45 protein-coding genes and 1 pseudogene (2 of these 46 cut by a window edge) are annotated in these 57,671 nt (G+C 50.0%); 27 read left to right on the forward strand and 19 right to left on the reverse strand.

Going from position 1 to position 57,671, the window contains the following annotated elements:
• The 7 genes in view from SK35_RS05700 to SK35_RS05730 are tightly spaced (at most 31 nt apart) and all read left to right on the forward strand, a layout consistent with a single transcriptional unit that may run on beyond the window.
• A protein-coding gene (locus SK35_RS05700) for a lipopolysaccharide biosynthesis protein (protein ID WP_048215714.1) crosses the window boundary here: on the forward strand, positions 1-350 show its 3' end. It extends 862 nt beyond the left edge of the window; the window shows 350 of its 1,212 coding nt (coding positions 863-1,212); its start codon lies off the left edge, out of view; it ends in the stop codon at positions 348-350.
• A complete protein-coding gene (locus tag SK35_RS05705) occupies positions 347-1,717 on the forward strand; it encodes a hypothetical protein (protein ID WP_048215715.1) in 1,371 nt (456 codons plus the stop codon). Before SK35_RS05700 ends, SK35_RS05705 begins: the two co-directional genes overlap by 4 nt.
• Before the next feature lie 4 nt (positions 1,718-1,721).
• Complete coding sequence (locus SK35_RS05710; RefSeq protein ID WP_048215716.1) at positions 1,722-2,711, forward strand: glycosyltransferase; 990 nt, start codon at positions 1,722-1,724, stop codon at positions 2,709-2,711.
• 14 nt (positions 2,712-2,725) lie between these two features.
• Positions 2,726-3,937: a glycosyltransferase family 4 protein gene (locus tag SK35_RS05715; RefSeq protein ID WP_048215717.1), complete on the forward strand. Its 1,212-nt coding sequence runs from the start codon at positions 2,726-2,728 to the stop codon at positions 3,935-3,937.
• A 1-nt stretch (position 3,938) separates the two neighbouring features.
• On the forward strand, positions 3,939-5,051 hold the full coding sequence (locus SK35_RS05720; protein WP_048215718.1) for a glycosyltransferase family 4 protein: 1,113 nt from the start codon (positions 3,939-3,941) through the stop codon (positions 5,049-5,051).
• 2 nt (positions 5,052-5,053) lie between these two features.
• Complete coding sequence (locus SK35_RS05725; protein ID WP_048215719.1) at positions 5,054-5,461, forward strand: hypothetical protein; 408 nt, start codon at positions 5,054-5,056, stop codon at positions 5,459-5,461.
• Positions 5,462-5,492: 31 nt separating this feature from the next.
• Positions 5,493-6,884 (forward strand): DUF4832 domain-containing protein, encoded by a 1,392-nt coding sequence (locus SK35_RS05730; protein ID WP_048215720.1) that lies wholly within the window; start codon positions 5,493-5,495, stop codon positions 6,882-6,884.
• A gap of 46 nt (positions 6,885-6,930) precedes the next feature.
• Here the strand turns inward: SK35_RS05730 and galE are convergent, their stop codons facing one another.
• From galE to melR, 6 genes are all read right to left on the reverse strand, one after another.
• Positions 6,931-7,947 carry a UDP-glucose 4-epimerase GalE gene (gene galE / locus SK35_RS05735; protein WP_048215721.1) on the reverse strand — a complete coding sequence of 339 codons (1,017 nt, stop codon included), beginning with the start codon at positions 7,945-7,947 and terminating at the stop codon, positions 6,931-6,933.
• Positions 7,948-8,014: 67 nt separating this feature from the next.
• The gene (locus SK35_RS05740; protein ID WP_048215722.1) at positions 8,015-8,953 is read right to left on the reverse strand and encodes a glucosamine inositolphosphorylceramide transferase family protein; all 939 of its coding nucleotides are present in this window, start codon (positions 8,951-8,953) and stop codon (positions 8,015-8,017) included.
• Positions 8,954-9,160: 207 nt separating this feature from the next.
• Positions 9,161-9,796 (reverse strand): carbonic anhydrase, encoded by a 636-nt coding sequence (locus SK35_RS05745; RefSeq protein ID WP_003826059.1) that lies wholly within the window; start codon positions 9,794-9,796, stop codon positions 9,161-9,163.
• Between the two features lie 154 nt (positions 9,797-9,950).
• Positions 9,951-11,123, reverse strand: a complete 1,173-nt coding sequence (locus tag SK35_RS05750) for a MalY/PatB family protein (protein ID WP_048215723.1) — start codon at positions 11,121-11,123, stop codon at positions 9,951-9,953.
• 123 nt (positions 11,124-11,246) lie between these two features.
• Positions 11,247-12,707 (reverse strand): Na+/H+ antiporter NhaC, encoded by a 1,461-nt coding sequence (gene nhaC, locus SK35_RS05755; protein WP_048215724.1) that lies wholly within the window; start codon positions 12,705-12,707, stop codon positions 11,247-11,249.
• 192 nt (positions 12,708-12,899) lie between these two features.
• Complete coding sequence (melR, locus tag SK35_RS05760; protein ID WP_003826064.1) at positions 12,900-13,838, reverse strand: transcriptional regulator MelR; 939 nt, start codon at positions 13,836-13,838, stop codon at positions 12,900-12,902.
• Between the two features lie 309 nt (positions 13,839-14,147).
• Between melR and SK35_RS05765 the strand changes: the two genes are divergently transcribed.
• Entirely contained in the window at positions 14,148-14,648 is a 501-nt protein-coding gene (locus SK35_RS05765) for an anti-virulence regulator CigR family protein (protein WP_048215725.1), read from the forward strand.
• A 220-nt stretch (positions 14,649-14,868) separates the two neighbouring features.
• Positions 14,869-16,281 (forward strand): tetratricopeptide repeat protein, encoded by a 1,413-nt coding sequence (locus tag SK35_RS05770; RefSeq protein ID WP_053071035.1) that lies wholly within the window; start codon positions 14,869-14,871, stop codon positions 16,279-16,281.
• A gap of 55 nt (positions 16,282-16,336) precedes the next feature.
• On the opposite strand, the gene SK35_RS05775 is transcribed toward SK35_RS05770, so the two are convergent.
• Positions 16,337-18,085, reverse strand: a complete 1,749-nt coding sequence (locus SK35_RS05775) for a sigma-54 interaction domain-containing protein (RefSeq protein ID WP_048215726.1) — start codon at positions 18,083-18,085, stop codon at positions 16,337-16,339.
• Between the two features lie 381 nt (positions 18,086-18,466).
• Here SK35_RS05775 and dpaL point away from each other — a divergent pair, with 381 nt between their 5' ends.
• The 4 genes from dpaL to SK35_RS05795 all read left to right on the forward strand — a co-directional run bounded on the left by dpaL (position 18,467) and on the right by SK35_RS05795 (position 23,923).
• Positions 18,467-19,681 (forward strand): diaminopropionate ammonia-lyase, encoded by a 1,215-nt coding sequence (gene dpaL / locus SK35_RS05780; protein WP_020996285.1) that lies wholly within the window; start codon positions 18,467-18,469, stop codon positions 19,679-19,681.
• Between the two features lie 32 nt (positions 19,682-19,713).
• Positions 19,714-20,898 carry a YgeY family selenium metabolism-linked hydrolase gene (locus tag SK35_RS05785; protein WP_048215727.1) on the forward strand — a complete coding sequence of 395 codons (1,185 nt, stop codon included), beginning with the start codon at positions 19,714-19,716 and terminating at the stop codon, positions 20,896-20,898.
• A 67-nt stretch (positions 20,899-20,965) separates the two neighbouring features.
• On the forward strand, positions 20,966-22,558 hold the full coding sequence (locus tag SK35_RS05790; RefSeq protein WP_048215728.1) for an N-acyl-D-amino-acid deacylase family protein: 1,593 nt from the start codon (positions 20,966-20,968) through the stop codon (positions 22,556-22,558).
• 78 nt (positions 22,559-22,636) lie between these two features.
• Positions 22,637-23,923, forward strand: a complete 1,287-nt coding sequence (locus SK35_RS05795; protein ID WP_032944659.1) for an MFS transporter — start codon at positions 22,637-22,639, stop codon at positions 23,921-23,923.
• A gap of 88 nt (positions 23,924-24,011) precedes the next feature.
• Here SK35_RS05795 and SK35_RS05800 read toward each other — a convergent pair whose 3' ends face one another.
• Positions 24,012-25,184 (reverse strand): hypothetical protein, encoded by a 1,173-nt coding sequence (locus tag SK35_RS05800; RefSeq protein ID WP_156174789.1) that lies wholly within the window; start codon positions 25,182-25,184, stop codon positions 24,012-24,014.
• 840 nt (positions 25,185-26,024) lie between these two features.
• Between SK35_RS05800 and evgA the strand changes: the two are divergent.
• Both evgA and SK35_RS05810 read left to right on the forward strand, forming a co-directional pair.
• Positions 26,025-26,646 (forward strand): annotated as a pseudogene (gene evgA, locus SK35_RS05805) (acid-sensing system DNA-binding response regulator EvgA).
• Positions 26,647-26,650: 4 nt separating this feature from the next.
• Positions 26,651-29,893, forward strand: coding sequence for an ATP-binding protein (locus SK35_RS05810; protein WP_048215730.1), 3,243 nt, complete (start codon positions 26,651-26,653; stop codon positions 29,891-29,893).
• A gap of 74 nt (positions 29,894-29,967) precedes the next feature.
• On the opposite strand, the gene SK35_RS05815 is transcribed toward SK35_RS05810, so the two are convergent.
• A complete protein-coding gene (locus SK35_RS05815) occupies positions 29,968-30,600 on the reverse strand; it encodes a YfdX family protein (protein WP_003826081.1) in 633 nt (210 codons plus the stop codon).
• Positions 30,601-30,881: 281 nt separating this feature from the next.
• On the opposite strand from SK35_RS05815, the gene SK35_RS05820 reads away from it, so the two are divergent.
• Both SK35_RS05820 and SK35_RS05825 read left to right on the forward strand, forming a co-directional pair.
• On the forward strand, positions 30,882-31,478 hold the full coding sequence (locus tag SK35_RS05820) for a DUF308 domain-containing protein (RefSeq protein WP_003826082.1): 597 nt from the start codon (positions 30,882-30,884) through the stop codon (positions 31,476-31,478).
• Positions 31,478-31,825 (forward strand): HdeA/HdeB family chaperone, encoded by a 348-nt coding sequence (locus SK35_RS05825; RefSeq protein WP_020996283.1) that lies wholly within the window; start codon positions 31,478-31,480, stop codon positions 31,823-31,825. Before SK35_RS05820 ends, SK35_RS05825 begins: the two co-directional genes overlap by 1 nt.
• A 208-nt stretch (positions 31,826-32,033) precedes the next feature.
• Here the strand turns inward: SK35_RS05825 and SK35_RS05830 are convergent, their stop codons facing one another.
• The 4 genes from SK35_RS05830 to SK35_RS05845 form a co-directional block, all read right to left on the reverse strand.
• Positions 32,034-35,150, reverse strand: coding sequence for an efflux RND transporter permease subunit (locus SK35_RS05830; protein WP_048215731.1), 3,117 nt, complete (start codon positions 35,148-35,150; stop codon positions 32,034-32,036).
• A gap of 28 nt (positions 35,151-35,178) precedes the next feature.
• Positions 35,179-36,333 (reverse strand): efflux RND transporter periplasmic adaptor subunit, encoded by a 1,155-nt coding sequence (locus SK35_RS05835; protein ID WP_048215732.1) that lies wholly within the window; start codon positions 36,331-36,333, stop codon positions 35,179-35,181.
• Between the two features lie 280 nt (positions 36,334-36,613).
• Complete coding sequence (locus tag SK35_RS05840; RefSeq protein WP_048215733.1) at positions 36,614-37,180, reverse strand: Slp family lipoprotein; 567 nt, start codon at positions 37,178-37,180, stop codon at positions 36,614-36,616.
• Between the two features lie 244 nt (positions 37,181-37,424).
• Positions 37,425-38,279, reverse strand: coding sequence for a MurR/RpiR family transcriptional regulator (locus tag SK35_RS05845; RefSeq protein ID WP_048215734.1), 855 nt, complete (start codon positions 38,277-38,279; stop codon positions 37,425-37,427).
• Positions 38,280-38,572: 293 nt separating this feature from the next.
• On the opposite strand from SK35_RS05845, the gene SK35_RS05850 reads away from it, so the two are divergent.
• From SK35_RS05850 to iolB, 10 genes are all read left to right on the forward strand, one after another.
• Positions 38,573-40,078 (forward strand): CoA-acylating methylmalonate-semialdehyde dehydrogenase, encoded by a 1,506-nt coding sequence (locus tag SK35_RS05850; protein ID WP_048215735.1) that lies wholly within the window; start codon positions 38,573-38,575, stop codon positions 40,076-40,078.
• Between the two features lie 11 nt (positions 40,079-40,089).
• Positions 40,090-42,015, forward strand: coding sequence for a 3D-(3,5/4)-trihydroxycyclohexane-1,2-dione acylhydrolase (decyclizing) (gene iolD, locus SK35_RS05855; protein WP_048215736.1), 1,926 nt, complete (start codon positions 40,090-40,092; stop codon positions 42,013-42,015).
• Between the two features lie 344 nt (positions 42,016-42,359).
• A complete protein-coding gene (iolG, locus tag SK35_RS05860; RefSeq protein ID WP_048215737.1) occupies positions 42,360-43,346 on the forward strand; it encodes an inositol 2-dehydrogenase in 987 nt (328 codons plus the stop codon).
• Positions 43,347-43,384: 38 nt separating this feature from the next.
• Positions 43,385-44,314, forward strand: a complete 930-nt coding sequence (locus SK35_RS05865) for a sugar ABC transporter substrate-binding protein (RefSeq protein WP_003839787.1) — start codon at positions 43,385-43,387, stop codon at positions 44,312-44,314.
• A gap of 53 nt (positions 44,315-44,367) precedes the next feature.
• Positions 44,368-45,915, forward strand: coding sequence for a sugar ABC transporter ATP-binding protein (locus tag SK35_RS05870; RefSeq protein ID WP_048215738.1), 1,548 nt, complete (start codon positions 44,368-44,370; stop codon positions 45,913-45,915).
• Positions 45,916-45,926: 11 nt separating this feature from the next.
• Entirely contained in the window at positions 45,927-46,955 is a 1,029-nt protein-coding gene (locus SK35_RS05875; protein WP_003826102.1) for an ABC transporter permease, read from the forward strand.
• A gap of 8 nt (positions 46,956-46,963) precedes the next feature.
• On the forward strand, positions 46,964-48,097 hold the full coding sequence (locus SK35_RS05880; protein ID WP_048215739.1) for a Gfo/Idh/MocA family protein: 1,134 nt from the start codon (positions 46,964-46,966) through the stop codon (positions 48,095-48,097).
• Positions 48,098-48,109: 12 nt separating this feature from the next.
• Positions 48,110-50,014: a bifunctional 5-dehydro-2-deoxygluconokinase/5-dehydro-2-deoxyphosphogluconate aldolase gene (locus tag SK35_RS05885; protein WP_048215740.1), complete on the forward strand. Its 1,905-nt coding sequence runs from the start codon at positions 48,110-48,112 to the stop codon at positions 50,012-50,014.
• 14 nt (positions 50,015-50,028) lie between these two features.
• A complete protein-coding gene (iolE, locus tag SK35_RS05890) occupies positions 50,029-50,919 on the forward strand; it encodes a myo-inosose-2 dehydratase (protein ID WP_020996280.1) in 891 nt (296 codons plus the stop codon).
• A gap of 9 nt (positions 50,920-50,928) precedes the next feature.
• Complete coding sequence (iolB, locus tag SK35_RS05895) at positions 50,929-51,747, forward strand: 5-deoxy-glucuronate isomerase (RefSeq protein ID WP_048215741.1); 819 nt, start codon at positions 50,929-50,931, stop codon at positions 51,745-51,747.
• A 217-nt stretch (positions 51,748-51,964) separates the two neighbouring features.
• Here the strand turns inward: iolB and SK35_RS05900 are convergent, their stop codons facing one another.
• From SK35_RS05900 to SK35_RS05925, 6 genes are all read right to left on the reverse strand, one after another.
• Positions 51,965-55,507 (reverse strand): inverse autotransporter beta domain-containing protein, encoded by a 3,543-nt coding sequence (locus tag SK35_RS05900; RefSeq protein ID WP_048215742.1) that lies wholly within the window; start codon positions 55,505-55,507, stop codon positions 51,965-51,967.
• 714 nt (positions 55,508-56,221) lie between these two features.
• Complete coding sequence (locus SK35_RS05905; RefSeq protein ID WP_032949840.1) at positions 56,222-56,545, reverse strand: TA system toxin CbtA family protein; 324 nt, start codon at positions 56,543-56,545, stop codon at positions 56,222-56,224.
• 31 nt (positions 56,546-56,576) lie between these two features.
• Positions 56,577-56,900, reverse strand: a complete 324-nt coding sequence (locus tag SK35_RS05910) for a type IV toxin-antitoxin system YeeU family antitoxin (protein ID WP_032642918.1) — start codon at positions 56,898-56,900, stop codon at positions 56,577-56,579.
• A gap of 21 nt (positions 56,901-56,921) precedes the next feature.
• Complete coding sequence (locus SK35_RS05915) at positions 56,922-57,143, reverse strand: DUF987 domain-containing protein (protein ID WP_032642916.1); 222 nt, start codon at positions 57,141-57,143, stop codon at positions 56,922-56,924.
• Between the two features lie 8 nt (positions 57,144-57,151).
• Positions 57,152-57,622: a RadC family protein gene (radC, locus tag SK35_RS05920; protein WP_032642914.1), complete on the reverse strand. Its 471-nt coding sequence runs from the start codon at positions 57,620-57,622 to the stop codon at positions 57,152-57,154.
• 32 nt (positions 57,623-57,654) lie between these two features.
• A protein-coding gene (locus SK35_RS05925) for a DUF932 domain-containing protein (RefSeq protein ID WP_032642912.1) crosses the window boundary here: on the reverse strand, positions 57,655-57,671 show its 3' portion. Its footprint extends 805 nt past the window's final position; only the last 17 of its 822 coding nucleotides appear in the window; the start codon falls outside the window, past its right edge — the gene reads right to left on this strand; it ends in the stop codon at positions 57,655-57,657.

Consider the following 57,671-nt stretch of genomic DNA (forward strand, 5'->3'; position numbering starts at 1 on the left):
TTGGCGTGTTTATTTTCTACCCGATTGTGATGCGCCTTGGTTTTAGCGAAGACTGGATAAACTCCATTGAGACATCACGCTACATGTTGCCCTATTTATTCCCGGCGCTGGCGATAAGCCCTCTGACGGTGATAGAACTTATTTTTGGTTCCCATCGCTATTTTCTGCGCATCCAACTGGAACAGCTGGCGATTGTACTCTTCGCTTTTGTTGTGACGCCCTATTTTTATAAAGATTATGCAACGTCGGTCATCTTGTTTTCTTCACTGACATTTATTCGCTACGCCTTCATTTATCTAAAAATGAATAAGCGAGCCAATCTCCTGAAAGATAAGCCGGTGATACTATGACGCTGAATACCGGATACTATTTACAGGTTTATACCTTTGTCACGCTGATCCTGTGTGGCCTGGTGCAATACTTTACCGGCATGCAGTCAGTGCTGTGGATACCTTTTTTCCTCACCTTATTGATGGTGGGATTATTGGTGATGCAGACGCGTGATGGCTCCTTACATCTGGATGCCCAGGAGACGATTGTCCTGGCGTTGTACTTTTCGTTTCTGGTGCTGGCTGGAGCATCGACGCTGATTCAGGGCGGGATCACCGTAGCGATTGTGGCATTCAAAAACGAAATTGCGCTGTCGCTGGTGATGATCTGTTTGCTGCTGGGCTTTTGCCGGGAATCACAGATTTACCGCGCAACGCGCTATCTGTATTGGGTGTTTTACGCGCAGATTCCGGTAATGATTTATCAGGTTTTACTGGTCGTTCCCCAGCGCGTCGCGGTGCGCGGCGAAGATGAGAAATGGGACTCCGTGGTTGGCACGTTTGGCGGTGACCCAATGGGAGGCGGGAATACTGCCGCAATGGGCTTGTTTTGCCTGTTAATTATGTTGTTAAAAGTCTCAGAATATAAGCATGGACTCACCACGTTCAAATCCATGGCGCTGCATATTGTTCTCGGTATCGGGTTATGCATCATTGGTGAAGTGAAGTTTGTCATCCTGCTATCGCCTATATTCCTGGCGTGGGTGTGGCTTTCACCGAGCTACGTCAAAGACGTTAGTAAGGTCAATCTGAAGACGTTGTTGGTTATTGTGGCGGGAATGCTGTTGCTTATTAGCCTGTCGATTGTGATCCTCGCATACTATTATTCTACGGCGTTCGGCGGCGATCCGTCGAAAAGCTCGTTAAGTATTTTTATCGACTCCTTAAGCTATATCTTTGATCCGAACTACATTATGTCTACCGGTGAGTTGGGGCGCTTTACGACGTTCCTGTTCTGGTTGAAAAATAACGATCTGTGGGGGCTTTCAGGAACGTTATTTGGCTACGGACTCAATGCAACTAACAGTGGTAGTACGGTGTCGCCGGGCTTTTTGAATATTATCTACAACTTAATTCTCGACTCGACTTCCCTGAGTATGCTGCTGTGGGAAGTGGGGGTGATCGGCACGTTGCTCTTTATTAGCTTATTCATTTATATCCTGAAGGTTTGTCAGCCAAAGCCATTACTGATGCTTGAGCAACTGGACCAGCAGGATCTTCAGTTGTTGAGCTTTGCACCGGCGTTTAACGCTTTTGCGATTGGTTGCTTAATTAGCTTACCTTATAGCCAGATACTGATGATTACACCGATGTTACAATTCCTGTTCTATTTATCACTAGGATCAAGTTTAGTGATTCGTCGAACCGTCCTTCGCTGCGTAGGGTAATGGTATGGACCAAAAACCGTTTATTTCAGTGAGTATTAAAACACTCAATGAATCTAAATGTATTGAGAAGACGATTGACAGTATCCGTAATCAGCTTATTGATTATCCACACAAAATTATTGTGGCAGATAGTCTATCAACGGATAACACCCAACAGCTTGCGATCGATAAAGGCGTGACCGTAGTGTCCTTAACTGACCCAGACGATCGCTGCTGCGGCGTCGGGCATCAGTTAGGTTATCTGTATAGTGAAGGGGAATATCTGCTACTGATGGATGGTGACATGGAGCTGGAAGAGGGCTTTGTGGATCAAGCTGTCGCATTTTTGCAGGCTGAGCCGGAATATGCAGGCGTCGCGGGAACCGTTGAAATGGACGATGCTGTTAACTATGAATTTAAATCGCGTAAGCAGCGTATTAATAAAATTTATCCGCTCGGGGATAGTGACCATTTAGGCGGTGGCGGGTTATATCGCCGATCTGCAATTGAAAAAATTGGTTATCTTACCAACCGTAATTTGCATGCTTATGAAGAAGCCGAACTGGGCCTGCGTTTGCGCGATGCGGGTTATAAACTGCGTCGTCTGAATATTCCGTATTTTATTCATACTTCCCATACTATGCCGACCTTTCAGATGCTGAAACACCGCTGGAAAAGCGGATACTATCAGGCCCCAGGCGAGCTTTTACGTTGTGCCTGGGGAAAACCTTATTTTGGCAAAGCGTTAAAAATGGTCAGGAACGAAGCGATTTTTTCTGTTTACCTGATTGCTTTGTTCATTGCGGCGGTGACCTTCAATCTCGAACTTTTCGACATTGCATTTCTGCCTTTACTTGCATTTATTGCCCTGAAAACCGTACAGAATCGATCGTTATTAAACGGCCTGCAAAGCGTAATGAACCTGGCCGTGCTTTCAGCCGGGCTGGTTAAAGGGGTGACTAAACCAGTACGCGATCCGTTGACTCCGCCTGACAGCAAAATCATTCATGAATAACTAAGGCTGGCGTAATGAAAGTTTTACTCGTGAATAAGTTTTTTTTCATCAAAGGCGGCGCGGAAACGGTTTATTTTCAAGAACGCGATATGCTGAAACAGGCCGGAGTGCAGGTTATTGATTTCTCTATGCTTCATGAGAATAATTTCCCCTCGGACTATACGGATTATTTCGTAAGTAATGTGGACTACCACAAAGCGAGCAATCTGCTGGGTGGTATCAAAACGGCGGTTAACTTTATTCATAATTCGCAGGCCTGCAAAAAAATGCTGGCGTTATTAGAAAAAGAGCGCCCGGATATTGTCCACTTTCACAACATCTACCATCAGTTAACACCGGCGTTGATTAAAGTTGCGCGCAATTTTGGCTGCAAAACGGTGCTGACTGCGCATGACTATAAGATTGTGTGCCCCGCGTATTCCATGCTGCGCGACGGCAAGGTGTGTGATTCCTGTATTACCGGAACGGTTTTCAATGCCTTCAGGTATCGTTGCCAGGAAGGTTCAGCCTCAAAAAGTTTACTGCTCTCCCTGGAGGCAACCTGGCAGTACATTGCACAAAATTATCAGGCACTGGATGTGATTGTTTCACCAAGCGTTTTTTTACGCGGTGTTTTGCTGCGCACGCTGCCAAATTCGCGCATTGATGTCATCGTCAATGGCGTTGATGACAGCCGTCCCCTGGCCGAAGTAAGCGATGAAGGCTATATGCTGTACTTTGGCCGTCTGAGCCGTGAAAAGGGCGTGGCAACGTTGTTGGCAGCGCATAAAAAAATGCAGAACAGCGCGCCGCTGAAAGTTGTGGGGCACGGTCCGTTGCATGATGAATTAGCCGCCAAATATCCGGACGTTGAGTTTTTAGGTTATGTGCAACAAGGGGAAGCCCTCGACAACCTTATTAAGCATGCGCGAGCGGTGATCCTGCCTTCAGAATGCTATGAAAACTGTTCAATGGCGATATTAGAGGCGATGTCCTTAGGCAAGCCGGTTATCGGGTCGCGCATTGGCGGCATCCCCGAACAAATTCGTGACGGTATCGAAGGGATTTTATTCGAACCGGGTAATGTGCAGGAGTTAGCCAATGCGATGGACGCTCTGGCCGACTCGCCTGAGAAGGCGAGGAATATGGGCTTACATGGTCGTGCGCGATTGAGTGAAAAATATGCGCTGAGTAAACATATGGATACCCTACAGGCGCTGTATAAAGAACTGCTGAGCAGGCCATAGTATGAGTAAAAAAATAACGGTTTTTGGAACGCGTGGTATTCCCGATGTATTGGGCGGTGTGGAGACACACTGTCAGAATCTTTATCCTGCCATTAAACAGCAGTTCGACGTGGATATTTGCGTAATCGCTCGCTCGCCATATGTAAATTACAAACGATCGGTATATAAAAAAGTCGAAACCTACGCGCTGTGGGCACCCAAAAAGCGCTCGCTGGAAGCTATTGTCCATTCCGTTATAGCGGCGTTCAGGACACGTATCGACCATTCAGATATTGTGCATGTCCATGCTATCGGCCCTGGCCTTGTGATCCCACTCTTACGCGTGATGGGTAAGAAGGTGGTTTTTACCCACCACGGGCCCGATTACGATCGCCAGAAATGGGGATTTGTAGCCAAAAAAATATTGTTGCTTGGTGAGCGTTGGGCGGTGAGATATGCCAACGAGGTGATTGTGATTTCTGACGTTATTAATCAACTGATCCAGAAAAAACACGGTCGCTATGATGCGCATTTAATTCACAATGGCGTGAACGAGCCGAGGTTATTATCACAGCTCACCATCGACAATACGCTCTCCCGCTTTGGGCTGCAGCCGAAAAACTACCTCGTGGTGGTTGGGCGGTTTGTGGAAGAAAAAGGGATGCATGATGCCATCGCCGCTTATCAACACAGTGGTTTGACCATACCGTTAGTGTTAATTGGCGATGCGGATCATCCGACCGAATACAGCGTGCGCCTCAAAAAGCTTGCCGCCGACACGCCAGGTGTTGTGATGACTGGTTTTTTACGTGGTGACGAACTTCAGGCGGTGTTTTCGCAGGCTAAATTGTTTGTGATGCCCTCATACCATGAAGGATTGCCCATTGCGCTGCTGGAGGCAATGTCATTTTCTCTTCCGGCCGTCGTCAGTGATATTCCGGCTAACCTTGAAGTTCAACTGCCCGCCGAGGCCTATTTTAAGGTGGGAGATGTAACCGGTCTGGCTGAAAAATTAGGCCAAGGGGCAACAGCAAATAGCGTGGACTATGGTGTATATTTGCAAAACTACAATTGGCATGAAATCGCCAAAAAGACGGTTAACGTCTACCATTCCATTGATAAAGATATAGGTTAATTTTGACCAGTCCTCAAAATCGTCCTCCTGCCATCGAACGGTTTTACGCTCACCTTGATGAGCGGATAGCGCAGGAATTGACCCCTGAACAAAAAGAAGGGTTGGAAAAAGCGCTCCTTGCTACAACCCTGACTTCGCGGCATCAGATCGATATTCGCAGAAGCTTTCCTTTTTTCAGTAAGCGTTATTATCTGGTTTTTTTGTTTGGCAGAGATTTACGCCGCCAGCATCGCCAGGAATCAACCCTGTCGAGAATGTTGCTCACTTTTTTGCTGCTGATTGCCGTGCTATTCGTCACCTGCTGCATATTGCTGACGCTGTATATGATCAAATCTGCGTTAGGTATTGATGTGTTCCAAAATTTTCACGTAGGTATCTGGGACTGGTGGTTAAGCCTGAAAGACCGCTAGCGTTAACAAATTGGTGGAGGACGTCATTGCGATGAAGCGTAAATGGGTTTGTGCGTTGTTGTGCATGTTTTTCCCGCTGACGGTTATGGCCGCATTGACGACCGTTACCCCCAAAGCATTGACGGGCCCGTTAACCAATCCGGGGATTGGCGTGGCAAGTTTTCATCAGGGATACGGTGAAACGCTGGGGCTGGCGGACTATCCCAATACCGGATTTGAATACGAGCGTTTTTACTGGCGGGACCTGGAGCCAGTCGAAGGCCAGTACAATTTTGCATTGGTGGATGATGCCTTCAAATACGCGGCGGCACATCGTCCTGCGATGAATGTCGGGTTACGATTTATGGCGCTTGCCGACCCGGCGGATGGCACTAAAATTCCCGACTGGCTGATTAAAAAAGGCGTAAAAGGAACCTGGACGTCTGATAATAAGACGTTTATACCGGATTTAGACGATCCTCTGTTTATTCAATACAGCCAGCGTCTGTTGAACGCATTTGGTAAGCGCTACGATGGTAATGAGAATCTCGCGTTTGTTGATATTGGCATGGTGGGGTCGTGGGGAGAATGGCATAACAGCAACTTCCCGAACCTGAAGCCATTACTGGAGCGATACACCACGGCGCAACTGGATCGCTACGTCGCGATGCACTTTTCTGCTTTCCCTGTGACACCAAAAATAATGTTGATAAGCGGCGGTCAAAGTCTGGCGAATGCGGTGGCGCGTGGGGCTGGGTGGCGTGCGGACTGTTGGGGGGACCTGCGCGTATTTTCGGACACCTGGAACCATATGGCTGATGATTACCCGCAGCGATTGCTGGCTGCGCAGCAGAGTTATTCAGGGTTCAACGACGTCTGGAAACGTGCGCCGGTGAGTCTGGAGATCTGCTCGTATATGCAGGACTGGAAGAACACCTTTCACTATACACGTGCTGAAGTGCAGGGGATTTTTGACTGGGCGGTCAAGCAGCACGCCAGTACCATTAACCTGAAATCGAGAACGATACCCAGCGACTATCGACCGATTGTCGACGATGCGCTGACCAAATTGGGCTATCGATTTCGCCTTGCGTCCCTGAGCCATGAGTCCGTGTGGGACAGCGGACAAACGCTGACATTAAACAGTACCTGGTACAATGAGGGTGTCGCACCGATTTATCTGCCTTACATGCTGGCATTCCGGGTCGTAGACAGCGCCAATAAGGTGGTGGCACAGGGGAATTCCGCGGAGGATATTCGCCGCTGGCTCCCCGGTAAGTATCAGGTCAGTTATGCGTTATCTATGCCAGGCCGACTGGCGAAAGGGCAATACGCGATTGAGGTTGCGATGCTGGATAAATCCGGTGTCGCGAGAATCAACTTTGCCAATGAAGGGAAACAGAGCAACGGCTGGTACCAGGTATCAACAATAACGGTACGCTAGTCAGACACAGCAGCGAGCCTAACGGTCAGGCTCGCTGCTGAGAACATTAAATTTGATACCCATTCGGGTTATTTTTTTGCCAGTTCCAGGTGTCACGCATCATTTCATCAAGGTTATAGATGGCCTTCCAACCTAGCTCTTTGTATGCCAGCGATGGGTCAGACCAACATTCGGCAATATCTCCGGGTCTTCTGGCGACAAACTGATAATTAATTTTTGTCTGCGCTGCTTTTTCAAATGCCTCAATGAGGTCAAGTACGGAATACCCGACTCCAGTACCGAGATTAATCACTTTGTAAGCCGCGCCTTTGTTCTGGCAATCCAGTGCGGCTAAATGACCGGTCGCCAGATCCATGACGTGAATATAATCACGCACACCGGTACCATCAGGGGTTGGATAATCATTACCGTACACCGACACGGTTTCCAGCTTACCAATCGCGACCTGAGAGATATACGGAACCAGGTTATTAGGGATACCGTTAGGATCTTCACCAATCCGACCTGATGGATGGGCGCCAACCGGGTTGAAATAGCGCAGGCAGGTAATGCGAAAATCGGGTTGTGCACGTGAGAAATCGGCCAGAATTTGTTCGACCATCAACTTAGACGTACCGTACGGATTGGTGGTGCCGCCCGTAGGTGATTGCTCGCTCAGCGGTACGCTTTCTGGATTACCATATACCGTCGCAGATGAGCTAAAAATGAAACGATTAACGCCAGCGGCCAGCATCTCATCCAGTAAAACCAGCGTACCGGTGACGTTGTTTTCATAGTAGGCGAGGGGCTCTTTTATCGACTCTGAAACCGATTTGAGTCCCGCAAAATGAATGACATCGGTGATGTTATGGTCGGCGAAAATGTTTTTTAATGCCTGCCTGTCGAGAACATCGGCGATATAGACAATGGGCTCTCTTCCGGTGAGTTCCGCGACCCTGTCCAGCGAAATTCTGCTGGCGTTCGCCAGATTATCGATGACTACGACATCATCGCCTCTTTCCAGTAGCGTTAACACAGTATGTGAACCAATATAACCTGCACCACCAGTGACAAGAATTGCCATACAGACTCCAGAAAAATGCTATAAACCCGAGCGATTTTCTACCAATGCCACCCGAGAATCCAGTGAATCAGTTATTTTGCCGGGTAAGGTAAGTGTTTCTGTATTTTATCATACATTTATATGCTATTTTTTTAAAGATTGCCAACAGACTGAACTTATTAACTTTTGTATCATAAACAATATAATTATTTGAGAAGTTCAGCGTGTGGACGCCGTCACTGTGGTTGATCGACGAATTGATTTGTTCGATCAGGCTCTCAGCAAAACTAGCGTCGTTCAGTGTCACTAATTCTTTGATATAGATTGATTTTCCATAAGTTTCCGGCGTGCACTCCTGAGTAAGGAAGTACATTTTATTTTCGACCTGATAGGAGGCTCCTGCGCCTCGATGATGAGGATTGCTCACCTTCAACGCCGGATTAATTCGCTGCCACTGTCCGTAAAGATGATCTGCCGAATGAATAATTATTTCATTATCCATCGTGGTGGACAACAGATAACAGGTTTCATTAACTGAGATAAATATGTTGTCAGTTAATTCGGTATCAGAGATTAAAACTTTAACTTGCTTCCAGCGTGCAGGGAACTCAATTGACTGAAACAGTATTACCTCTTTTCTTTCTGAAGACTCGGGAATCATGAAGAGTTGATCGTTGATATGTATCAGATAAGGGAATGACAAATGACACTTTAAGTCGTCAAAGCCTTCAAGGCTAATATCTTCAAGTTCAACCAGATCACGGTCAAGAACGCGACATCGTAGCGTGCCTTTTGAGTTACGGAAGCTAAAAGCTTCATAGAAAACATACAGTTTATCGTCTTTTTCAATCAGAAAAGGATCGGCCTGAAATGTATATTTCTTTTTTAACTGCTGCGCAGTGGATTTGCTTAATATCTCCAGAGTGTTGTCAGGGAATAAGTGTGTACCATTATCCTTAATAAGCATGATATCCCACGACTCATGATAAAATATCATATTTATTATTTTTTTTATTTTTGCTTGCATTCGTACCGGCTCCTTTTTATCGCCTGCACCATGTATGAACGGCTGTCTGTACTCTGTGCATGAGACCTGTCGCAATATTTTATAAATGTGCGAAATCCGATGTAGGAACACCAGTAGCTATTTTAAAGCTAGTCGCAAGTCTGTGCTTTGTCTATAGCACAAAAGTAGGTAAAAGCTATCCAGAGCATCCTTGCTCCAGTGGGGGAATTACTCGAAATGCACCTGCGGGTTATCTGCAAGGGAAACGTAGGTTTTGCTGTTTTTATCCAAGGTACGGATTTCACCGCTTTCGATGTCATACACCCAACCGTGCAGACGAAGCGCATTATTGCGCAGCCCAACCGCGACACAAGGATGCGTTTTAATGTTGTTAAGCTGTGCGATAACGTTCTCTTCCACCATGGCGTTAACTTTATCGATTGGGTTATCCCAGGTTTTTTTATCGACCACGGCTTTCGCGGCATCGGCATAGTGCAGCCAGTGAGCGACAGCGGGCATCGGATCCAGGGGCTGGCTATCGGCAATGGCTTTCATCGCGCCACAATTAGAGTGACCGCAGATGACGATATCCGTTACGCCAAGTGCGACAACCGCGTATTCGATGGTTGCGGATACACCACCCGGTTCCGGACCAAATGACGGTACGATATTACCGGCGTTGCGGATAACGAAAAGCTGTCCTGGATCTTGCTGAGTAACGAGTTCTGGTACCAGGCGGCTATCGGAACAGGAGATGAAAAGTGCCTTAGGATTCTGGCTGGATGCCAGGCTGCGGAAGAGTTCCTTGCGTTGAGGGAAAATCTCTTTTTGGAAGTTGAGGAAGCCCTCGATGATATGTTGCATAGCAGTGTCTCTTGTCTCTGTTTAAGCAGGTTATGATGAAGATCACACTTTCCAGTTTAACACCAGCCGACAGAAGGGAAAGACTTTATAGCAGTTCAGCAACATCTTTGGATAATTTTGCCCCACCGTGGCAGGGCAAATCGTGTGATGTACGCTATGCGTTCTGCCATTTCTGGTATGCCGCTTTTAGCCTGTTCATCGCGTCTACCAGTACCGGGCGCGGGCAGCCAACGTTGAGTCTCATATGCCCCTCTCCACCGGGACCGTATTGCGCCCCAGGTGACAGGCCAAGCCTGGCGTCATGCACAAAAAAAGCGCTTAGCTGCTCATCGCTGAGATCCATTTTTTCCGCATTCAGAAACAGAAGATACGACGCGCCGCCATACACTATTGAGATCAAAGGACAGTGCTTTTCAATTTCACTTTTCACAAACGCTACATTGTCGGCCAGATAGGCCAATAATTTCTGGTGCCAGTCGGCGCAATGGGTAAAAGCGCTATAAATGGCCGCCTGCTGCAATGAATGCGTCTCGGCAAGGTAGCAGTTATCCAGAAAGTGGTAGAACTGATGGCGTAATTCATCATTCTTAATAATGGCGATTCCGCCCTGGATCGCCGCCGTATTGAAGGTCTTGCTGATGGAAGTAAGCACGATTGACCGACTATCTGGCGCTTCATCAACAGTAAAAAACGGCAAATGGCGCTTTCCTGGCAGGGTTAAATCACTATGCACTTCATCAGACAGAATGATGACGCCAGCCTGCTGGCAATAGTGGCTTATTTTTTCCAACGTTTCCCGCGACCACACCATTCCACCTGGATTATGCGGTGAAGGGAACAAAAACATTTTGCACTGCTTGAGTTTCTCGCTGAAATCATACCAGTCAAATTCATAGTGCCCGTTTTTCTCAATGAGGCGCGTCTGAATCAAATTCCTACCGCTGGTGTTTACCAGATTAGGATAGGGATCATAGATTGGCGTACAGGTTAAAATATTATCGCCTGGACGGGTAAGCGCCATTAAAGAGAGTACGATAGTTTTTATAACACCGGGAATAAAATGTAACCAGTGTGCCTTGATATCGGCATCATACTGTTGTGCATACCAATGAATAACAGATTCTTTCCATTGTGGATAATCCAGGTTATAGCCTTGCACAGGCTGTGACACCACCGAACGCAGCGTGCTCATGATTGGCTCTGGTGTCGCAAAATCCATATCTGCAATCCACAGCGGTAATACATCGGTGGTACCGTACATCTGTTGTAATTGCCCGTATTTGCGACAATTAACATCCCTTGTGACAATATCATCAAACAAAGACATTGTTGACTCCTGGAAAGTCTCTGAAAATAGTGTAAGCAACGCAAAAGCGAAGAATGTTTATGTATATCTAATGGATATATTTAATTTACCCTGGTGATAGCTAATATTTAGCTATTTAGTAGTCTATGATTTTTGCTCAACCATATTCTCAGTGGCTTCATTGGGCTCATATTTAGCAATGCCAATACCGGTTACCGCCCACAGTAGGGCAAAGATGACGCCGCTGTAACAGAGGATTGCCCAGGGCAAGTAATCAAGCGTGGCAACGCCCAGCATAGTGGCGCAATAAACGCCTGAGGCAGACCAGGGGATAATCGGTTCGACAACGGTTCCGGCATCTTCAGTGGTTCGCGAGAGGTTTTTTGCCGCAAGACCTCGTTTTTTGTACTCCTCTTTAAAGGCATCACCGCACAGAAGCAACGGTAAGGTCCCATTTGCCGTGCAGGCACAGATGGTAAATGTCGTCACAATCGTGGTAGCCACCAGGCGGAATGTGGATTTAACGCCTTTTGTCAGCGCGTTTATCACGGTGTGCAGAGAGCCTGTCGCACTCATTGCCCCGGCAAAGCTGAAGGCGCTGAAAACGGTAACGAAGCTGCTAAACATTGAAATAGCGCCGCCTCGCTCCAGTAAGCGGGAAACATCGGAAGACAGTGTCGGCAGATTATCTCCGGTAAGCATTGCGAGCTTAAAGCCACTGACCACGGATTCGCCGACAGAGGATGCCGTGAATTGCTGAAAGACTAACGCCAAAATCATTGAGACTATCGTAGATAAAAAGAGCATCGGAATGGGCGGTCTTTTTGACAGTGAGCCATATAAAACGATGATCGGCGGGAGTAGCAGCAGAATATTAAAGTGATAAATCTGACCAATAGAATTCATTAAGTTGGTGATATTTTCTGGCGCGCTGGACGAGGCATCAATGCCCATGCCCATATAGCTGTAAACGACGCAGCAAATAATAAAACCCGGGCCGGTAGTCCACAGCAGGTGGCCGATATGCGAGTACAGGTTTACCCCGGCAGCCAGTGCAGCCATGTTGGTTGAATCAGAAACCGGTGAGAGCTTATCACCAAACCAGCAGCCTGAAACAATAGCACCAGCGGCAATGGGCAGCGAGACATTCAGACCAATCGCTACGCCAATCATGGCAATACCAACGGTCCCGATAGAACCCCAGGAGGTACCGGTGCATACTGAGATCAGTGCTCCCAGCATAAATGCCGAAATATAGAAATATTGAGGGTTAATCCACTTCAGACCATAATAAATCATCATTGGAATAGTACCTGACACCATCCATGCGCCAATTAAGAAACCGATACTGGCGACGATTAATATGACCGGCAGCGCTTCAGATATTTTATTGCAAATAGATTGTAGAATGTCATCCCACGTGTAGCCGTGAGCGATGGCGATAAACGAGGCGGCTGCCGTTCCCATCAGGATCATGGGTTCAGCACGAATATTGAAGATAAAATATCCGATGCTAATCCCGCCCAGCATGACTACCATGGGTAAAACTGACCAAAAGAAAGACAATGGCTTTCTGTTGTTGGCGGTGCAGTTATTTAATTCCATAATTCCATCCCAATCATTAATGGTTGAACACGTCAAATAAATACCTGCTACAGGTCACTCATGTCTGAGTAACATAGTTGCCAGAGTTCATGGCTGAACCCTATTTATTAACTGTTGCAGATTATCTTTTTTGACCTGCTATTTTGATACTTATATTTTAGTAGTAAGGTAAGAGAAAGTTTGGTGAATAAATTACCCCTCGGCATAAGGTGAATGATGTCGGCGTTGTTGACTCAATTTTCGATACTGCTGTGGCGGCATGCCGACGTATTTATGGAACGAGCTGTAGAATCGACTGCTGGAGCGAAATCCTGCAATTGTAGCGATATCCAGAATTGTTTTATCCGTATCGCTGAGTAAAGCCCGCACATGGTTAATGCGCATCGCGGTAATATACTGTTTCATCGTCAGTTGCATCACCCGGTGAAAAATACCCATCGCATAATTGGGATTGAGTTTTACGTGTTCGGCAATAGCATCGACAGTAAGCTGTTTGTCGCAGTTGGCGGCAATAAACTCCAGCATCTGGCTGACGTAAAACTGTGAATGCCGTGAAATACTGTTTTTCTGGGTGCGCGACGTTTTGTTACCCAGTACCGGCCGCCAGCCAGCGAGGCTAAAGCGCTTGAGCATCAGCGCGATTTCATCAATGGCTAACTGGCGAATTTGTTCGTTATCGCTATTGAGTTCATTCTGCCAACGCTGTACTTCAAACGCGCTCAGCTGCTGTGAAGCCAACGAAGTAATCACCATCCCGTGGGTCACGTGATTAATCAGCTCCCTGTCCAGCGGCCAGGACAAAAACAGATGCATCGGTAAGTTGAAGATGGCCATCTGTTTACAGTGCCCGGCATCCGTGAGTTGATGGGGAGTACAGGCCCAGAACAAGGTGATAAAACCCTGTTTGCTCTTCACCACTTCGTCATTAAAGAGATACTCCACATCACCATCAAATGGCACGTTCACCTCAACCTGGCCATGCCAGTGGCTGTAGGTCATAGCCAGCGGCGCCCGCAGTTCGACATCCATACGCTGATACTCGGAATAGAGCGCCAGCGGACTTCGCGACTTTTTCTCATAGCTGCGACACATATGGGGGTCGAGCGGCAGCTGCGGGGTACTTTTTGCCATTATGGTTGGGTTCCTGGATAGTGATTCCGGCCATGGGGTAACGCCAAAGCATGAACATAGCTTAACCGAAAAAAAACGTCGTTTTCTCTCCATTTTCGCGAAGTTATTCCCAAAAACTCAGATCCTGTGCCTGTCGCTTGCCGATCTGAGATAGCGGGAATGGCGAGCTGTAATCTCAAAAACGCTCAATCTGGGGAGCCCATGGCAAAGCAACATCGTTTATTTGCCCATAAATCGGAGTTGAAGCGATAGCCAGTATTCAGCGAATACCGTACATTTTTATTTGTATCCACAGCTTAAGGAATCATCATGTCCAGGCTTCGAACTTTGGCCGCGGCGGTAGTTGCCGTTGCTGCGATGACGATGTGTGCCACTCCTGTGTTGGCTAACCCCGGTAATGGCAACGGAAATGGTAACAGTGGCAATCATGGTAATAGCGGGAACAAGGGGAATAGTGGTCATAGCCAGAAAGGACACGCTGACCAAAAAAATAACGCACAATCAGAACAGCGTAAAAATTATGGTAAGCCGGACCATGTTGATAGTGACATCAGCTATAACGTGGCCAGGCAGTATGCCGTCAGATACGGTCTAACGGGCTATAAGTCACTGCCTCCAGGTATTGCCAAAAATCTGGCGCGAGGAAAACCGCTTCCTCCGGGGATCGCCAGGAAGAGCGTTCCGCCATCAATGTTGAATCAACTTCCGTATTACCCGGGCTATGAATGGCAGGTTATTGGCGATAATCTGGTGCTGATTGCACTGAGCACGGCGATTGTCACCGCTGTTATTAATGGTGTGTTTGATTAAGTTTCAACGCCATGTCCAGACGAAAGGCCATGTTATTAACATGGCCTTTTTGTTGTGCATTATTCACTAAGGATCACCTGCATAGTCAAAGAATTATATTTTGCAAATTTCCCAGTTAATATCTGATAGTTCCGACACGGATCACAATCGCAGTTAAATAAGTTGGCTTGCCGTTGGAGCATCTCCATTATGTGCCTTTTCTTAACAAGGATTACGTTTTATGAACATTCGGCCTCTCCTCGCCTTCACTTTCATCGGAATATTGTGGGGTGCGGGATCTTCACAGGGACAAGCAAAAGAGTGGAATAAAGAACCTGTGGCTGTTTTACAGCAGGGTGCTGAGGCGGGAGATGAGCAGGCGCAGTTTGTGCTTGCAACCGTGTACTTAAAAGGTAAAGAGGTAGAGCAGAATTTCAGTAAAGGCAGCGAGTGGCTGACCAAATCGGCTGAGCAGGGTAATGCGAGTGCTCAGCATCTGCTTGCACTGATGTACTATGAGGGCAAAGGCGGCCTGAAAGATGACAAGAAAGCGGCCGAATGGTTTAGCAAAGCGGCGGCTCAGGGGAATGTCGATGCCCAATACTATCTCGGTGTGCTGTATTTCGAAGGTAAGGGCGTGCAGCAGAATGACAAGAACGCTGTTGAATGGCTGACCCGTGCGGCTGAGCAGGGCAATCTCGATGCGCGTTATCTGCTCGCCTTAGTCTACTTTGATGGTGAGGGCGCGCGCTGGTATGACGGTAAGGTCATTGAGTGGTTTGACAACGAAGTCGGAAAAGGCAATAAGCAGGCCGTAGAGTGGTTAAGCATTGCTGCCGAGCGCGGAAACTATCATGCCATTGAGTGGCTCCATCGTGCGGTTGAGAAGGGCAATCCTGACGCAAAGCATTTCCTTGAAAGTAAGGCGTCGCTATTAGAGGGCTACAACACCGTTAAGTCATTGAGTAAAGCGGCTGAACGAGGGGATGCCAAAGCGCAGGGATTACTGGGCAGAAAGTACTTTGAAGGTGATGGTGTAGGTCTGGATACCGACAAAGCTTTCGCGCTGTTTAAACAGTCCGCCGGCAAAGGGGACGTGCTGGGCCAGAGCATGCTCGGCGCGATGTATTACCTTGGCGAGGGGGTTGGTGTGGCTCAGGACCACAAAAAAGCGTTTGAGCTGTTTAATCAGGCTGCTCTTCAAGGGGATATGCTGGCCGAGGGCATGCTTGGCATGATGTACGCAAAAGGAGAGGGAACGGCCCAGGACAGTAAAAAAGCGGTGGAGTGGCTGGAGAAAGCCGCGGCCCAGGGAGATGCAGGCTCGCAGAAAGATCTTGGCTTGATGTATTTAGAAGGTAATGGCGTCGCTCAGGATGATAAAAAAGCCGCTGAGTGGTTTGAACAGGCCGCAAGAAAGGGAAATGCGGAAGCTCAGGGGATGCTGGGAACCATGTACCTTGAAGGCAAAGGGGTAACTCAGGATTATGCTCAGGCGTATATCTGGAGTGCGGTGGCCTTCGCTAATGGGAATTCTGATGCGCAAAATGGACTGGATATCGCGCAGAAGAACCTGAATCCGACAGACCTGAAAGAAGCTGACGACAAGGCCAGACGCTATTTCGAGCAGCATCGAAATCAATCGGCCCTGTAACGCATTCGGTTGCACAGTATGGTTTTACGTGAGCCTCTTCGCTAAGAGGGGGGGCTCACAAACCGTACAGTTTTATTTTTCTATAGAGCGTGGCAATGCTGATCCCCAGTTCTGTCGCGGCTTGTTTTTTCCCCTCAACGCTTGAGCCGAACCGCTGGATGACGTTTTCGATAGCTTCTCTTTCCGCCTGTTTTCCTTTGCTGGCAAGCTGACAGGGTTGCGCGGTCATCGTCGTTTTCCTACCGTCAGCGGCGGTGAGCAGGTAAGGGGGAAGATGGCTGGCGTTGATCCCGGCGGCTTCTCCGCGCATCACAAAAATGTATTCGATCACGTTGCGTAATTCACGAATGTTGCCCGGCCAGTGCCAGGCATAAAGGCGGTTAATAACGTCATCAGGAAGTTTTTGCGGTGGTCGCTGGTAACTGACCGAGAACTCATCGGCAAAATACTGTGCGAGGACCGCAATATCAGCCCGGCGTTCACGCAGGGAAGGAAGTACCAGAGGGACCACGTTCAGGCGATAGAAAAGATCTTCGCGAAACTGATTATTCTCCACCATCGCATTAATGTTTTTGTTGGTCGCGGCAATAATGCGCACATCAATATTGATGGTGTTATTAGAGCCAACGCGGGTGATCGCCTTTTCCTGTAATACCCTGAGCAGCTTGGCCTGCAGGTGCAACGGCATATCGCCAATTTCATCCAGAAACAGGCTGCCGCCGTTGGCCAGTTCAAATTTTCCCATTCGTCCTTTGGGATCGGCCCCGCTGAATGCGCCACGAACATAACCAAACAGTTCGCTTTCCAGCAGTTGTTCGGGGATAGCCGCGCAGTTGATTGTCACGAAATGCGCGGCTTTACGTGGACTGCTTTGGTGAATGGAAAAAGCCACGACCTCTTTCCCCGAGCCGCTTTCCCCGGTGATGAGCACGCTGGCGTAACTGTTGGCGATTTTACCGATGGTGCTTCTGAGTTGCTCCATTGAGGGAGAGTGACCAATCAGTCGCACCTGCATGTCGGACTCATAAGGGGATGGAGTAAGGTTACTCAGGTAGTCGTGTGCATCACGAAAGATAACCATGGTTAAGCGATCGTTATCCTGCGAGGAGAGCGAAATTTGTTTGCACAGTACATGATGTTTCTGACCTTCAAGCGTCAGCCACGCTTCTTCATCGCCGTACAGGCTGTCTCCGGTTGTTTCAATGGTCAGTGGTAATCCCTGAACCTCACGGTTGAGGATGCGATCGGCTGAATGATTGGCATGCCAGATAAGACCCTTGCCATCAATTGCCACCACGCCCCGGTCCATAGCATCGATCAGACGCCGAAATGCGCCAAGCGTTTCCTGCGCGCGTAAACGCTCCAGGCATTCAAAGACCTTACTGGAGATCATTACGGCGATTTGCTCAATAAAGGTGACAAATTTATCAATCTGGCTCAGTAACGTGTCACGCTGTGCCTGGGTTGAGCAAATAATCCCGATCACGCCAATCACGCGATTATTGAGAAAAATGGGTGCGTTCAAATCCAGCATTTCAGAACAGTAGTGGTGTTTTTCACATAACTGACACAGCGGATGCTCGCCGGGATTTTTGATCAGTACCGTTTCTCTCACCTGCAATACGTGACGATAGATGTAGCCATTTTTGGCCACGTTCTCATTGAGCATATGCCGGTATTTCCCGGTACCCGCGATGCGCATTAAAGATTCATCAATGATTTCAACGTCCGTGCCCGTTATGCCAGAAATAGCATCGGCATAATTGCATATATCATCCTGAATATTGCTGAGTACTGAAATCATGGTACTTCTCCGGCAGTGTGTCGCATTTCTCAAGGAAAATGATAAATAGGCGAATCAATGCAAAAATGATTTGCGAAAAATCAATCTATCACGCTGTTTTTGGATGTTTTTCTTATTTTATCTTCAGCGATCACACTATTTATCAATAATGAGAATTTATCAAAATGAGGCGATAAACTGACGCAGTGATATTTTTTGGTGTCAATTTTTATTTCTATTTAATTTATTGAAATTAAAGCCTTTATTAAAATATTCATAAGAATTTACTCGGTTAATAAAAAGCTGGTAAGCATTTTGCTCTATTGCCAATACCGATAACGGAAATATCTCTGTATTGCACCGATTACAGGGAATGAAATACCAGGACAATGAGGTTTTATGATGCAGGAAAACTTATCATTTTTTATTAACCAGACACCGTTTACCGAACATCCGAACGCGCCGTTGGCACCGTTTAGCCGCCAGGAACTGGTAAAAGCGTTGAATTTTCATCGGTCTATTCCGGGTTACGCGCCGACGCCGCTGTATACGCTACCGGCGCTTTCACAAAAACTGGGCGTAAAAAATATCTACCTCAAAGATGAATCTCAGCGTTTTGGCCTGAAAGCCTTTAAAGCACTGGGTGGCTCCTATGCGATGGCGTGCCATATCGCTGAATTAGTTGGTAAGGATATCAGCGAACTGCCGTTTGACGTGATGACCAGCGAAGAGGTACGCCACGATCTGCAAACCGTCACGTTTGCCACCACTACTGATGGCAACCACGGTCGCGGCGTAGCATGGATGGCGCGCCAACTGAAGCAAAACGCCGTGGTGTATATGCCGAAGGGCTCTTCGCAGCAACGTCTGACCTCTATTCGTAACGAAGGCGCTACCGCTGAGATCGTCGATATGAACTATGACGATGCGGTTCGTATGACCGCAGAACAGGCCGAAAAGTATGGCTGGATTGTGGTGCAGGATACCGCGTGGGAAGGATACGAAAAGATCCCGCAGTGGATTATGCAGGGCTACGGCACGCTAATGCTGGAGGCGATAGATCAGCTGCATCAGGTTGCGCCGACGCACATTTTTGTGCAGGCAGGCGTCGGCTCGTTTGCCGGAATGGTTCAGGGAATGGTGACGGCAGCCTGGGGGGAGAATCGCCCGAAAGTGATCGTCGCCGAAGCGTTAATTGCCGATTGCCTCTACCGCTCAGCCCGTTCAAAAGAGGGGGATGCCATTGCAGTGGGCGGTGATTTACAAACCGTGATGGCCGGTCTTGCCTGCGGTGAAGCGAACAGTATCGGCTGGAAACTGCTGCGCGATTATGCCAACGCATTTGCCTCCTGTCCTGATGAAGTTGCAGCGTTGGGCATGCGCATGTTGGGCAACCCGCTGGCAGGCGATCCACAGATTATTTCGGGTGAGTCAGGTGCGGTTACTACCGGTCTGCTGGCGCTGCTGATGACCTCGCCTGAACTGGCGCAAACGCGTGAGCAACTGGGGCTGGATGCGCACTCTCGTGTGTTGTTAGTCAGCACCGAAGGGGATACCGACCCGCAACAATATCTGGATATTGTCTGGGGCGGTCAGTACCCGGGCATCAACAAATAATTCCCTGATTGAGAGATATAACGGAGAAACCCATGTTATCTGCAAACCGCATTGAAGAAGTCATTAAAAACTGTCAGGCGCTGATCCAACAAAAAAGTTATTCCGGTCAGGAAGGGGAAGTGGTTAATGCCATAAAAACAATGATGCAGCATTACCAATTCGATGACATCCACGTTGATAAGTACGGCAACATTGTTGGCGGCATTGTCGGCACCCAGCCGGGGAAAACGCTGGTTCTCGATGGACATATCGATACCGTGCCGGTGAACGAAGAGAAGTGGTCCCGCAATCCATACGGCGGCGATATTGAAGATGGCAAAATTTATGGTCGCGGCACAACAGACATGAAAGGCGCCGTGGCGGCGATGATCTCCGCCGTGGGCTTTTTCGGTCAGGACAATCAGCGAAATTTTGCCGGGAAAATCTACGTTGCGTGCATTGTGCACGAAGAGTGTTTTGAAGGTATTGCTGCCCGCCTGGTCAGCGAGCGCTATAAGCCAGACTACGTAATCATCGGTGAAGCTTCCGAGTTAAACCTGAAAATTGGTCAGCGTGGCCGCGCTGAGATTGTGGTCGAAACCTTTGGTAAGCCCGCGCACTCCGCTAACCCACAGGCGGGGATTAACGCGGTGTACAAAATGGCGCAATTGATCGACAAAATTCGTACGATCACGCCGCCAACGCATCCGGTTCTGGGGCCTGGCATTCTGGAACTGACCGACATTAAATCTTCGCCGTACCCGGGAGCCTCGGTGGTACCGGATTACTGTCGCGCAACCTACGATCGCCGTTTGCTGGTGGGTGAAACCAAAGAAAGCGTGATTGCTCCGCTGGAAAATGCGCTTGCCGAACTTATTGCTCAGGATCCGCAGTTTAAGGCCCGAGTGTCCTACGCGGTGGGTCAGGAGTCTTGCTATACCGGCGCCACGATTGAGGGAGAGCGTTTCTTCCCTGGCTGGGTGTACGACGAGTCAGACGAATTCGTGCAGGCAGCGTTGGCGGGCGTTCGCGAGGCTGGCTTTAATCCAACCATTACGCAGTACTCATTTTGTACCAACGGTAGCCACTATGCGGGCGAAGCGGGAATCAAAACCATCGGCTTCGGTCCTTCACGAGAAAACCTGGCACACACCATTGATGAGTATATCGAGATCGATCAGTTAACCGGCTCGGCCAGCGGCTATTACAGCATCATCCAGACACTCTATCGCCAATAAAAATAAAGATAACCACCTCTTACCTTACAGGCGGTGTCGCTCAGCAGCACCGCCATGGAGAATAACGATGAAAACCATTTTCAAAAACGGAAATGTAATCGATGGGACGGGCAGTGAAGGCAGAATTGCCGATGTGATGGTTGATGAAGGACGTATTGTCGAAATCGGTCAAATTGAGGTTGGCATCAATGAACAGGTAATTGATGCAACAGGAAAAATTATTTGCCCTGGCTTTATTGATACCCATACGCACTCTGACCTGTCGGCCATTATTAACCCCGCGCTGTCGGCAAAAATTCGTCAGGGTATCACCACCGAACTGTTGGGCCAGGATGGCGTCGCCTTAGCACCGCTACCTGAAGAATATATTCCAGCCTGGCGTAAAAATATCGCCGGGCTGGACGGTGACACCGACAAAATTGACTGGAAGTATAAAAATACAGACGGTTATCTCAATCTGCTGGCATCACGTCATCCGGCGACAAACCTCGCGTATTTAGTTCCTCATGGCAACGTGCGCATGGAAGCGATGGGTCTGGATGGGCGTCCTTCGACCCGTGAAGATGTGGCGAAGATGTGTGAAGTCCTTGAGCGAGAGCTAAAGGCTGGGGCATTTGGACTTTCCACAGGACTTATCTATATGCCTTGCGCCTTTGGTGATACTGCCGAAATGATTGAACTGTGTAAGGTCACGGCGAAATATGACGGGATCTTTGTGGTGCATCAGCGCAGTGAAGCTGACGATATTATCAACTCAACCCAGGAACTGATTGATATCGCCAAAGCCACTGGCGTCTGGCTACATATTTCGCATATGAAGGTTTGCGGCAAGAAAAACTGGGGGCTGATCGACCAGATGCTGGGCATGCTGGAACAGGCGCAGGAAGAGGGAATTCGTATCTCTTTCGACCAGTATCCGTATGTGGCGGGCAGTACGATGCTTGGCGTGATCCTGCCGCCCTGGGTTCACTCCGGTGGTACGGACAAATTACTTGAGCGTCTCGCCTCGCCCGAACTGCGCGCCAAAATGATTGATGATATTCAGCAGGGTATTCCTGGCTGGGATAACTTTATCGATTTTGCCGGCTTGGACCAGATTTTTGTCACCAGCGTGAAAACGGAAAAAAATCAGGATGCTGTCGGTTTGAACCTCGTCCAGTTGGGCGAGCTGCGCGGAAAAGATCCGTACAACGCCACCTTCGATCTGCTCTTTGAAGAGGAAAACGCCGTGGGGATGGTCGACTTCTATGGTACCGAAGAGCACGTGATTAAGTTTCTCTGTCGACCTGAGCAAAACGTCTGTACAGACGGCTTAATGGGGGCTGGCAAACCGCACCCGCGCGTGTTTGGCGCATTCCCTCGCGTACTCGGTAAATATGTCCGTGAAGAGGGATGTCTGAGCTGGGAAGCGGCAATCCGCAAGATGACGGGGAAACCTGCTGAAGTATTGGGTTTGCAGGATCGCGGACTGCTGAAGGTGGGTTATGCAGCGGATATTGTGATGTTCGATCCGAACACAATTACGGATAAAGGCACTTTTGTGGAACCCAATCAGTACCCGGAAGGGATTGAAATTGTCATGGTTAATGGGCGCATTGCCTTAATCAATGGCACGGAAAGTTATGCCTGTAGCGGTACGGTTATTAGAAAACAATATTAATAAATAACGCTAAACACGCATGGATCTATCGTGACTACTTATGGTCGCGGTAGATCACTACACCCTAAGGACATCACAATGAACCTACAAACGTCTTTACCTTCAGGTAAACCCAAGACCTGGAAAGCAAGATATACCGTCCTGACCCTGATCTGGCTGGCGTGGCTGCTCTCTTTTCTCGACAGAATGGTGATGAGCGTTTCGCTCCCTTATATTGGCAAAGATTTAAATCTTGATACGACTCAACAAGGTTTAATTATTAGCGCCTTTTTTATTGGTTATGCTGCGTTTCAAATTCCCGGTGGATTACTGGCGGATAAATTTGGCTCGCGCAAAATCATGGCCATTGGTATTGCATGGTGGTCTGTGTTCACCAGCTTAACCGGCGCTGTGCTGACGCTGCCGCTGATGTTAGCAGTACGATTCTTCTTTGGTATCGGTGAGGGATGTTTCCCGTCGGCCTCATGGAAGATGATATCAACCTATTTCCCGTCGAAAGAGCGTGGTCGCGCCACGGCGATTCAGTCAACGGTTAACACCTTAGGCCCAGCGCTGGCGGTAGTCGTGGCAGCAAGCATCATCGGGGCATTTGGCTGGCACATGGTTTTTATCGTGCTGGGTATTCCCGGTCTGTTTATCGCGGCAGGTATCTACTTATTTACGCGTGATAACCCGAAAGATCACCCTGCCATTACGCAGCAAGACCTGGCTGAGCTGGCTGCTGACGATCAGGGGAGCCTGCAAAACACCAGCGCTATCGCGTTTAAAGACGTACTCAAAATGCCGGTGCTCTGGCAAATGGCCAGTATCTGGTTTTTGTTTGATATTACCTTCTGGGGTTTTTCAACCTGGCTACCAAGCTACCTGATTACCGTACGAGAGTTTTCTCTGGCAAAGACCGGTGTCATGGCGGCCATTCCCTTCCTGTTCGGGGCAGGCGGAACATTGTTAGGCGGTTATTGCTCAGACAAATTCAAACCCCAGCGTAAAACGCTGTATGTTGTAACCTCTGTTATTGCCGCGGGATTCCTGTATCTGACTTTCAGCGTGAGCAGTGCAGATATGGCGGTGGTTTATCAGTGTGTCTCAGCCCTGTTCATGTTCTTTGCCATGGCGACGTTCTGGGGCATTCTGATGGATACGATCCCGAGCAACATCATGGGGCGGGCATCCGGTATTGTTAACTTTGGCGGCCAGATGGCGGGGGTTGTATCAGCGCCCATCATCGGCTGGCTTATCCAAAGCAGCGGCGGAAGCTATAACAGCGCCTTTATCTTTATGATTGCTGCACTGTTGTGCTCAGCTGTCGTTACACTGACAGTCAAAAGCTCGCAGGCAGTGGGAGCGTTGCCCAGTAAAGCCTGATTAATGTCTCTCTCTTGTGGCTCTGCTGTTCCAGAGCCACATTAAGGATGACGGAAATAAGTGATTTAGAGCCTATCCCATTAGGCTCTTAGTGGAAACTCAGGAATCGGTTGGAAAGAAATGCAGAGGATCTTTTAATCGTTTTCTCTAAGGAAAACAGTATAGGGTTTTGTAAACTACAAAAATGAGATGTTTTGTTATCTCTTTTATCTATAACAGGAAAGGGGTAAAAAACCTTATTTTTAGGGAAGCATTCTGTATAAATGCTCATATGGTTTAATACTTCGCTGTTCAATGGTTTGGCCTTGTTACATATCTCGTTGGCGAATGCGCTGCATTTGCTGCAATTACAACGACATGCAGAATAGTCAGTCGAGATGAGGGAATCATTATTGCCAATGTTAAATCCTAGCTTTCCTCGCCGGATATAAGCATCCATTATTCCACTGGCTTCATATTTTAGCAGTAATCCCTCCCTTTCACTCCGCGTTAAAGATGGCGATAATATATAACTCAGCAACAAGGTGGTTCTTTCATTTATGGATGGATATAGATTTAAATTGTTGATCTGTTTCGTCTTAATGATGAAATAGGACGCGATGACAAAGCCAAGGCATCGAGCGGTACTCATCTGCAGATCCCAGTTGTCTTTTTGTACGGTATATTCGTAAGTTAAAGGCATGAGTGAATGTTCGTACGCTAGAAAGTCGGCAATAAACTCCATGGTCCTGATATACGGAAGTTGGTTGCCATTCATCTTGATGTATTGATGCTGGCAACACATCAAATGAACCAATTCATGAAAGAAAACAAAGTTCATAAAAGAGCGGGCGGTGTTAAGAGATACCTCTACTGAATGTATGTCAACGCGATTGGCTATAATGCATAGCGCTGTATCGGCTAAGGCTGTGTGTTTAAATATGGAGGCAATATCGAGACTGATGTTTAAGTTGTATGTTCCTGCAACAATAATTACCCATGAATAGAATCTGTGATTAATTGCAATATATGCAATATCTTCGTGGATAACTATCTGGATTAATGGTTCATTTTCGTTCACAAAACCCCATACGGTTTTGTTCACCGGGATGAGTGAGTCTTTACCCAGCCAGGCTTCGATCATCAAATCCAGCTCAGTAAATGAATACCATGTAATATCGGTATCAATATTTTCAGGTGAACACCAGGATTGATAAGGCCATGCGTCAGGCATTGTGTCAGGGAATGCAACATTGTTTAATGATTCTCGTATTTGATTCATTTTGCTATACGCCATCAATCAATTGCTTTGCTTACTACCAGAAGAGAAGCGTAACTTACTGTTCTGGTAACCTATTTTTCTCCTTAGAATGTGAAAGTGATGCTTTTAACGTTGGCCGGTTTTTCTTCCCGCCAGGTTGTGCCAGTGTACGATCCCTCTGGATTTACAGTTTCTCCAAAATTCAGGTTAGTAAAATTGTTATCACCCGAAAGTATGAAAAATTCTCTATCTTATTTTTTAGCAGTGCATCGATGTAACCTGGAAATTTGAAAATGCGCTGTTTCTGCTTTATTTAAGCATAAAGACAAGTGTAGGATAATTTCATATAGAAATAAAATTAACAAAAAACGGTCGTAGGCAACGTATTGAAAAATAATATCTGTTTGTAATATAAAGTTGCTGGCATAGAAATGTGCATGGGAATGTTCAACGTAAGCGGCTATTTGATGGCAGCTTTACACCATGCCACCCTAACGGAATGATCGTCAGATGAGGGGTGTTTTTCGTATTTTTACGGTTCTAATGCTTACTACCCTATTGATATTAATAACTTTGTTAAGAATGAACCCTAATAAATGAAAGACCTGTCCTACATGTGTAGGAATTTTCCTTTACGTTGTGTTAATGATTTGATATTTACAAAGGTTCAAAGTTTAATTTTTGTAAATCAAAATGTTGTTTTTATGATTTATTCATTCGAATTATGAAAAAATAATAAAATATACGCGTGGCTATGCTAGAATTTTCATCTTAAAGTCTTGCGTTTATAAAACATAATATTGAAGACTCACCTGCTCTATAGCCATCGCCTCTCTTTATTTATCGGGATTCTTATACGCAATGAACGCGATAATCGTTGACGATCACCCATTGGCACGCATTGCCATCCGCAACTTACTCGATACTAATGGTATCGCAGTGACCACCGAACTCGATAGCGGGGATCAAGTGGTTCAAACCGTTGAAAAAACTAAGCCCGAGCTGTTGATTATCGATGTAGATATTCCCGGTATAAGTGGCATCGAAGTGCTGGAGCAGCTGAGAAAGCGGCACTATGCTGGTGTAATCATTATCATTTCAGCTAAAAATGAATTTTTTTACGGCAAACGTAGCGCCGAATACGGTGCTAACGGATTTGTGAGCAAAAAAGAAGGTATGAATAATATTCTTGCCGCAATCGAAGCAGCAAAAAATGGCTATAGCTATTTTCCCTTTTCCCTTTTCCCTTGAGCATTTTACTGGTTCATCCGTCAGCGAGCAGGATAAGCTTGATACGTTGTCGAACCAGGAAATGAGAGTATTGCGTTATATCCTTAATGGCATGGATTACAGCACAATTGCCAGCAAAATGAATATCAGTAATAAAACGGTAAGTACCTATAAAAGCCGGTTGATGGAAAAATTAGATTGTTCATCATTAATGGAAATTTATGATTATGCGCAGAGAAATAAAATAGGATAGAGTAATGCTGGAACGCTTTTTTATTTTTTTGATGGTCGTCTTTACCATCGGGTTGTCTACGGGTGTAAGCTCAGCTCGGCAAGTTGAGCTAAAAAGTAACTATAATACCTCAGTGCAAAATATCGGCTTGAACAGGGAAGAAACAAACTGGTTAGCGCATAAAAAAACCTTGGTTGTTGGCACCTGGTTACCGGAAGTCTCCCCCATTGTTTATCAAAATAGCGGTGAATATTATCGGGGCGTCAACGCGGATTACCTTGCGTTAATGCAAAAGAACCTCAATCTAAAAATCATTATAAAGCAGTATGATAATGAGCAAGAGGCGCTGGCCGCGCTCGCCAATAACGATGTTGATACGCTGATAACCCAACTGTCCCGACGCCAGGATGTTGGCGGAAATCTGTTGCGCACTTCGGCATTGCTGACCACGTGGCCGACGCTTGTAACATCGCTAAAAAACACTCTGCTGCCGCTGACCTCGAACCATCAGGTTAGCGTCGCGTGTGTACGGGATTGCCCTTTTCTCGATGTTATCCAGGGGGCTTTTCCTGAGGCTAAAGTCTCATTTTATGACGACGAGTATCAGGCTATGGCGTCGGTAGTGAATGGCGATAACCAATATTATATTGGTAACAATATCACCAGCAGTCATTGTATCTCTCGATACTTCTCACAATCACTGGTTATTACGCACTACTTTGATAAGCAAGAACAATATAATTATTTTGTCGTTAACGAAGATCAGCCTGTATTAAGAAATATTCTTGATGGTTTCATTACGTCAATCAGTAATGAAATTCATATGCAAGTCATGCAGAACTGGCTGAACCGAGGCAACCTTGCCTATCTGAATGCGCCTATTCCTTTCACCGATCAGGAAAAAGCGTGGTTGAAGAAAAAGCATGTTATCCGCATTTTAATCAACCCAGATTACTCGCCCTATACGCTGGTCGATCGCAGTGGTGAGTTACGCGGTATTATTGGTGATTTGCTGAATATTATTCATCTGCAAACGGGGCTCGATTTTGAACCCATTTTAGCTAGCTCTAAAAGTGAGCAGACAAAGCAAATAAGCGGCGAACAGTGGGATATGTATCCCACTATCACGCTAACTCATCAAAACCCGCCCAATTCGGCCTTTAGCGATCCGCTGATGAATGTGGCATTTGTGATGATCACTTCCCGTGAGGAAACCGCTGAATCGCTACTGGAGAAGCCGATACGTATTGCTTTGCCTGCCGGGCATGTGCTGGAAAGCGAGCTGAAGCAACGCTATCCGCAGGCCACCTGGGTGAATGCGGATACTGGCAGTGTTGCGATGGCCATGGTCAAGGAGGGCAGCGTTGATGCGGCAATCGCTACCGAATTGTCGGCAAGATTTATGGTCGATCATTACTACCAGAAAAATATGCACTTTTTTAGGCTTCCAGATATGCCTGGTGCGTCGGTAAGTTTTGCAATCTCTCCCCGCGAGCCGGTGTTGAAGTCTGTTATGGATAAAGCGCTTCAGGCCATACCGCCACGTGAAATTTTGCAGATGACGGAGAGGTGGTCGAAAATTTCCAATACGCAGGTCGATTTCTGGAGTCGATATAGCAAACAGTTCTATCAACTGGGGATATTCGCGCTGCTGCTGATAGCAATTAGCCTGATCTGGGGGATCTCACTCTCCCGTGAGGTAAATAAAAGGAAACAATCGCAGCGGCTACTGGAAGAGCAGCTTCATCTCAAAGAAGCATTATCTCAAGAACTGGAAAACGAAAAGAATAAAGCGATTGAAGCAACCAAGGCCAAAAGTCGCTTTCTGGCGAGTATGAGCCATGAGTTACGTACTCCGGTAAGTTCGATTGTTGGCTTTGTGGAATTACTGTCGAGTTCAGAACTCAGCCCGGCACAGCGAAAAGAGGCGATTGCCCTTACCGGGGCGACGGCCCAGTCATTGCTTGGGCTGATCGGTAAGATTCTGGATGTGGATAAGATTGAGTCTGGTAAATACCAGGTAGTTCCTCAATGGACGGATCTCTCGCAACTCATTGAATTGCAGTGCCACTCTTTCGATGCCTTAGCCAGACAGAAAGGCATTACGCTTGCCTGCGTTAGTCAGTTGCCGGCGAACGAGCGGGTATTTGTCGATCAGCAGGCTTTGCGGCAAATTCTCACCAACCTGGTGGGTAATGCGTTGAAGTTTACCGAGCAGGGCAGCATTCATGTGACGGCCCGCTTGACGCCTGAGGGGGAGAATCACGGTACCCTGACCATCGCCATTAGCGACACCGGTTGCGGTATTAGTGAAGAGGAGCAGGCGGGGCTGTTTCAGCGTTACGCTCAGGGACGCTGCGGGCGTCAACAAACCGGTTCTGGACTGGGGTTATTTATCTGCAAAGAACTGGTGACGTTGATGGGTGGGACGCTGGAGTTGATGAGCGTCCCGTTGCAAGGAACCACGTTTACCATAACGCTGCCGGTTGAAACAGCTCGACAGTCGATTGTATCGGATGGCGATGCGCCCGGTACTCTGTTACCGCTTCCGTGTCTGTCTATTTTGATAGCTGACGATAATCCAACCAATCGCCTGCTGCTCAAGCGACAGTTGAATGCCATTGGCTACAGCGTGGATGAAGCGTGTGATGGGGAGGAAGCAGAAGCCAAACTGGCGAAGAAATCGTACGATCTGCTGATAACCGATGTAAATATGCCGAAAAAAGACGGGTTTGATCTCGCGGCTTCGCTACGTCGTCAGCAGCCGAATTTACAAATATGGGGACTGACGGCCAGCGCACTTCCACAGTCACGCGATCGATGCCTGCAAAATGGTATGAACTTGTGCCTGTTCAAGCCTGTGTCGATTCAGACACTGACCCATGAATTGAGTAAAATCGAAACCGGTTATTCGTCTCCTTGTACAATCCGGCATTTGAAATTCAATGTGTTGACGGAAAATACCGGCGGCGATCGCGCACTGATGAACGAGATTCTCGAGACATTTCGCGAGGCAACGCTGAATGATATACAAGCGGCTGAGAAAGCCGTTCTGCAAGATGAACCTCAGCTGTTTTTGCGAGCTCTTCACCGGTTGCATGGCTCGGCGCAAATTCTGGGTATCACTGCGCTACAGAACCTGTGCGAACCTTTCGAATCCAGACGACATGACGATCTTCCTCTGGCAGTACGCGAGGAGGCATTGCAGAAGATTATTGCTGTTATGCGGGAAATTGAGATTGAGATAGACAGTCTGATTAGCCATTAATCCCCCTGATCGGGTAGCTGTAGCTGCCCGATCAGGAGAGAAAGTCCTGGTTCAACACTCCGTAGTGCTGAGTACTACTGGCCTGCGCCGATCATCTCGCTATCGACCACAATGCCATCTTCAGCGCCTTTTAACACAAGGTTTGCTTCATAGTATTTACCGGAAGTCAGCAGTTTTTGCGCGCTGGCAACGGCTTTACGAGTCTGATTCAGAGGCATCAGGTATTGGGTCTGAAGCACGCTGATACCAGCCAGTTGCAGAGTATCCACTGCACCTTTCCAGTCGCCTTTGGCCATTTTGCCATTCGCTGTTTTGATAGCGGATTCTTTGGCCGGAGTCGCAATATAGTCTTCTGACAGCGCGACCGTAGCGTTAATAACCACGTACTGATCGTCAATCATCTTGGCTTTAGGCGCAGCTTTTACAAATTTCGCCCAATCTTTGCTGTCGCCAGCCAGCAGGGAAGCCGCGTCATCGGTTAATTTTTTAGCGCTGTCAGGCTGTCCATGAAACAGGGCCAGACGAGCAAGCTGAATATCACGCATCGCATTTGCGCCTTGCACTGCGACCTGCATAACATCGGCAGCTTCTTTTTGTACATTTGCGGTAGCAGCTTGCGCCGGAGTGGTTGTGGTAGCAGTAGCAGCCATCACTGGTGCTGAACCCATCATGGTTGCAAGCACACCCGCAAGAATAATCTTTTTCATTACTTTCTCCTGAATAAATTTGGTATATGTCACCAAACGCAATAAGCATATTAAATAATGTTAAAGAGAGGAATCAGAGCCAAGATAGAATAATGACCGTTTAATCCTACAAGTGTCAGATGTCTGACATGTGTAGGAATATACGCATAGCGACATTCTCTTGTTCTTATATACGCTTCCTTAGTGGAAGTCTTATCATTCCACTGTAAGTAACATATGTTGAGTGAGTAATAATTATTGTGTCAACAGGTTACATTGCGTTTATATATAACGGAGGATGTATGTTTGTTTTTAATCAGCGTAGCCTGAGAGCGTTTAATGAAAAAACACTCGTTCATTATAAAAAGCACGCGACGATTATGGCGGTGTTGATGTTGATTTGTGGCATCTGCTGCTTGATTTATCCGATTGCTGCAGGTGTTTATTTAAGCTATGCAACCGGTTTTATGTTCCTGGTATGTGGTTTCTATTCTATTTATAGCCTGTTTAGTTCAGGTAAAAAGCAACTGAAAGCCAAATTTACCTATGCCTTTTTTGCTATCGCGTGGTTACTGCTGGGTTACTGTTTCCTCGTGAATCCTGTGATAGGCATGAATTCACTGGCAATGGTATTTTGCTGCCTGTTTATTCTGGGGGGGATTTTTCGTATCGCCTCTGGGGTCAAACTGTTCCGTAGTCCGGGTTATGGATGGAACATTTTTATTGGTATTTTTGACCTGCTTATTGCCGGCGTATGGCTGAATATGGATCCCGACAGATCGTATGTATTTACCTCAATTTTTATTGGTGTCGAGATGATCTTTAGTTCTTTAGCTTTTATCAGTCTGCGTAGAAATGCGACGCTGGTTAAAACTGATAAGCTCGCCGATAAAAATTAATGCTAACTCTGGAGCGCATAGTGAATATTAAAATGATGGTTTCTGCGGCTATTCTTGTGACCTCTGTTATGGCACCAATGACCCGTGCTTTGGCTACTCAGGCAACGGAAGCTGCGCCACAAGATATGACCTGTAAAGAATTTGTTGATATGAGTCAGCAATACAAGACGGCAATTGCCTTTGTGATTGTTAATAAAAATTCTGACTTTAAAGGCGATGATTATGTACCCCTGCATGAGGTGGAAACGGAAGCTGTACCGAAAATGGTTAAAATGTGCCATCAGCATCCAAATACAAAACTGGGTGAACTGGCTGTAAATCTGAAAGGTTCCGGTCTGCACTATTGATTAACCGTTTTGATAGCCTGGCTTTAGTTAGAATTGACAACCTCTGTTCCTACCCTCAGTCGTTCCTTATAAAAAATCCGCGTAATGCTTACCCTGCTATCCACGAGAAACTCGCTGGATAGCCGTGCCCGCTAATAACTGTAGACCTGACAAACGAAGCCCCATCCCTGGGAATTGAATAATCTAAACCCAGGGAGAGGGCAGGGGATCAGCGTCGAGCTTTAAATCGCGTTAACGTATTTTCAACGAGGACAAAGAACACTGGAACAAAATAGATTGCCAGTACCGTCGCGGCCAGCATCCCACCGATAACCCCCGTACCGACGGCATTTTGCGCACCAGAGCCCGCGCCGTTGCTTATTGCCAGTGGAATAACCCCTAGGATGAAGGCCAGTGAGGTCATCAGAATTGGACGTAAGCGCATTTGCGCGGCTTCCACCGCAGCCTCAAGCGGCGTTTTCCCTTCTTTCTGCATAATCTCGACGGCAAACTCGACGATCAGAATGGCGTTTTTAGCCGACAGCCCCATGGTGGTGAGCAGGCCGACCTGGAAATAAACATCATTGCTCAGGCCACGCAGATCGGTAGCCAGCAAAGCGCCGACCACCCCGATTGGCACAACCAGCATCACCGAGAACGGGATCGACCAGCTTTCATACAGTGCCGCCAGCGCCAGAAACACGACGATCAGCGAAATGCCGTACAGCATTGGTGCCTGGTTTGTGGATAGCGCCTCCTGATAAGACAGACCGGTCCAGGCATAGCCGACGCCTGCGGGCAGTTTATTAATCAGCGATGCCATAAATTTCATCGCATCACCGCTGCTTTTCCCTTCGACCGGCTGGCCCAGAATTTCCATTGCGGGTTGACCGTTGTAGCGTTCAAGGCGAGGAGAACCGTAGGTCCACTCGGTGGATGAGTAGGCGGAGAGCGGCGTCATGGAACCGGAGGCGTTACGTACGTACCAGTGGTTGATATTGTCCGGCAACATACGGAACGGTGTATCGGCCTGGACATACACTTTTTTTACGCGCCCCTGGTTCAGGAAATCATTGACATAGCGACTACCAAACGCGGTGGAGATGGTCTGATTAATATCCGATAACGCAACGCCCATAGCTTCAGCCTTTTTGGCGTTGACGTGAATGCGGAACATCGGCGTATCTTCCAGCCCATTTGGGCGCACTCCGTTAACTTCATCGGGTGACTGGCTGGCCAAAGCCAGGAGCTGGTTGCGGGCCTGCATCATTTTTTCATGCCCAAGATTACCGTTATCCAGCAGCTCCATATCAAAACCTGAAGCGGTACCCAATTCCGCGACTGCGGGTAAATTGAACGGATAAACGACGGCATTATTAATGGTGCTTAAAGCCATCATTGCCCGGCGAATGATGGCGGTAACCGAGTTTTCTTCGCCAACACGTTCTGACCACGGTTTCAGGCTGATAAACGCCAGACCGTTATTTTGCCCCTGTCCGCTGAAGCCAAATCCGCCAACGGTAAAAACAGAAGCAACGTTTTTCTGCTCTTTCGTCAGGTAGTAGTCGGTTATTTCTCCGAGCACTTTGCTGGTGTTCACCATCGTTGAACCCGAAGGCAATTGTGCCGTGGTCATGAATACGCCCTGATCTTCTTCAGGCAAAAAGGAGGTAGGAGTACGGAGAAACAGCACCATCATGCCAGCGCCAATGACTAAATAGACGACCATATAACGGCCGGTGCAACGTAACAGCCTACGGGTGCTGTCCGTGTAGTGATGGGTGCATTTCTCCATGAAGTGATTGAAACGGGTAAACAGAAAATGGGTGTTTTCTTTTTCTCCCTCGTGGGATTTTAACAGCATGGCGCAGAGTGCGGGCGTCAGGCTCATCGCCACGAACACCGACAGCAGCATGGAGGAAATTAAGGTGATGGAAAACTGACGGAAAATCTCACCCGTTGCCCCGCTCATAAATGCCATTGGCATAAACACGGCGGATAAGACGACGGCAATACCGACCAGTGCTCTCTGGAGCTGACCCATCGCTTTATGCGTCGCCGCTTTTGGTGACAAGTGCTCTTCGGCAATAATACGTTCTACGTTCTCAACCACCACGATGGCATCATCGACTAACAGCCCTATCGCCAGCACCATGCCAAACATCGTGAGCGTGTTAATCGAAAAACCGGCAACGTCGAGTATTGCAAAGGTTCCGAGGATAACCACCGGAACGGCGATAGTGGGGATAAGCGTCGCACGGAAACTTTGCAAAAACAGATACATGACGAGGAATACCAGAATGATTGCCTCGATCAAAGTATGAAAAACACCCTGAATCGAAATCTCGATAAACGGCGTGGTGTCATAGGGATAAACGGTTTTCATACTAGCCGGAAACCAGGCCGATAATCTGTTCAGCTCTTGTTTGACCGCCTGGGACGTTGCCAGGGCATTGGCGCCAGCGGCAAGTTTAATCGCAATCCCGGCGGCGGGTTTGCCGTTGTAACGTGCAACCGTTGCATAATTTTCCGCACCCAGCTCAATGCGCGCGACATCGCGCAGCAGAACCTGAGAACCATCTTGCTGAACTTTAAGGAAGATCTTGCCAAATTCATCGGTTGTTTGCAGACGCGTCTGGACGATTATCGACGCATTTAACTGCTGATCGGCTGACTGAGGCATGCCCCCCAACTGCCCGCCAGATATCTGATTATTCTGCACTTTGAGCTGGGTAATGACGTCCTCGGGAGTGAGGTTATACTTGTCGAGCTTTTGCGGATCCAACCAGATGCGCATGGCGTATTGCGAACCGAATAACTGTACGCTCCCCACCCCGGCAGTGCGGCTTAGCGGATCTTTAATGTTCGAGGCCACATAGTCGGCAATATCATATTGGCTCAGGCTGTTATTATCAGAGATAAAACCGGCGACCATTAATATATTGCTGCTAGATTTATCAACGCTGATCCCTTGCTGTTGTACTTCCTGTGGCAAGGAAGGCATCGCCAGCTGTAGTTTATTCTGTACCTGAACCTGCGCAATATCGGGTGACGTACCCGTTTTGAAGGTCAGGATAATCGAGGCATTACCTGCCGCATCGCTGGTGGATGACATATACATCAGGCCATCAAGACCATTCATATTCTGTTCAATCACCTGGGTGACGGAGTCTTCAACGGTCTTTGCGTCAGCCCCTGGGTAGGCAGCGCTGATGGTAATGGTTGGGGGCGCAATTTGTGGATATTGGGCGACAGGCAGGTTCATTATCGCGATACCGCCCGTAAACATCATGATAATAGCGAGCACCCAGGCGAAAACCGGGCGCTCAATAACAAAGTTGGCCATGAAGAAAGTGTCCTTAATGCCTGAAATATTACTGTTCAGCTACCGTGTCAGATGTGTTCAGTTTTGAAGGGAGGACCCGGGCTTTGATTCCCGGACGAATTCTTTGTAATCCGGACACAATGACCCGATCGCCAGGACGTAATCCCGCGGTCACTAACCATTGATTACCAACGGCCTTCACTGCGTTTATTTCACGCAGTTGCACTACGTTTTCCTGGTCAAGGATCAGCGCGGTGGCTTTTCCTTGCTCGTTATGCGTAATTCCTTGCTGGGGGACCATCAACACGTTTTGTTGACTGCCTTCGTCCAGCAACGCCGTGACATACATACCGGGTAAAATTTCACCTTCAGGATTGGGAAATACGGCGCGCAGGGTTACCGAACCGGTGGTCTCATCAACAGCGGGATCGGAAAACTCAAGCGTACCGGTATGGCGATAGGGCTTGCCGTTTTCCAGCATCAGCTCAACCGGAATTTTGCCTTGTTGCTGGGCGATTTGGCCGTTGGCTTTCTCTTCTTTCAGGCGTAAGAAGTCCTGTACTGACTGGGTTAAATCAACATAAATCGGATCTAATCTCTGAACGGTGACCAGCGCGTTTTCCTGATTGGCAGTAACCAGGGCACCCACGGTCACGGAAGATTTGCCGCTAATGCCATCAATGGGCGAGGTAACATTGGCGTATCGAAGATTGATGGTGGCTTGTTCAAGATCCGCTTTAGCGACGGCAACATTGGCTTGCGCTTCATTAAGCTGTGAACGCGTCGTGTCATAGTCCTGGCGGCTGACGTAATTAGATTTTATTAATGCTGACTGCCGATTGAGTGTCAGACGAACATTATTGGCGGTAGCCTGTGCCTTTGCCAACGCGCCTTTGGCTGAGTCCAGTCGTGCCTGCAGCGGGGCAGGATCAATTTGATACAGTGATTCTCCTTTGCTGACTTTATCACCTTCAACAAAGTTGCGTTTTATGATGATCCCACCAACCTGAGGGCGGATTTCGGCAATCTCGAACGCAAGCGCGCGACCCGGAAGTTCACTTTTAATATTTACAGAGGAGGGCGCTAAGGTAACAACGCCGACCTCGGGCTCCATGGCGGTTTTTACTGCAGGTTTATTATCGCAGGCGGTGATGATGATGCTGCTAAAGAATAATGGTATCAACAGTAAGCATTTTCTGTTCATAGTAATCCCTGAATAATGTGTAAACACAAATGTTCTTTTATTGCATGCAGGGTGGGGGAGTTGTCGGTAAATAACAAAAGATGGTCAGGCATGAGAAGGGTAAAGCCCATTTCTTCGCTAAAGAATTAGCGGTTAAAAATTATATGTAACAGGAAGAATGCATGTTAAGCGAAGGATCCCATGAAGCAGGATGGCGCAATAAGATAAACGCGGGGTGATGAGAAGGGTTGTTTGCCAACACCTGACTCCGGAATATAGTCACGCCATCTTACCTCTGGGATTATTTCACTAGCTCCGGAGTTACCTGAGTGACTGTACTGGCGTAGTAAGGCGCTCCCCACATCGGCTCAGGCCAGAATGCGCCGTAACCATAATCCCACATGTTATAGGTGGTGTTGACAGACTCAGTTAAATGCCAAACCTGGATTCCTTGTAAATCAACTTTAACAAAGTTGTATGGGACTTTGTTGATGAATCCTGACTCATCTCCTTGAATTGTTCCCAAAATAGTCACGAAATGGTTTCTGTAGTTTACCGGGTCGAGGAAACCTTTCTGCTGGGCAAGAATACGTCCCTGATAGCTCGCGTCTATTTGTGGCTTAGCAGAGTCATTCAGTGGCAAAACGGCGATTTCCAGCAACGTATCTTTTTTGGTGTTAATCACATTGATGACTTTACCGCCAAAGCGGGCCTGCTGTCCGGTATATAAACCGGGCTGGTTATGCACGGAGATAAAGTTTTTTTGGATATCGGGTTGATTATTACCTTTGATATTCTCAGGAATGGAAGCACATGATGCCAGGGTGAAAGCAAGGGCAATAATCATCAACCCTTTTGTATTTTTCATTTTACTTTCCTGCTTAAAAAAGACAGGTCTATAGTAAACCTTTGCGTATTATTGTCAGCATACGCATTGTTGATTATCTAATATTAATATAATTGTAGCTTATGGCAATAACGGATTGTATTTTATCTGGTCGCTGAATAAGGGCGATATTTTCAACGACCATAAAAGTAACGGCAGACATCACGGTTTCACGTCACGCTGGCGGGAATGTAATAAAGCGGATCGTCAATTTTTGCGGTGCTCATCACCCGACAGAATGACCGCGTTCATTACTCCCGTCACCCAGACGGTAAGCCAGCGCCACCACTAGCGACTGCACCAGGCACAGCGTCGCAGACTGGGATCGAAACGCGTCAACCTGCGCCTCTTTCACCACAAAGCAGAGATCGCTGAACGTGGCCAGCGGGCTTATCTGACTGTCGGTAATCACGATCTGGCGCGCGCCGGCATTGGCCGCAGTTTCGCTGACCATCACTGTTTCTTCCGCATAAGGCGAGAAGCTAATCGACACCACGATATCGTGCGCTTTGATGCGGCTAATCTGCTCGCGCAGCATTCCGCCCATTCCGTCGAGCAGAATAGGGCGACACTCAAGATGGCTCAGGGCGTAGGTGAGATAGGCCGCTACGCTAAACGAACGACGCAGACCAGCGATGTAAATGGTGTCGGCTTCTGCCAGCAATTGTACGGCGCGTTCCAACATTTCAGGTTCGGCACGGGCTGCCAGCTGCTGGAGCGCCTGGGTATTCGAACGGGCGAACTCCTGCAGGATATCGAGCGGGGTTTCCGGTACGGCTTCGCTTTCCATCTCACGGAACATGCGCGCGCGGTCGCTGTAGCTGGCGGTTTCCTCTACCAGGTTCATACGAAACAGCTGTTTCATTTCGTTGAAGCCGGTGAAGTCAAAGGCGTTGGCGAAGCGGATCAGCGTAGAGGGTGGCACTCCGGCACGTTCAGCAATGACGGCAACCGTATCAAAGGCCACGCTATTGGTATTATCCAGCACATAGCGGGACACCTGCTGCAGCCTCTTACTCAGGCTATCGTAGCGATCGCGGATTTGCTGCTGCAGCTCGTTCAGGCTGGTTGCTGTTGTCATTTTACCTCCTGGTACATAGTTTTATGATTCTAAACGCAAAACCGCGTCTTTGAAATGTCACTCATTCATCTGGCTGTAAAAACGAAACAAAAGCTTCAGGCTTGTCGTCCGCTGAAACGTTATGCCAGTGCACGCTAATCATGCGATTCCGCTTGTTAACATAAAAACCCATCCTTGATCACATTAATCATTATTTATTTTATTTCAACTTAAAATGGAATGTTTGTTTCATATATAGTACACAGATAACAGTGTTCAGGTAACAGTCACGTATCAACAGCGAGAGGTTAAGGATGGAGACAGTAGCGAATTTTATCCACGGCGAATGTGTCACCGGTTCAGGCCAGCGCGTTCAGGCAATCTTCAACCCGGCCACCGGCGAGCAGATCCGCCTGGTGGTGATGAGTACGACACAGGAAACCGAGCAAGCCATTGCGGCAGCGCACGACGCATTCCCCGGGTGGGCGCGCCATTCTCCGTTAAAACGTGCGCGAGTGATGTTCCGCTTTAAGGCGCTGTTGGAAGAAAACATGGAGAGGCTGGCTCGCATCATCAGCGAAGAGCATGGCAAGGTATTCTCTGACGCAGTTGGTGAACTGACCCGCGGCCTGGAAGTGGTGGAGTTTGCCTGTGGCATCCCACATCTGCAAAAGGGCGAACACTCAGCCAACGTAGGTACCGGCGTCGATAGCCATTCGCTGATGCAACCGCTCGGGGTTTGCGTCGGGATCACGCCGTTTAACTTTCCGGCAATGGTACCGATGTGGATGTTCCCCATCGCGCTGGCAACCGGGAATACCTTCGTGCTGAAACCCTCAGAAAAAGACCCTTCTCTCGCTCTGGCACTGGCGAAACTGCTGCAAGAAGCCGGATTGCCGGACGGCGTGTTCAACGTCGTGCAGGGGGACAAAGAGTCCGTTGACGTTCTGTTAACTGACCCGCGCGTGCAGGCCGTGAGCTTTGTCGGCTCTACGCCGATTGCGGAATACATTTATCAGACCGCCTCGGCCCACGGTAAGCGTTGTCAGGCGTTAGGTGGCGCTAAAAATCACTGCATTTTAATGCCGGATGCCGACATGGATATGGCAACCAACGCCATTATGGGGGCCGCTTACGGCGCGGCGGGTGAACGCTGCATGGCACTTTCGGTCGTGCTGGCGGTAGGAGACAAAACGGCAGATGAGCTGTGCTCGAGACTGGAAAAACAGATTGCGGCGCTGCGTGTCGGGCCGGGGCTTGATCAGACACCTGAAAATGAAATGGGGCCGCTTATCTCCTCGGTACACCGTAATAAAGTGCTCGGTTATATCGACAGTGGGGAATCGCAGGGGGCCAGCCTGCGCGTGGATGGTCGACGTTTTAGCGTTAAAGGCCATGAGCAGGGTTATTTTGTCGGGCCGACCCTGTTTGATAACGTCACGCCGGAGATGACCATCTATAAAGAAGAGATTTTTGGACCGGTGCTTTCTGTGGTGCGCGTAGCAGATTACAGCAGCGCGGTGGAACTGATTAACCGTCATGAATATGGTAATGGCACGGCAATTTTCACACGTGACGGCGGCTGTGCGCGTCGCTTCTGCGAAGAAGTGCAGGCGGGCATGGTGGGCGTAAACGTTCCAATTCCGGTGCCGATGGCGTTCCACAGTTTTGGCGGCTGGAAGCGGTCTATTTTTGGTGCGCTGAACGTTCATGGTAACGATGGCGTGCGCTTCTACACCCGGATGAAAACCGTCACCGCACGCTGGCCGGAGATGCTGCAGGACACAGGGGCCGCGTTCTCCATGCCAACGCTGGGCTGACAGGAGGGTTTATGCAAACCGAACGTATGACCATGGCTCAGGCGCTGGTCAAATTCCTTAATCAACAATATATCTGTGTCGATGGCGTGGAAACGCCCTTTGTCGAGGGCGTCGCCACCATCTTTGGTCACGGTAACGTGCTTGGCATTGGCCAGGCGCTGGAGCAGGCACCCGGTCATTTGCAGGTGATGCAGGGATGTAATGAGCAGGGAATTGCGCACATGGCGACCGGATTCGCCAAACAGCATCGGCGCCAGCGTATTTTTGCCGTGACGTCATCGGTTGGGCCGGGAGCGGCAAACATGGTCACCGCCGCGGCAACCGCGACGGCGAACCGTATTCCGCTGCTGCTGTTGCCTGGCGATGTCTACGCCAGTCGTCAGCCGGACCCGGTATTGCAGCAAATTGAGCAATACCATGACCTTGGCATCAGTACCAACGACTGCTTCCGCCCGGTCTCGCGTTACTGGGACCGGATTAACCGACCGGAGCAGTTAATGAGCGCGATGCTAAACGCGATGCGAACGCTTACTGACCCCGCAGATACTGGTGCCGTAACTATTTGCCTGCCACAGGATGTGCAGGGGGAAGCCTGGGACTATCCGCAGAGCTTCTTTGCGCGCCGCGTTCATTTGATCGAACGTCGACCGCCCGACCCGCAGCGTCTGGCGATGGCGCGGGCGCTGATTGCCCGCAAACGCCGTCCGCTGGTGGTATGCGGCGGCGGGGTACGATATTCCGGCGCGCATGAGGCGTTTCGTACGTTTGTTGAAACGCTGCAACTGCCATTTGCCGAAACTCAGGCCGGAAAGGGAGCGCTGGTTAGTGACCACCCACTTAACCTCGGAGGTATTGGGGTAACTGGCGGGATGGCAGCGAATCAGCTCGCACCGCAAGCCGATCTGGTGATCGGCATCGGTACGCGCCTCACCGACTTTACCACCGGTTCGAAAGCGCTGTTTTCTCATCCGGAGGTTGAGTTCCTGCTGCTGAACGTGGCGGAGTTTGACGCACTGAAGCTTGATGCCACTGCGCTTATCGCCGACGCCCGTACCGGGCTTACGGCATTAACTGAAACACTGAAAGACTACCGCAGCGATTGGGGGAAGGAGGTCGCGCAGGCGCAAGAGGCCTGGCGCGATGAGTGCCAACGTTTATGGGAGCGCGACTGGCGTCCCGACGACGAACCCGAAGTGGCTGGGCATCTTGACGCTCAGCTGGCGGAATATGGCAACACGCTAAACACCCGGTTGACCCAGACGAAGGTGCTGGGGCTTATCAATCAGCACATTGAAGATAACGCTATCGTCGTAGGGGCCGCCGGATCGCTACCTGGCGATTTACAGCGTATCTGGCAGGTCAAAACCCCGGACAGCTATCACCTGGAATACGGTTACTCCTGTATGGGCTATGAGATTGCGGCTGCTATTGGAGCCAGGCTGGCGAAGCCGCAGCAGCCGGTATATGCCATGGTGGGGGATGGCTCGTACATGATGCTGCATTCCGAACTACAAACCGCCGTCCAGGAGGGGATAAAAGTCACTATCCTGCTGTTTGATAACGCCAGCTTCGGGTGTATTAACAACCTGCAGATGGGGCATGGGATGGGGAGCTTCGGTACGGAAAACCGTCACCGTAATCCGCAAACCGGACGGTTGGATGGGCCGTTGGTGAAGGTCGATTTTGCTAAAAACGCGGAAAGCTACGGCTGTCGGGCATGGCGTGTACATGACGAGCAAAGCCTGCTGGCGGCGCTGGAAGCCTCGCGTGCGCATTCGGGACCTGTGCTGCTGGATATCAAAGTCCTGCCGAAAACCATGACCCACGACTATGCCTCCTGGTGGCGCACTGGCGATGCGCAGGTGGCAGAATCTCCGTCGGTGCGAAAAGCGGCTGAGCAGACGTTTGAGCAGGTGAAAAACGCACGTCAGTACTAAAAGCGATTAATGCCGGATGGCGCTGCGCTTATCCGGCCTACAGCGGATTCCACCCCCCTGGCCTGATAAGTCGTTAGCGCTGTCATCCGGTAACCTGCGACAACGAAATTTTCATTTCATTTTTCCTTTCTCTTCATCCATCGCCTCCTTCCTGAACGGAAGGGGGCCAATTCCTGCATCTTCCCTGTTGTTATGTTGTGATATTGATAACAGATTTTATCTCACTCATCTCAAAAGTGTTAACTTGCACCCAAAAACATAATTTTCACTATTTATAAAAATGAAATAAATGTTTTATTTAAGGGGTCGTTAGTTCATCGCATTCACCAACACCGGGAGCCGTTATGTTTAACATTGCTTTACTGGGCGCTGGCCGAATTGGCCAGGTACATGCAGCTAACATTGCCAGTCACAGTGCCACTACCCTCTGGTCCGTCGTCGACCCGAATCAGGAATTTGCCACCCGTCTTGCCACACAGTACCAGGCTCGTTTGCAAAGCCTGGATGAGGCGATGACGGACCCTAACGTTCACGCCGTGCTGATTGCCTCCGCGACCGATACCCACGCGGATCTGATTGAAATGGCCGCCCGCCACGGCAAAGCCATCTTCTGTGAAAAGCCGGTCCACCTGGATCTGGCCCGTGTACGCGACTGCCTGAAAGTGGTCAAAGAGTACGACGTACCGTTGTTTATCGGTTTCAACCGCCGCTTCGATCCACAGTTTCGCCGTGTGAAAACTGACGCACTGGCCGGGCGTATCGGAAAGCCGGAATCGCTGCTGATCATCTCCCGCGACCCGTCTCCGCCTCCTGCGGAATACGTGCGTGTGTCCGGCGGTATGTTCCGCGATATGACCATCCACGATTTTGATATGGCGCGCTTTATCATGGGCGAAGAGCCGGTTTCGGTGTATGCCCAGGGCAGCAATCTGGTGGATCCGGCGATTGGCGAAGCGGGCGATATCGATACCGCGCTCATCGTACTGAAATATTCATCCGGTGCGATGGCAACCATCGTCAACAGCCGCCGTTCTTCTTACGGATACGATCAGCGCCTTGAGCTGCACGGCTCTGAAGGGCTGCTGTGCGCGGGCAACATTCTCGAAAATCAGGTGCAGCACTACGCGAAGACCGGCTGCACCAGCGCGTTACCTGAACATTTCTTCCTGCAGCGTTATAAATCGGCCTATGCCGCGGAATGGGAACACTTTGTTGCGGTACTGCGCGGCGAAGCGGTCCCTGATTGCAGCGGGGACGATGGCGAGCGTGCGCTGTATCTGGCGGATAAAGCGCTGGAGTCACTGCATAGCCAGCGTGAAGTTCTCCTCTGATTGTCACCACAACCTACCCTACACAGAGAGACATAATAATGAAAAAACTGATCTTAGCTGTCCTCATCGCCATGACATCCGGGGCAGCCATTGCTGAAAACGAGCAAATTGTTTTCAGTACGCCAAACCTGGCGATGCCATTTGAAGTTCACATGCAGCGCACGGCGGTGAAAGCCGCAAAAGAGATGGGCGTGAATTTACAGGTCCTGGACGGGCAGGGTAGCTCGCCAAAACAGGTCGCTGACCTGGAAAACGCCATAACTCGTGGCGCACAGGGCTTTATTGTTTCACCAAACGATGTCAACGCGGTGTCCAGCGCGGTAGATGAAATTCAGGATGCGAAACTGCCCGTTGTTACCCTCGACCGCTCCGTTGACAGCCAGAAAAAAGTGCCGCACTTCGGCGCGAACAACTACAAAGGCGGTCAGGCGATTGGCGACTTTGTCAAAACCAAATTCCCTGACGGGGCAGACATTATTCTGCTGACCGGCCAGCCAGGTTCCTCCTCCAACATTGAACGTACTAAAGGCATTCGCGACAGCCTGAAGGCGGGTGGTGAAAAGTACAAGATCGTTGCTGATCAGACCGGTAACTGGATGCGTTCTGAAGGGATGCGCATTGTCGAAAGCGTTCTGCCTTCTTTGCCGAAGCGTCCGCAGGTGATCCTCTCCGCTAACGACGATATGGCGTTGGGCGCGATTGAAGCGTTACAGGGACAAGGACTGAAACCGGGTGAAGTTCTGGTCACGGGCTTCGATGCCGTGCCGGAAGCACTGGCGCGTGTGCGCGACGGCTGGCTGGCAGTGACGGCGGATCAGCGTCCTGGCTTTGCGGTGAAAACGGCCATGAGCCAGTTGGTGAATAACGTCCGTGAGAAGACGGCGATCACCGGGGCTGACTACCCGCCAACGCTTATCACCAAAGAGAACCTGCAGCAGGCCGAGCGTATTAGTGAGGCCGGTAACTGATATGTCCGCAGCCGCCGCACAAGTGGCGGCTCTCTATGAGGAGGAGCAGACCGATGTCGCAACCCTTACTAAAAGTGACCGACCTGGCGAAAAGCTTTTCCGGCGTTTGGGCGCTGAGCAGCGCACAGCTGACCGTCGGAGCAGGCGAAATTCATGCGCTGTTAGGTGAGAACGGTGCCGGAAAATCGACCCTGCTGAAAGCGCTGGCGGGTGCACAGCCGCAAACACGCGGGGATATTTGGTTCAACGGCGAAACATTGCTGGTAGAAGACTCTCCGGTTGAGCGGCAGAACAAGGGCATTATCACGATTTATCAGGAATTTAATCTGCTGCCCAATATGACCGTCGCCGAGAATATGTTCCTCGGTCGCGAACCGCGTAAACGCAATCTGATTGTTGACGAAAAGGCGGTAAATCAGGAAGCGCAGGTGATTCTGGATTACCTGCAACTGAACGTTGCGCCAACCACGGCCGTGGCCCGACTGAGTGTGGCGCAGCAGCAAATGGTGGAAATTGCGCGAGCGCTGACGCTGAACGCAAAGCTGATCATTATGGATGAACCTTCCGCCGCGCTGAGCGACAGCGAAGTAGAAAGCCTGCATCGTGTGGTGCGGGAACTTAAAGGGCGTGGCGTGAGCATTATCTACGTCACCCATCGCCTGCATGAAGTTTTTCAACTCTGCGACCAGTTCACTGTTTTCCAGGATGGACGATTCACCGGGAATGGCGCAGTTGCACAGACCACCGTAGAACAGCTGATCCGCCTGATGGTGGGGCGCGATGTGGCCTTTAATCGCCGTCCGGCCAGCGAAACTCACCATGAAGATAAACCTGTGCGTCTGGCGGTGAAGGGGCTTAGCCGCGAAAAACCGCCGCTGGATCCGCATGGTATCGCGCTGCACGACATTAGCTTCCACGTGCATGCTGGCGAAGTGTTAGGCATTGCCGGACTGGTGGGTGCCGGGCGCACCGAAGTGGCCCGCTGCCTGTTTGGCGCCGACAGTTTTACTTCCGGCAGCTTTGAACTTGATGGCGTGCCATATCAGCCGCGCGATCCGCTGTTTGCGCTGGATCAGGGGCTGGCGCTGGTACCGGAAGATCGTAAAAAAGAGGGCGCGGTGCTTGGGCTGTCGATCCGCGACAACCTGTCGCTCTCCAGCCTCTCGTCACTACTGCACTGGCGCTGGTTCGTGAATACCCGCAAAGAGGATGCCCTGATCGAGTCATACCGCCAGGCGCTGCAGATCAAAATGGTCAACAGCGCGCAAGAGGTGCGCAAGCTCTCCGGTGGGAACCAGCAAAAAGTGATCCTCGCGCGCTGCATGGCGCTTAATCCGCGAGTGTTGATCGTGGATGAACCAACGCGCGGCATCGATGTTGGCACCAAATCAGAAGTCCATCAGGTGCTGTTTGATATGGCGAAAAAGGGCGTAGCGGTGATCGTGATCTCCTCCGATCTGCCGGAAGTCATGGCAGTTTCCGATCGGATCATCACGCTAAGTGAAGGCCGGGTGACCGGCGAGATCCACGGCGACGACGCCAACGAAGAGCGGCTAATGACGATGATGGCCATCAACCACAACGCCCTGAATGCGGCATAACGGAGTGATTCATGACGCAGATTATTTCTAAAACGCAGGTTCCAGCCAAACGCGGCGGACGTCTTGATCCCATTGCCTTTTTTGAGCGCTTTGGGGTACTGATTTTCATGATCCTGCTGCTGATTTTCTTTCAGTTGCAGAACAGCAATTTTCTTTCTGAACGCAATATTTTCAACATTCTGACCGAAGTCTCCATCTACGGGATCATGGCCGTCGGTATGACGTTTGTCATTCTGACCGCCGGGATCGACCTCTCCGTAGGTTCTATTCTGGCAGTGTGCGCCATGACCGCGGCGTATGTGATTAAAGGGGACAACTTCACCACCGTCGACCCGAACGCCTGGGGCGGCATGAGCTGGCTGATTGGCCTTGGTATCTGTATGGCGATGGGCACCGCGATTGGTTTTCTGCATGGCCTCGGCGTGACCCGCCTGCGTCTGCCGCCGTTTATCGTCACCCTCGGCGGGATGACTATCTGGCGCGGCCTGACGCTGGTGATTAACGACGGCGCGCCAATTGCCGGTTTCGACGCGGGATACCGCTGGTGGGGACGTGGCGAACTGCTCGGTATCTCCATTCCAATCTGGATATTCGCGCTGGTGGCGGTAGGCGGTTATCTGGCGCTGCATAAAACCCGCTGGGGGCGCTTCGTGTACGCCATCGGCGGCAACCCGGAGGCGGCGCGTCTGGCAGGGGTTAACGTGAAGCGCGTGCTGGTGAGCGTCTACGTGTTAATTGGCTGTCTGGCAGGACTGGCGGGCTTCATTCTCAGCGCACGGTTGGGCAGTGCAGAAGCGGTCGCCGGGATCTCGTTTGAGCTACGCGTTATCGCCTCGGTGGTCATTGGCGGTACCTCACTGATGGGCGGCTACGGGCGTATTGGCGGCACCATTATCGGCTCGATCATCATGGGCATCCTGATTAACGGTCTGGTGCTGATGAACGTCTCGGCTTACTACCAACAAATTATTACCGGCTTAATTATCGTTCTGGCGGTGGCGTTCGATACCTACGCCAAGAGCCGTCGCGGCGCATTGTGAGGGTCATGATGAAAGAAGTTCGTATTGGATTGATTGGCACCGGGTATATCGGGAAGGCGCATGCCATCGCCTATGCCCAGGCCCCGACGGTGTTTAACCTGCGCGGCAAGCTGGTGCGCGAAATGGTGGCGGAAGTCTCTCCAGAGCTGGCCGCCGAGCGGGCGCAGGCGTTTGGCTTCAATCGCTCAACCGGAGACTGGCGTGCGCTGGTGGCTGACCCGGCCATTGATGTCGTGGATATCTGTTCTCCTAATCATCTGCACAAAGAGATGGCGCTGGAAGCGATTCGCCATGGCAAGCATGTGTACTCAGAAAAGCCGTTGGCGCTGAACGCCCACGACGCACGTGAAATGGTTGAGGCTGCACAACGGGCAGGAGTGAAAACCCTGGTGGGGTTCAACTATATGAAGAACCCAACGGCGCAACTGGCGAAAGAGATCATTGCGCGCGGAGAAATTGGCGAGGTGATCCATTTCTACGGCACCCACAACGAAGACTACATGGCCGATCCGCTTGCGCCGATCCATTGGCACTGTTTTAAAGAGACCGCTGGGCTTGGGGCGCTGGGCGATCTGGCGGCACATATCGTCAATATGGCGCAGTACCTGGTTGGGGATATTCATCAGGTCTGCGGCGACCTGAAGATCGTGGTGCCACAGCGTCCGGCGAAAGTCGGTTCTTCGCAAATGGTGACGGTAGAAAACGAAGATCAGGCCCACGCGATGGTGCGCTTTGCAGGCGGTGCGCAAGGGGTGATTGAAACCTCGCGCGTTGCCTGTGGCCGCAAGATGGGGTTGTCGTATGTGATTACCGGGACCAAAGGAACTATCAGTTTTACCCAGGAGCGCATGGCAGAGCTGAAGCTCTATCTGCATGACGATCCGGTCAACCGCCAGGGGTTTCGCACTTTACTGGTTGGCCCGGCGCACCCGGACTACGGCGCGTTTTGCATGGGAGCCGGGCATGGTATCGGCTTTAACGACCAGAAAACAGTAGAAGTACGCGACCTGGTGGACGGCATTGCCGCCGATGCACCGATGTGGCCGGACTTTGAAGAGGGCTGGAAGGTGTCGCGCGTGCTTGACGCTATCGCACTCTCGCACCAGGAAGGCCGCTGGCTGAACGTGAACGACATTGTCTGAAGAGGTATCAACGTGGAAAAGCAGTTTGATGTGATATGCATGGGCCGCGTGGCGGTTGACCTCTACAGTCAGCAAATTGGCGCGCGCCTGGAAGATGTGTCGAGCTTTGCCAAATATCTTGGGGGTTCGTCCGGCAACGTGGCTTACGGCACGGCACGCCAGGGATTGCGTTCTTCAATGCTGGCGCGCGTTGGCGACGAACATATGGGGCGTTTCCTGCGTGAAGAATTAAACCAGGTAGGCTGCGATACCAGCCACCTGATCACTGATAAAGATCGCCTGACGGCGCTGGTGCTACTCGGCATTAAAGACCGGGACACCTTCCCACTGATTTTTTACCGTGATAACTGCGCGGATATGGCGATTACCGCCAGCGATGTTGATGAACAGTACATCGCTTCTGCTCGTTGTCTTGCCATCACCGGGACACATCTTTCTCATCCGCAAACCCGTGAGGCGGTGTTGACTGCGCTCGCTTACGCCCGACGTCACGGCGTGCGTACGGCGCTGGATATCGACTATCGCCCGGTACTGTGGGGGCTTACTTCTTTAGGCGACGGCGAAACGCGCTTTATCGCCGCCGAACAGGTCACCCGCCAGTTACAGGAGGTGCTGCATCTTTTTGATGTGATTGTCGGCACCGAGGAGGAGTTTCATATCGCGGGCGGCAGTACCGATACGCTGCAGGCGCTGTCGCAGGTTCGCGCTGTGAGTCACGCGACGCTGGTCTGCAAGCGCGGTGCGCTCGGCTGCTCGGTGTATACCGACGCCATCCCGGCCCGGCTGGACGATGGCCTGACGGTCACCGGCGTACGCGTAGAGGTGCTGAACGTGCTGGGGGCGGGGGATGCGTTTATGTCCGGTCTGCTGCGCGGCTATCTCAACGATGAGGGATGGGAGCAGGCATGCCGCTACGCCAATGCCTGCGGTGCGCTGGTGGTGTCGCGTCACGGCTGTGCACCGGCGATGCCGAGCAAAGTTGAGCTTGATGATTATCTTTCTCGCGCTGCAGAGGTTCCGCGTCCGGATCTCGATCCGCATCTCAATCATTTGCATCGCGTGACGACCCGTCGTCGCACATGGCCAGAGCTATGCGTAATGGCCTTCGATCACCGTAGCCAACTGGAAGAGATGGCGTTGCAGTGCGGCGCGTCTTTGAAGCGTATTCCGGCATTGAAACAGCTTATTTTGCAGGCCAGCCGTGAAGCGGCCAACAGCGCCGGGCTGGAGGGCAAGGCCGGGCTACTCTGCGATGGTACGTTTGGTCAGGATGCGCTGAATGCGATAACCGGAGAGGGCTGGTGGATTGGTCGCCCTATCGAACTGCCGGGGTCGCGCCCGCTGGAGATGGAACACGGCAATATAGGTTCGCAGCTCATCAGTTGGCCGCAGGAGCATGTGGTGAAGTGTCTGGTCTTTTTCCATCCGGAAGATGCCCACGCGTTGCGTCTGGAGCAAGAACAGAAAATCGCTGAGGTGTACCGCGCCTGTTGCCAGTCCGGTCATGAGCTGCTGCTGGAGGTGATTTTACCGGCCAGTATGCCGCGCAGTGATGAACTGTATTTGCGCGCCATTTCCCGCTTCTACAACTTAGGGATCTACCCCGACTGGTGGAAACTCCCACCGCTGACTTCTGCTGGCTGGACGGCGTTGAGTGACATTATCGAACGGCGCGATCCGCACTGCCGTGGCGTGGTGATCCTGGGTCTGGACGCACCGGCAGAGCAACTGTGTGCTGATTTTAAAGCGGCTGCGGGTCATGGGGTGGTGAAAGGATTTGCCGTGGGACGCACGCTGTTCGGCGACGCTTCCCGCGCGTGGTTGAAACACGATATTGACGATGCGCAGCTGGTGACGCGCATTAAAGATAACTACCTGCAGCTTATCGCCTGGTGGCGCGAGCGCGGACAAGCATAATTCAGGAGAAGATGATGACGGTACAATTAGGTATTAATCCACTGACATGGACGAATGACGATCTTCCTTCACTGGGCGCTGAGACGTCGCTTGATACGTGTCTGAGCGAGGGCAAAGAGGCTGGATTTGCTGGTTTCGAACTGGGCAACAAATTCCCGCGTGAGGCGCGACTGCTCGGCCCCATTTTGCAGCACCACGACCTGCAACTGGTTTCCGGCTGGTACTCCGGACGTCTGCTGGAACGCAGCGTGGAGGAGGAGATTGCCGCCGTGCAGTCACATCTGACGTTACTGCGCGAACTGGGAGCGAAGGTGCTGGTCTTTGCCGAAGTCAGTGGCTGCATTCACGGCGAGCAGCAGACGCCGGTACATCTGCGTCCGCGCTTCCCGCAAGAGCGCTGGCAAGAGTACGGTGAAAAGCTCACCGAGTTTGCGCGCTACACCCAGCAGCAGGGGGTACAGATTGCCTATCACCACCACATGGGAACGGTGATTGAATCTGCTGAAGATGTGGATAATCTGATGACGAATACCGGTGATGAAGTTGGCTTGTTGCTCGATACCGGGCATTTGACCTTTGCGGGTGCCGATCCGTTGGCTGTGGCGCAGCGCTGGGCATCACGTATCAACCATGTTCACTGCAAAGACGTACGTGCCGACGTGCTGGCGGATGTCAAAAACCGCAAAACCAGCTTCCTTGATGCGGTGCTGAGCGGCGTCTTTACCGTGCCGGGAGATGGCTGCGTTGACTATCCGCCGATCATGGCCTTGCTGAAGGCGAACCAGTATCAGGGGTGGCTGGTGGTGGAGGCGGAGCAGGATCCAGCTATCGCGCATCCGCTGACGTATGCGCGTCTGGGCTATAACAACCTTAGCCGTCTGGCACGGGATGCCGGGCTTATCTGAGGAGGTGATATGTCACGTTTATTATCACGCTGGCAGCAGCCGGACGCGCAAGGGTGTACGCAGTCAGTGACACCGGAAAGCGCCGGTTGGGGATATGTTGGCTTTAGAGCGTATGAACTGGAGGAAGGGCAGCAGCTTACGCTGCCCGCCGTCAGCGAAGAACGTTGTCTGGTACTGGTTGCCGGACGCGCGACCGTCACCACGCCGGGCGCAACTTTTACGGATATCGGTGAGCGGATGAGCCCGTTCGAACGGATCAAACCGTGGGCGGTTTATGTCACTGCTGGTGAAACCATACAGGTTCAGGCGGTGACCAGACTGGAGCTGGCAGTCTGCGCTGCGCCGGGGAAAGGCACGCACCCAACGCGGCTGATCGCACCTAAGGATATTGACGGGGAAGCGCGCGGCAAAGGTCACAACCAGCGCTACGTGCACAACATCTTACCGGAAGATAAACCCGCAGATAGCCTGCTGGTGGTGGAGGTGTGGACCAACGAAGGTTGTACCAGTTCTTACCCAAGCCATAAGCATGACACCGATAATCCCCCACAGGAAACCTATCTGGAGGAGACTTACTACCATCGCCTCAACCCGCCGCAGGGATTCTGTATGCAACGGGTCTACACCGATGACCGGTCGCTTGACGAGTGTATGGCAGTCTATAACCGCGACGTGGTGATGGTGCCGAAAGGGTATCACCCGGTGGCAACCCTGGCGGGATATGACAGTTACTACCTTAACGTGATGGCCGGCCCGGTTCGCAAATGGATGTTTACCTGGGAAGATGAACATGCGTGGATTAACAGGGATTATCCGGTTGATAAGTAAGGTCATGAATGGCTTTTTTAACTGCGAGTCGTTTTTTTCCCTCCTTTTGATGAGTAAAAGGGGGAAGAATGGGATGACGGTTGGCGCTATTTAAGTGCTCATTATTCTCATAGATCGCCTGGCCATGAGAATAATGCAAGCGTCGATATATTTGAGGTTATGGCAGTAGCCGGGGTGCTCTCGAAAACACCCCGGCTATCTTTTGTTTATATCCCGATCAGGAATTTGGTTGATGGTTCTCAACTACCCAGACGGTGAGTACTTTTTCCAATGTTTTATTTCCCGTCGTCGCCTTCGCTCTCACCCAACTTACACCGGCCGTATCCGTTCTCAGTTCAGAGTAAGCATTCCCTAACTTAAAGTTGGTTTTATCCGGCGTCATCGTAAAGGTTCCGCTGCCGGGTTTGGCTTTGCTGCCTGCGCTAAATTCGACACTGCCGTTTAACGGGTTACCGAATTTATCCTGCAACCGGGCCATAAAGCCTACCGGCTCAAGGTTGGCAACGGCATAGCCAGGATCCTGCTCCAGAGTGAGTACTGGATTCTGGGCATCGGCATTCAGCGTTAGCGAAGCATTTGCCGAGACATTGCTACCGTGTTCAGCCAATGTGGCGGTCAGCGTGTAACGACCCGCCTTATTACCGTGGACATTTACAGTCGCAGTACCGGAACCATTGGTGGTGACAAGCGTATTGTCAATCACCAGAGGATCGCGTGGCGATGGGCCTGTAGCCGTAATTTTCAGCTTACGGTTGCTGACGCTGTTCCCTGATGTATCGGTCAGATGCAGGGTAAACGCCACGTTATCCACATCACTGACTACGGCGGATGTCGTTGACGGTTCGATCGTCAACGCGGCATTTTGCAGATCCGATACCACCTCAATCGCCTTACTCGCCGTAACGCGTTTACCCTCTTTGATGAAGGTTGCCTGCAATTGATAGTGCCCGGCTTCTGCGGCAATAAAGGTTGTTGATGCCATTCCTTTCTCATCCAATGTCAGTTCGGACTGGCCCAGTTTTAATCCACTGGCAGGGGAACTGGTCAGGTGCACGTCACCACTAAATGGGTTGTTTTCACCGTCGACAACCTGTACCTGAATTTCATGTGCCGCTGATGCGTTTGCCACAATGCTCTCAGACGGTGCGGTCAAATTCAGCACTGCGCTGTTAATATCAGGTACGAATTCCAGGTCAACGCTTGAGGACTCAACGCTGTGCTGCCCATCTGTAACCCTGGCATTAACGGTGTAATGACCTGCCTTAACCGTAGTTAACGTTACCGTCGCGTAACCGTCTTTATTGGTGGTGATTTTCTCCGGGTACACGAGCCCTTGTGGCGTTACGATAAGCTCCACTTTCTGCCCTTCAACCGACGCGGCGGTATTGTTGAGCATGATCTCAAGCGTGGCACCATCGCGGCCGTTTGCTGCAATATTGGTGATTACGCCATTGTCTTTGGCTGTCAGAGACAATGTTGCCCCCTCCATTGCTGAGGCAAATGTTACGCTTAGCGATGAGCTGATGTTCCCCGCGCTTAGTGTAATATCATAAGTTCCCGGCGTTGAACTGGTCAGTGAGAATCTTGCTTCACCTTTGGCATCGGTCTTCACAACGTTCTCCCCATTCGCGATCTTAACCTGTGGCGGTAACGCCAGGGTGACCGTGTATCCGGACAGCGGGTTCCCATAACGGTCGGTCAGGGTAACGACCGCGACATTACTCTGTTTGCCATCCGCCAGCGCATTGTCCCTGGTCAGGTTAAAAGCCTGCACCACCGGCTGCGTTTTGTCGGCAATCCAGTTGGCTTGTTTTTCCAGCCCGGAGAAATCATGTTTTTGTGACGTCACACCAATGCGTGTCGCCTGAGCCAGTTCAGACGTTGCCTTAGCGCTGTACACGCCGTCTTTCTCTTCTACGGCAGTAAAACGGACCTCGCCGCTGGCTGAAACTGCATAAAAACGTAAGCTGTCGTCGCCGGTGATGGCATTCCCGTCTTTATCTTTTGCTTCTAACGCCAGGCTAATCGGGTGTCCAACGACCTGCTCCATGGGCATTACCGTGAATGTCGATTTTGCCGCCTCGGCGGAAACCGCTTTTAGTTTCACCGTCAGGGTTTCTGTTTTACCCAGAACTTTAGCGGTTATGCGTGCCGTCCCCGCCGTTAAACCCGGCGTCAGCGTGGCGGTATACACCCCGGAGCGGGTTTCCTGCACTTCACCAAGCTTTGGAGCCTGTGCCGAACGCTCACGATTTCTCTGTGCGTCAGGTGTAAACGCTAAAGACAACTCAATGTCATGTGCAAGCCCTGTTAACGGATTACCATTGGTATCTTTAAGCACCAGCGTAACCGGATGCTGTGACTTCCCGTCAGCAGCGATGATCGGTTGCTGCTCGCCGTTCAATGTAAAATCCATTGTGCCGACAGAGGCCGAACTCCTCGTCACCGTCACGTCCATCACCGCATAGTTAGAGGCGTTTCCTTTAACATCTCGCGCCGTTGCACCGATTTGCCAGTGATTAGTGCCGCCTGGTGTATAAGCGGGTAACGTCAGTTGCCATGATGTGCCGCTACCGGAAATGCGTCCGCCAGCGGCGGTAAATGCGCTATCGTTCCACTCTACCGACTGAATGCCCCAGTGGGATTTATCCAGCGAAATAGTCACCGGAATAACGGCGCCACCTTCCCCCTGTACGCTTTCAGGCAGGCGGATTTTCAGAACCGATTTTTTGCGGTATTCCAGAACAATATTGTTATTTCGTTCGACAAAATCGTAGCGTCCGTGCTGAACTTCGCGCATTAACGCAACATTGTCGCCGTCCAACTGCTTCGCCAGCGGGATGCCGGGGCGATAGTTAATCTCTATGCCGAAGCGTGAATCATGAGTATTGCTCTGCCCCTGCTTGTGTTCAGCGGAAAGCGTAACTAGCGGAACCGGCGTATAGCTGATCCCGCCTGTAAAGGCGTACGGATTTTCCTGAAGATGATCGCTGCCAAAGAGGCCGACATTCTTGCCGTAATACTTTTCATATTTAAGCGATGCGCCCAGTTGCGGATACGATGGCAACCAACCTTGGGTATAGATATCCCATCCATCCGCCGGACGTTCCTGATAATCATCCAGATCGTGGGAATCCTTCCATTTTGATAATCTTAAATAAGCATTTGCGCCTGCGCGTAAATAATCTCGCCAATACTCAACGCCTGCACCCATACGTGCGTGATGACGACTTAAATCGTAGTCATAAAATAAGTTTGCGCCCAGCATTGAATTATCCGCCGTGAAATAGCGATAACCCATACCGATATTAGTTTGGGTTCTGTCATCGGTACGGTGAAGCGATGTCTGGCTAAATAAAACATGCTGCTTTGTATCAATCCACGGATAAAGGAAATCGAACGCCGAATCTTTTAACGAGAAAGCGTCATCGACGTTGAGTTGAATACGGGCATTACCGTACTTCTGTAGCCACTCTACCACCTCCTTCGTTGCCTGTGCTGAGACGGTATTGGCGGCAAAACTGCCCGTATGGCCGTTTTCAATACTTCTGCCAGCCTGCGCGGCGAGAGAAGACAGGCCGCGCAGTTCTTGCTGTTCTGCGGCGGCCTGCGATGCCTTAACGGCTGACGCATGGCTGATGGTTGGCGTGAAGCTAAGAAGAGCAGGATACAGAGCCTGCAAAGCGATTGTTGACCATGCGACAACCTTATTAACGGGGCCTGTTGCCCCATTGCTCCGCGAAATTTTCTTATTTGACATTTGTAACTCCAATATCAATTAAAAAAATCAAAGGTTATTCCATGTACTGAACGGGATGCGTAATATATGTATTTAGTAGGAAAATTCAAGAGTTGTTCATGGAGAAGTTAACTGGATATTTTTACACTATGCGGCATTGTGGGCTGGCTAACGATGTCGAACGTTTAAATGACGAATGTATTTAAAAAATACGTTTATTTTTATCGTGACGATTTTAAGCTTGTAGGGATATTATTTAACCATGGTCGTTCACTGTTAAATAAAAAGAGTTATCAGGAAATTAATCTGCCTGTTCGTATTCAGCTATCATCACGTTCTCCGGATCTAAGTCTGGAACGTGTCAACGCTTTCAGGACGGGTCAATAGACACAAAAAAGCCCTCAGCTTGCGCTGAGGGCTTTCACCGGTGTTTGGTGGGCTGGCGGAGTCTGAATTGAGTTTGTAATTAAATGAATTTATTGAATTAATGTCTAATTCAACTTTTCGTTGGTGCCTAAGAAGGTGCCTAAAATTTTTACCATCTTCTTTTGGTGAGAAATGAGAGATTGGTTTGCAGCACTTAGGGACTCATAAGGCTTCGATCTTTGCTCATGGTAAAATGAGAAATATTATCAATATTTATTTGATTTTTTTAAATGTCAGATGCGATGCCGTTGCTATTTCCGCTACTGTAGCGGAAATAGCAACACATGAGCAGCATGTACTTAGAAAAATTTAAGATCTGGGCAACAGCCCGATGTTCTTTTTGGCACGCAGAATATCCGTTGCAGTAATGAAGGGGGGTTGCTCTCGCCATGTAAATCCCTTGCGGTCGATACGAGCCAGTTCGTACTTTTCGACCAGGAAATTAACAGCATCGGCAAGCGTTATCCCCGCATCGATATGCTCCTCAATGGCCGTGTCGTCATGAAATGGTGTGTCGTTGAGTGTGAGGCCGTAGTGGTGCTCCAGCAGATACGTTAACAACTGCTGCCACACCATTACGGGCGACAGGCGTGACGAAACCGGCACCGTGGCCGGTACAGATGAAATTTGCATGAGTTGGATCCTGATAAAAGAAGAGAAGGTGTTACCTGGTTGCAAATGCCTGAGGATAAATAACGATGTAAACATAGCCATGAGAGCCGAGAGTGTCAGCTTCACAAGTTAGTCCGTTATGATACAACGTGACGCAATGCTGATGGCGCGGATTTAGTTCACCGGTTGTCAGCATCAATTCAAGCTGTTTCATCACTAGCGGAAATGCCTGATCCAGACGCAGTGCCTCCTCCTCGTTAAACGTACCACTAATACCTGCACGGTCCGCCAGAAAATGCAGGCGACAGCCTTCCTGCACAAGCCTTGCACCGAAGCACGGCGAGATGTCGCGCTTCAGTCCCCATGAATTTTGCATTTTTCTACTCCTTATTTAGTGTCAGTTGGTGGTGATGCACATCAGGCGTGTATACGGACCGTGGTTGTCACGACGGCGTTCTGCGTAAACCGCCAGCACACCGGAAATCTCCGCGACATCCTGACCGGTATAATGACTGGCGCTGCCGTGCCACTGGTATTTGCCCGTGCAGTAGCGAAAGATCCGGGAATCCGGATGCTGTCGCTGAATCGCCATCGCGGCCTTTTTATCGATGATTTTCATGGTTAGCCTCATAGCCAGCCACGTTCAGCAAAAGAAAGCACATCGATGCCAACAATAAGATGGTCCAGCACCCGCACCTCTACCATAGCCAGCGCGTTCACCAGATGTTGAGTGATGTTTCGATCCTGTTTACTCGGTTCTGTCTCTCCGGATGGATGGTTATGGGCCAGAATCACAGCGGCAGCGTTATGGCGTAGTGCCAGTTTCACCACTTCGCGTGGATGGACTTCGGTATGGTTAATCGTGCCCGTAAAGAGCGTCTCGCATTCCAGAAGACGGTTCTGATTATCGAGATATAAAACAAGAAAAACTTCGCGCTCCTGCAGAGCAAGACGCAGTTGTAGCCAGGTTTTGGTGAAGGTAGTGGAATTAAATTGTTCGCCAGGCTGGCGCTGATATTTTTCCAGTAAGCGGAGAGCGCGACGAATGGTGCGTGCTTCAGTTACCGGAAGATCAGGAGGTAGATTTATCTCTGACATGACAGGGCCTTGGAGGTAATAGTTAAAGTCGTTTATGAAGCAAGTTGAA

It is taken from the genome of Citrobacter sp. MGH105 (assembly GCF_001037485.2).
Classification (GTDB): Bacteria; Pseudomonadota; Gammaproteobacteria; order Enterobacterales; family Enterobacteriaceae; genus Citrobacter; species Citrobacter portucalensis.

Excerpts from the sequence above, each read along its gene's own strand:
- SK35_RS05705 (WP_048215715.1), top strand. The coding sequence starts at position 347 with ATGACGCTGAATACCGGATACTATTTACAGGTTTATACCTTTGTCACG.
- SK35_RS05710 (WP_048215716.1), top strand. The coding sequence starts at position 1,722 with ATGGACCAAAAACCGTTTATTTCAGTGAGTATTAAAACACTCAATGAA.
- SK35_RS05715 (WP_048215717.1), top strand. The coding sequence starts at position 2,726 with ATGAAAGTTTTACTCGTGAATAAGTTTTTTTTCATCAAAGGCGGCGCG.
- SK35_RS05720 (WP_048215718.1), top strand. The coding sequence starts at position 3,939 with ATGAGTAAAAAAATAACGGTTTTTGGAACGCGTGGTATTCCCGATGTA.
- SK35_RS05730 (WP_048215720.1), top strand. The coding sequence starts at position 5,493 with ATGAAGCGTAAATGGGTTTGTGCGTTGTTGTGCATGTTTTTCCCGCTG.
- galE (WP_048215721.1), bottom strand. The coding sequence starts at position 7,947 with ATGGCAATTCTTGTCACTGGTGGTGCAGGTTATATTGGTTCACATACT.
- SK35_RS05740 (WP_048215722.1), bottom strand. The coding sequence starts at position 8,953 with ATGCAAGCAAAAATAAAAAAAATAATAAATATGATATTTTATCATGAG.
- SK35_RS05745 (WP_003826059.1), bottom strand. The coding sequence starts at position 9,796 with ATGCAACATATCATCGAGGGCTTCCTCAACTTCCAAAAAGAGATTTTC.
- SK35_RS05750 (WP_048215723.1), bottom strand. The coding sequence starts at position 11,123 with ATGTCTTTGTTTGATGATATTGTCACAAGGGATGTTAATTGTCGCAAA.
- nhaC (WP_048215724.1), bottom strand. The coding sequence starts at position 12,707 with ATGGAATTAAATAACTGCACCGCCAACAACAGAAAGCCATTGTCTTTC.
- melR (WP_003826064.1), bottom strand. The coding sequence starts at position 13,838 with ATGGCAAAAAGTACCCCGCAGCTGCCGCTCGACCCCCATATGTGTCGC.
- SK35_RS05765 (WP_048215725.1), top strand. The coding sequence starts at position 14,148 with ATGTCCAGGCTTCGAACTTTGGCCGCGGCGGTAGTTGCCGTTGCTGCG.
- SK35_RS05770 (WP_053071035.1), top strand. The coding sequence starts at position 14,869 with ATGAACATTCGGCCTCTCCTCGCCTTCACTTTCATCGGAATATTGTGG.
- SK35_RS05775 (WP_048215726.1), bottom strand. The coding sequence starts at position 18,085 with ATGATTTCAGTACTCAGCAATATTCAGGATGATATATGCAATTATGCC.
- dpaL (WP_020996285.1), top strand. The coding sequence starts at position 18,467 with ATGCAGGAAAACTTATCATTTTTTATTAACCAGACACCGTTTACCGAA.
- SK35_RS05785 (WP_048215727.1), top strand. The coding sequence starts at position 19,714 with ATGTTATCTGCAAACCGCATTGAAGAAGTCATTAAAAACTGTCAGGCG.
- SK35_RS05790 (WP_048215728.1), top strand. The coding sequence starts at position 20,966 with ATGAAAACCATTTTCAAAAACGGAAATGTAATCGATGGGACGGGCAGT.
- SK35_RS05795 (WP_032944659.1), top strand. The coding sequence starts at position 22,637 with ATGAACCTACAAACGTCTTTACCTTCAGGTAAACCCAAGACCTGGAAA.
- SK35_RS05800 (WP_156174789.1), bottom strand. The coding sequence starts at position 25,184 with ATGAATCAAATACGAGAATCATTAAACAATGTTGCATTCCCTGACACA.
- SK35_RS05810 (WP_048215730.1), top strand. The coding sequence starts at position 26,651 with ATGCTGGAACGCTTTTTTATTTTTTTGATGGTCGTCTTTACCATCGGG.
- SK35_RS05815 (WP_003826081.1), bottom strand. The coding sequence starts at position 30,600 with ATGAAAAAGATTATTCTTGCGGGTGTGCTTGCAACCATGATGGGTTCA.
- SK35_RS05820 (WP_003826082.1), top strand. The coding sequence starts at position 30,882 with ATGTTTGTTTTTAATCAGCGTAGCCTGAGAGCGTTTAATGAAAAAACA.
- SK35_RS05825 (WP_020996283.1), top strand. The coding sequence starts at position 31,478 with ATGCTAACTCTGGAGCGCATAGTGAATATTAAAATGATGGTTTCTGCG.
- SK35_RS05830 (WP_048215731.1), bottom strand. The coding sequence starts at position 35,150 with ATGGCCAACTTTGTTATTGAGCGCCCGGTTTTCGCCTGGGTGCTCGCT.
- SK35_RS05835 (WP_048215732.1), bottom strand. The coding sequence starts at position 36,333 with ATGAACAGAAAATGCTTACTGTTGATACCATTATTCTTTAGCAGCATC.
- SK35_RS05840 (WP_048215733.1), bottom strand. The coding sequence starts at position 37,180 with ATGAAAAATACAAAAGGGTTGATGATTATTGCCCTTGCTTTCACCCTG.
- SK35_RS05845 (WP_048215734.1), bottom strand. The coding sequence starts at position 38,279 with ATGACAACAGCAACCAGCCTGAACGAGCTGCAGCAGCAAATCCGCGAT.
- SK35_RS05850 (WP_048215735.1), top strand. The coding sequence starts at position 38,573 with ATGGAGACAGTAGCGAATTTTATCCACGGCGAATGTGTCACCGGTTCA.
- iolD (WP_048215736.1), top strand. The coding sequence starts at position 40,090 with ATGCAAACCGAACGTATGACCATGGCTCAGGCGCTGGTCAAATTCCTT.
- iolG (WP_048215737.1), top strand. The coding sequence starts at position 42,360 with ATGTTTAACATTGCTTTACTGGGCGCTGGCCGAATTGGCCAGGTACAT.
- SK35_RS05865 (WP_003839787.1), top strand. The coding sequence starts at position 43,385 with ATGAAAAAACTGATCTTAGCTGTCCTCATCGCCATGACATCCGGGGCA.
- SK35_RS05870 (WP_048215738.1), top strand. The coding sequence starts at position 44,368 with ATGTCGCAACCCTTACTAAAAGTGACCGACCTGGCGAAAAGCTTTTCC.
- SK35_RS05875 (WP_003826102.1), top strand. The coding sequence starts at position 45,927 with ATGACGCAGATTATTTCTAAAACGCAGGTTCCAGCCAAACGCGGCGGA.
- SK35_RS05880 (WP_048215739.1), top strand. The coding sequence starts at position 46,964 with ATGAAAGAAGTTCGTATTGGATTGATTGGCACCGGGTATATCGGGAAG.
- iolE (WP_020996280.1), top strand. The coding sequence starts at position 50,029 with ATGACGGTACAATTAGGTATTAATCCACTGACATGGACGAATGACGAT.
- iolB (WP_048215741.1), top strand. The coding sequence starts at position 50,929 with ATGTCACGTTTATTATCACGCTGGCAGCAGCCGGACGCGCAAGGGTGT.
- SK35_RS05900 (WP_048215742.1), bottom strand. The coding sequence starts at position 55,507 with ATGTCAAATAAGAAAATTTCGCGGAGCAATGGGGCAACAGGCCCCGTT.
- SK35_RS05905 (WP_032949840.1), bottom strand. The coding sequence starts at position 56,545 with ATGCAAATTTCATCTGTACCGGCCACGGTGCCGGTTTCGTCACGCCTG.
- SK35_RS05910 (WP_032642918.1), bottom strand. The coding sequence starts at position 56,900 with ATGCAAAATTCATGGGGACTGAAGCGCGACATCTCGCCGTGCTTCGGT.
- SK35_RS05915 (WP_032642916.1), bottom strand. The coding sequence starts at position 57,143 with ATGAAAATCATCGATAAAAAGGCCGCGATGGCGATTCAGCGACAGCAT.
- radC (WP_032642914.1), bottom strand. The coding sequence starts at position 57,622 with ATGTCAGAGATAAATCTACCTCCTGATCTTCCGGTAACTGAAGCACGC.